General features: G+C 69.9%; 40 protein-coding genes and 4 tRNA genes (1 of these 44 running past the window's edge). 20 read left to right on the plus strand and 24 right to left on the minus strand.

What is annotated here, in order from left to right:
* The 7 genes from N7E59_RS08945 to N7E59_RS08975 form a co-directional block, all read right to left on the minus strand.
* Nucleotides 1–191 carry the beginning of an adenylosuccinate synthase gene (locus N7E59_RS08945; RefSeq protein ID WP_261624591.1) on the minus strand. The gene continues 1,099 nt to the left of window position 1, outside the view, so only the first 191 of its 1,290 coding nucleotides appear in the window; its start codon is at nt 189–191; the stop codon falls past the left edge of the window.
* Between the two features lie 116 nt (nt 192–307).
* The gene (locus N7E59_RS08950) at nt 308–865 is read right to left on the minus strand and encodes a DUF421 domain-containing protein (RefSeq protein ID WP_261624592.1); all 558 of its coding nucleotides are present in this window, start codon (nt 863–865) and stop codon (nt 308–310) included.
* Between the two features lie 83 nt (nt 866–948).
* Nucleotides 949–1,629, minus strand: coding sequence for a thymidine kinase (locus N7E59_RS08955; protein WP_261624593.1), 681 nt, complete (start codon nt 1,627–1,629; stop codon nt 949–951).
* A gap of 20 nt (nt 1,630–1,649) precedes the next feature.
* Nucleotides 1,650–3,113 (minus strand): lipase family protein, encoded by a 1,464-nt coding sequence (locus tag N7E59_RS08960; RefSeq protein WP_261624594.1) that lies wholly within the window; start codon nt 3,111–3,113, stop codon nt 1,650–1,652.
* Between the two features lie 158 nt (nt 3,114–3,271).
* Complete coding sequence (locus tag N7E59_RS08965) at nt 3,272–3,697, minus strand: DUF3151 domain-containing protein (protein ID WP_261624595.1); 426 nt, start codon at nt 3,695–3,697, stop codon at nt 3,272–3,274.
* A 64-nt stretch (nt 3,698–3,761) separates the two neighbouring features.
* Complete coding sequence (locus tag N7E59_RS08970; protein WP_261624596.1) at nt 3,762–4,427, minus strand: response regulator; 666 nt, start codon at nt 4,425–4,427, stop codon at nt 3,762–3,764.
* A complete protein-coding gene (locus tag N7E59_RS08975) occupies nt 4,420–5,694 on the minus strand; it encodes a sensor histidine kinase (protein WP_261624597.1) in 1,275 nt (424 codons plus the stop codon). The genes N7E59_RS08970 and N7E59_RS08975 overlap by 8 nt, the downstream gene beginning before the upstream one ends.
* Before the next feature lie 168 nt (nt 5,695–5,862).
* Between N7E59_RS08975 and N7E59_RS08980 the strand changes: the two genes are divergently transcribed.
* Both N7E59_RS08980 and N7E59_RS08985 read left to right on the plus strand, forming a co-directional pair.
* Nucleotides 5,863–7,041, plus strand: a complete 1,179-nt coding sequence (locus tag N7E59_RS08980; RefSeq protein ID WP_261624598.1) for an ABC transporter permease — start codon at nt 5,863–5,865, stop codon at nt 7,039–7,041.
* On the plus strand, nt 7,041–7,796 hold the full coding sequence (locus N7E59_RS08985; RefSeq protein WP_261624599.1) for an ABC transporter ATP-binding protein: 756 nt from the start codon (nt 7,041–7,043) through the stop codon (nt 7,794–7,796). The genes N7E59_RS08980 and N7E59_RS08985 overlap by 1 nt, the downstream gene beginning before the upstream one ends.
* On the opposite strand, the gene phnE (N7E59_RS08990) is transcribed toward N7E59_RS08985, so the two are convergent.
* The 5 genes from phnE (N7E59_RS08990) to N7E59_RS09010 form a co-directional block, all read right to left on the minus strand.
* The gene (gene phnE / locus N7E59_RS08990) at nt 7,772–8,752 is read right to left on the minus strand and encodes a phosphonate ABC transporter, permease protein PhnE (protein ID WP_261624600.1); all 981 of its coding nucleotides are present in this window, start codon (nt 8,750–8,752) and stop codon (nt 7,772–7,774) included. The genes N7E59_RS08985 and phnE (N7E59_RS08990) overlap by 25 nt on opposite strands.
* Nucleotides 8,749–9,765: a phosphonate ABC transporter, permease protein PhnE gene (gene phnE, locus N7E59_RS08995; RefSeq protein WP_261624601.1), complete on the minus strand. Its 1,017-nt coding sequence runs from the start codon at nt 9,763–9,765 to the stop codon at nt 8,749–8,751. The genes phnE (N7E59_RS08990) and phnE (N7E59_RS08995) overlap by 4 nt, the downstream gene beginning before the upstream one ends.
* Nucleotides 9,762–10,580 carry a phosphonate ABC transporter ATP-binding protein gene (gene phnC, locus N7E59_RS09000; RefSeq protein ID WP_261624602.1) on the minus strand — a complete coding sequence of 273 codons (819 nt, stop codon included), beginning with the start codon at nt 10,578–10,580 and terminating at the stop codon, nt 9,762–9,764. The genes phnE (N7E59_RS08995) and phnC overlap by 4 nt, the downstream gene beginning before the upstream one ends.
* A 17-nt stretch (nt 10,581–10,597) precedes the next feature.
* Nucleotides 10,598–11,608 (minus strand): phosphate/phosphite/phosphonate ABC transporter substrate-binding protein, encoded by a 1,011-nt coding sequence (gene phnD, locus N7E59_RS09005; protein WP_261624603.1) that lies wholly within the window; start codon nt 11,606–11,608, stop codon nt 10,598–10,600.
* 147 nt (nt 11,609–11,755) lie between these two features.
* Complete coding sequence (locus N7E59_RS09010) at nt 11,756–12,481, minus strand: HAD family hydrolase (protein ID WP_261624604.1); 726 nt, start codon at nt 12,479–12,481, stop codon at nt 11,756–11,758.
* 140 nt (nt 12,482–12,621) lie between these two features.
* Between N7E59_RS09010 and N7E59_RS09015 the strand changes: the two genes are divergently transcribed.
* A complete protein-coding gene (locus N7E59_RS09015; RefSeq protein WP_261624605.1) occupies nt 12,622–13,422 on the plus strand; it encodes a VOC family protein in 801 nt (266 codons plus the stop codon).
* Here the strand turns inward: N7E59_RS09015 and N7E59_RS09020 are convergent.
* From N7E59_RS09020 to N7E59_RS09040, 5 genes are all read right to left on the minus strand, one after another.
* Nucleotides 13,403–16,222, minus strand: a complete 2,820-nt coding sequence (locus N7E59_RS09020) for a cation-translocating P-type ATPase (protein ID WP_261624606.1) — start codon at nt 16,220–16,222, stop codon at nt 13,403–13,405. The genes N7E59_RS09015 and N7E59_RS09020 overlap by 20 nt on opposite strands.
* A 148-nt stretch (nt 16,223–16,370) precedes the next feature.
* On the minus strand, nt 16,371–17,393 hold the full coding sequence (gene fbaA, locus N7E59_RS09025; protein WP_261624607.1) for a class II fructose-bisphosphate aldolase: 1,023 nt from the start codon (nt 17,391–17,393) through the stop codon (nt 16,371–16,373).
* 51 nt (nt 17,394–17,444) lie between these two features.
* Complete coding sequence (locus N7E59_RS09030; protein ID WP_261624608.1) at nt 17,445–18,746, minus strand: MFS transporter; 1,302 nt, start codon at nt 18,744–18,746, stop codon at nt 17,445–17,447.
* Nucleotides 18,743–19,084 (minus strand): hypothetical protein, encoded by a 342-nt coding sequence (locus N7E59_RS09035; RefSeq protein ID WP_261624609.1) that lies wholly within the window; start codon nt 19,082–19,084, stop codon nt 18,743–18,745. The genes N7E59_RS09030 and N7E59_RS09035 overlap by 4 nt, the downstream gene beginning before the upstream one ends.
* Nucleotides 19,085–19,107: 23 nt before the next feature.
* The gene (locus N7E59_RS09040; RefSeq protein ID WP_261624610.1) at nt 19,108–19,521 is read right to left on the minus strand and encodes a DUF1801 domain-containing protein; all 414 of its coding nucleotides are present in this window, start codon (nt 19,519–19,521) and stop codon (nt 19,108–19,110) included.
* Between the two features lie 58 nt (nt 19,522–19,579).
* On the opposite strand from N7E59_RS09040, the gene N7E59_RS09045 reads away from it, so the two are divergent.
* Together N7E59_RS09045 and N7E59_RS09050 are read left to right on the plus strand one after the other, a co-directional pair.
* Complete coding sequence (locus N7E59_RS09045) at nt 19,580–20,080, plus strand: acyl-CoA thioesterase (RefSeq protein ID WP_261624611.1); 501 nt, start codon at nt 19,580–19,582, stop codon at nt 20,078–20,080.
* Nucleotides 20,077–21,945, plus strand: a complete 1,869-nt coding sequence (locus N7E59_RS09050) for a heavy metal translocating P-type ATPase (protein WP_261624612.1) — start codon at nt 20,077–20,079, stop codon at nt 21,943–21,945. The genes N7E59_RS09045 and N7E59_RS09050 overlap by 4 nt, the downstream gene beginning before the upstream one ends.
* A 13-nt stretch (nt 21,946–21,958) precedes the next feature.
* On the opposite strand, the gene N7E59_RS09055 is transcribed toward N7E59_RS09050, so the two are convergent.
* The 3 genes from N7E59_RS09055 to N7E59_RS09065 all read right to left on the minus strand — a co-directional run bounded on the left by N7E59_RS09055 (nt 21,959) and on the right by N7E59_RS09065 (nt 24,223).
* Entirely contained in the window at nt 21,959–22,894 is a 936-nt protein-coding gene (locus tag N7E59_RS09055; protein ID WP_261624613.1) for a VOC family protein, read from the minus strand.
* Nucleotides 22,895–23,346: 452 nt separating this feature from the next.
* Nucleotides 23,347–23,419: transfer RNA gene (locus tag N7E59_RS09060), tRNA-Ala, on the minus strand.
* A gap of 168 nt (nt 23,420–23,587) precedes the next feature.
* Nucleotides 23,588–24,223 (minus strand): TrmH family RNA methyltransferase, encoded by a 636-nt coding sequence (locus N7E59_RS09065; protein ID WP_261624614.1) that lies wholly within the window; start codon nt 24,221–24,223, stop codon nt 23,588–23,590.
* Nucleotides 24,224–24,367: 144 nt separating this feature from the next.
* Here N7E59_RS09065 and N7E59_RS09070 point away from each other — a divergent pair, with 144 nt between their 5' ends.
* From N7E59_RS09070 to N7E59_RS09105, 8 genes are all read left to right on the plus strand, one after another.
* Entirely contained in the window at nt 24,368–25,231 is an 864-nt protein-coding gene (locus N7E59_RS09070) for a CPBP family intramembrane glutamic endopeptidase (RefSeq protein ID WP_261624615.1), read from the plus strand.
* Between the two features lie 9 nt (nt 25,232–25,240).
* Nucleotides 25,241–25,813: an orotate phosphoribosyltransferase gene (gene pyrE / locus N7E59_RS09075; protein WP_261624616.1), complete on the plus strand. Its 573-nt coding sequence runs from the start codon at nt 25,241–25,243 to the stop codon at nt 25,811–25,813.
* Nucleotides 25,814–25,855: 42 nt separating this feature from the next.
* Nucleotides 25,856–27,526 carry a dihydroxyacetone kinase subunit DhaK gene (locus N7E59_RS09080; RefSeq protein WP_261624617.1) on the plus strand — a complete coding sequence of 557 codons (1,671 nt, stop codon included), beginning with the start codon at nt 25,856–25,858 and terminating at the stop codon, nt 27,524–27,526.
* Between the two features lie 299 nt (nt 27,527–27,825).
* Entirely contained in the window at nt 27,826–28,539 is a 714-nt protein-coding gene (locus N7E59_RS09085) for a TetR/AcrR family transcriptional regulator (RefSeq protein WP_261624618.1), read from the plus strand.
* Entirely contained in the window at nt 28,536–29,462 is a 927-nt protein-coding gene (locus tag N7E59_RS09090) for an ABC transporter ATP-binding protein (RefSeq protein ID WP_261624619.1), read from the plus strand. The genes N7E59_RS09085 and N7E59_RS09090 overlap by 4 nt, the downstream gene beginning before the upstream one ends.
* The gene (locus N7E59_RS09095) at nt 29,459–31,066 is read left to right on the plus strand and encodes an ABC transporter permease (RefSeq protein WP_261624620.1); all 1,608 of its coding nucleotides are present in this window, start codon (nt 29,459–29,461) and stop codon (nt 31,064–31,066) included. The genes N7E59_RS09090 and N7E59_RS09095 overlap by 4 nt, the downstream gene beginning before the upstream one ends.
* Before the next feature lie 55 nt (nt 31,067–31,121).
* Complete coding sequence (nadE, locus tag N7E59_RS09100; RefSeq protein ID WP_261624621.1) at nt 31,122–31,946, plus strand: ammonia-dependent NAD(+) synthetase; 825 nt, start codon at nt 31,122–31,124, stop codon at nt 31,944–31,946.
* 66 nt (nt 31,947–32,012) lie between these two features.
* Complete coding sequence (locus tag N7E59_RS09105; protein WP_261624622.1) at nt 32,013–32,816, plus strand: exodeoxyribonuclease III; 804 nt, start codon at nt 32,013–32,015, stop codon at nt 32,814–32,816.
* A 41-nt stretch (nt 32,817–32,857) separates the two neighbouring features.
* Here the strand turns inward: N7E59_RS09105 and N7E59_RS09110 are convergent, their stop codons facing one another.
* Complete coding sequence (locus N7E59_RS09110) at nt 32,858–33,682, minus strand: DUF4282 domain-containing protein (protein WP_261624623.1); 825 nt, start codon at nt 33,680–33,682, stop codon at nt 32,858–32,860.
* Nucleotides 33,683–33,885: 203 nt separating this feature from the next.
* Here N7E59_RS09110 and N7E59_RS09115 point away from each other — a divergent pair, with 203 nt between their 5' ends.
* The 3 genes from N7E59_RS09115 (at nt 33,886) to N7E59_RS09125 (ending at nt 37,504) form a co-directional block, all read left to right on the plus strand.
* Complete coding sequence (locus tag N7E59_RS09115; RefSeq protein WP_261624624.1) at nt 33,886–34,746, plus strand: EamA family transporter; 861 nt, start codon at nt 33,886–33,888, stop codon at nt 34,744–34,746.
* 324 nt (nt 34,747–35,070) lie between these two features.
* Entirely contained in the window at nt 35,071–35,832 is a 762-nt protein-coding gene (locus tag N7E59_RS09120; RefSeq protein ID WP_261624625.1) for a hypothetical protein, read from the plus strand.
* Nucleotides 35,833–36,502: 670 nt separating this feature from the next.
* Entirely contained in the window at nt 36,503–37,504 is a 1,002-nt protein-coding gene (locus N7E59_RS09125; protein ID WP_261624626.1) for a PASTA domain-containing protein, read from the plus strand.
* A gap of 100 nt (nt 37,505–37,604) precedes the next feature.
* Here N7E59_RS09125 and N7E59_RS09130 read toward each other — a convergent pair.
* The 3 genes from N7E59_RS09130 to N7E59_RS09140 form a co-directional block, all read right to left on the minus strand.
* Nucleotides 37,605–37,677 (minus strand) — tRNA-Phe (locus N7E59_RS09130).
* A 60-nt stretch (nt 37,678–37,737) separates the two neighbouring features.
* Nucleotides 37,738–37,811: transfer RNA gene (locus N7E59_RS09135), tRNA-Asp, on the minus strand.
* Nucleotides 37,812–37,885: 74 nt separating this feature from the next.
* Nucleotides 37,886–37,958: transfer RNA gene (locus N7E59_RS09140), tRNA-Glu, on the minus strand.
* A gap of 304 nt (nt 37,959–38,262) precedes the next feature.
* Between N7E59_RS09140 and N7E59_RS09145 the strand changes: the two genes are divergently transcribed.
* The 4 genes from N7E59_RS09145 (at nt 38,263) to N7E59_RS09160 (ending at nt 44,708) form a co-directional block, all read left to right on the plus strand.
* Nucleotides 38,263–38,628, plus strand: a complete 366-nt coding sequence (locus N7E59_RS09145) for a metallopeptidase family protein (RefSeq protein ID WP_261624627.1) — start codon at nt 38,263–38,265, stop codon at nt 38,626–38,628.
* Between the two features lie 521 nt (nt 38,629–39,149).
* On the plus strand, nt 39,150–41,852 hold the full coding sequence (locus tag N7E59_RS09150; RefSeq protein ID WP_261624628.1) for a C40 family peptidase: 2,703 nt from the start codon (nt 39,150–39,152) through the stop codon (nt 41,850–41,852).
* Nucleotides 41,853–42,018: 166 nt separating this feature from the next.
* Complete coding sequence (locus N7E59_RS09155) at nt 42,019–43,464, plus strand: NupC/NupG family nucleoside CNT transporter (protein WP_261624629.1); 1,446 nt, start codon at nt 42,019–42,021, stop codon at nt 43,462–43,464.
* 143 nt (nt 43,465–43,607) lie between these two features.
* A complete protein-coding gene (locus tag N7E59_RS09160; RefSeq protein ID WP_261624630.1) occupies nt 43,608–44,708 on the plus strand; it encodes a universal stress protein in 1,101 nt (366 codons plus the stop codon).
* Nucleotides 44,709–44,786: the final 78 nt, after the last annotated feature.

Consider the following 44,786-nt stretch of genomic DNA (forward strand, 5'->3'; position numbering starts at 1 on the left):
GCATTCGGCGAGAGGATGCCTGCGGGAAGCAGCTTGAGCTCGAACTTCTCCCCGCCGACGACGACGGTGTGCCCGGCGTTGTTGCCGCCGTTGGGCTTGACCACGTAGTCGACCCGCTCGCCGAGCAGGTCGGTGGCCTTGCCCTTGCCCTCATCGCCCCACTGGGCGCCGACGATCACGATCGCTGGCATGACACTCCTTCTCATGCGGCGCAGAGTCGTCCGAGCGCCGGTTCGGGGCGGTCCCGTGCCGGCTCCTCCCGTACCGTTCCGGGCCGCGCCGACACCCGTGGCAGTCTACCAAGGGCTCACCGGCGGGGTGCTGTCCCGTCGGTCGGTCCGTCCGGCTCGCCGGTGTAGGGCAGCACGGTCTCTCCGGAGCCGAACTTCCCGGAGGTGATCAGACCGAGGGCGCCGTCCTGCTGCAGGATGACCGCCTCCACCTCGTCCATGCAGCCGAGTCCTGCCTGGCGGGCCGCGGTGTGGACGTCGTCCTCGACCAGCTGGTGCTTGCGCATCGTCCGGTGCTGGAACTCGCCGTGGTAGTAGACGAGCACCGGCTGCGAGTCCACCAGGCGCCGGAGCTTCGGCGAGCGCCGCCGCACCCAGGCCAGCACCCAGTGCAGCAGCACCAGCATGACCAGGGTGAGCAGCATCTGGGTGATCGGGACGTCGGGGGCGGTGATCGTCCGACCGAAGGCCGAACCGATCGTCACCGCCATGATGAGGTCCAGCGGCGTCATCGCCGCGGTGGTGCGCGGCCCGGTGATCCGCAGCAGCATCAGCAGGGCCAGATAGCCGACCGAGACGGTCAGCACCGTGTGGACGATGGGGTCCCAGCCGTCCCAGAACTGTGTCATATCCATACCCGGAGACTGCCACGGACGACACCCGGTGTCGATGCGCCGCTCCGGAGCTCACATCCCGTCCTGAGCTGGGACGACGACCCTCAGCCCAGGCGTCCTCCGGAGGCCTCCAGATAGCAGGCCGCACACAGCGACTCGTACCAGACCTCACCTCCGACCTCGCCGCCGTCGATGGCGACCTGGTCCCCGTCGAAGACGATGCGGTCCCCGTCCCGCCGGGTGTTGAACAGCGCCTTGCGCCCGCACCGGCAGATCGTCTTCAGCTCCTCCAAGGAGTGCGCCAGGTCCATCAGTCGGGCCGATCCCGGGAAGGCCCGCGTGCGGAAGTCCGTACGGATCCCATAGGCCAGCACCGGCACCTCGTCCAACACGGCGATGCGCAGCAGGTCGTCGACCTGGTCCGGGGCGAGGAACTGGGCCTCATCGATCAGCAGGCATGCCACCGGCCGGATCCCGGCCCGCCAGCCCCCGGGCGTCGGAGGGCCGACGGCGTCGTGGTCGAGGGCCTCCAGCAGGGTGCCGGGCTCCTCGCCCGCGGCGTACCGGGCGAAGAGGTCGCGCAGATCGTCGTCGGGACCGATCATGAGGTCGACGCTCCGGGTGACGCCCAGCCGGGAGACGATCTCGTCGTCGCCCTTGGTGTCGGTCACCGGTTTGGCCAGCAGCACCCGCTGGTCCCGCTCCTCATAGTTGAACGCGGCCTGCAGCAGGCTGGTGGACTTTCCGGAGTTCATCGCTCCGTAGCGGAAGTACAGCTTGGCCATAGCCGCACGATCCTATCGCCTCACAGCCTCCAGCAGCTGTCCACCGGACTGCGACCGTCGAACATCCGGGCGGTGAAGATCCCGGTCCGCGGCATCGACCCCAGATAGGCGCCCAGATGGGTGGGCACCCCCGTGGCCTCGAAGGTGACCTGCCCGCCGCTGCCGCACCAGGCCGACCCCATGTCCCGGCCGACGGCGTAGGGGATGACGTCGTCGAGCGGCGCGTGGTTGATCAGGGTCGGCACCTCGGGGGCACGGCCCTGCTGTCCGAGGCTCTGCTCCTGCAGGTAGGAGGCGAAGGGCTCCTCGTGGATCATCTCGCTGAACGAGCGCCCGTCGAGGGTCAGGGTGCGGGAGTCGGTGAGCGCGTGGGCAAAGACCGCCTGGATCGCACACTGCCCCGAGGCCTCCTCCATCGCCTGCAGGCCGTCGGCGTTGAGGAACTCGGTCGGGTCGACGCCCTCCGACTCCACCATGGACCCCATGGCGAAGAGCAGGAACGCCGAGTACAGGGAACCGTCGATGTTCTCCGCCACGCGGAACAGGTCGGCCGGCGGCGCGCCCGCGCTTCCGGAGACCAGGGGGAGCTCCGGGGCGTGCTCGCCGGCGAGCTCGAGGGCCGAGGCCGCGGCCCCTCCGCCCTGGGAGTAGCCGCGGAGGTGCAGCGGGGAGTCCTCCTCCACGCCGCCGCCGTACACCTGTGCGGCCGCACGGGCGGCGTCGAGCACGGCCCTGCCCTGGTCCACGCGGTTCAGATAGGTGTGCTCGCCCTCGGTGCCGAGCCCGATGTAGTCGACCAGCACCACGGTGTAGCCGGAGTTCAGCGCGTTGGCGATGCCGATCCCCTCATACTCGGTGCCCGCGGCCAGCTGCCGGCTGGGAGCGCACTGGTCGCCCATGCCCTGAGTGCCGGGAGCATGCACGATGACCCGCCCCGAACCGTCCTCCGGCTCGAGCAGGGTGGCCGTGGCGGCCCGGGCGGCCTCGTTGCTGTCAGTGGTCCGGTACATGAAGGTGGTGACATCACCTTCGGGTTCGACGAGGTTCAGCGGGTCCAGGTAGAAGGTGCCCTCACGCTGGCGGATCAGCTCCCCGTCCTCGTCGGGCAGCTGGTCGGGGGTGTCGTAGAAGCTTCGGTCCGGTTCCTCGGGGAGGTCGTCGACGGCGCCTGCGTAGCGGACGTCGTCTGCGGTGACCTCGTCGGACTCGTCGATCAGCCGCTGGGCGTCCTCCAGCTCCACGCCCTCGGGGACGTCATCCTCGACCAGGGTCTCGTCGGCGGCCTCGTCGGCCTGACGGTCCGCCAGCGCCTCCTCCGGCTCCGGCATCTGCTCCGAGGCCGGAGGCAGGATCGGCGCGGCGGCGGACGGTGCGGCGCCGGAGAGGATCAGTCCTCCCATGCCGAGCACGAGCGCCGAGCGGGTGATCGCACGGGGAAGAGGACGGGCGGGACGGGTGAGCGGGCGTGTCGAACGGTTCAGCACAGGGCCTCCGCAGGTCGGGTGACGGGGTGCCACAAGTTCCTCGCCGGTATACCGGTCAGTAACTCGTGATCCGTACCACACCTTAGCGCGAGGTCCACCCGCGTCAAGGGACCCCGAGGATCCCCAGGTCAGCTCGGCTCAACCGTGGTCGGCGGCCGTCATCGGCGCAGCTGGGAGATCTCCTGCTCGGCCGCAGGGTCGCAGTCCCGGAGCAGCTGGGTGATGCGGACGACCTCCTCGGACTCCCCGATGGCCGCGGCCGCCTGGCCCAACGCCGCCAGCGCTCGCAGGAAGCCACGATTGGGGGCGTGGGACCACGGGACCGGACCCGCACCGCGCCACCCCGAACCGCGCAGGGCGTCGAGCCCGCGGTGGTAGCCGACCCGGGCGTAGGCGTAGCCCTCGACGGTGTGGCCCTCCGAGAGGGCGTCCTCGGCCAGCAGCGCCCACAGCAGGGAGGAGGTGGGGTGGTCGGCGACGACGTCGACGGCCTCCGATCCGGCCTCCAGCGCCTGGTCGACCTCGGGCTCCGCCGGCAGCAGGGTGGGCTCCGGCTCCATCAGATTGCGTCCGACGATGCTCATGCCTCCACCCTATCCAGCATCGGCGGGACGCCCCGAACCGGTGACCGGCCTCGGGCGCAGCCGTTCAGGAGCGGATGATGCGCCGGGCCCGCGCCTCGCTGACCGCTGAGACCCGATTGTCGACCCCGAGCTTCTGATACACGTGGATCAGGTGGGTCTTCACCGTCGCCTCGGAGATGAACAGCTCCTTGGCGATCGCCCGGTTGGACAGGCCGGTGGCCAGCAGCTCGACCAGCTGCACCTCCCGAGCGCTCAGCGACGGCGACGGCTCCCGGATCCGCCCCACCAGCCGAGCCGCCACCTCCGGGGCCAGGGCCGTCCGACCGGCCGCGGCGTCGCGCACCGCGCGATGGATCTGCTCGGGCGGGGCGTCCTTGAGCATGTACCCGGCCGCTCCGGCCTCCACGGCGGCGAGGATGTCCGCATCGGTGTCATAGGTGGTGAGGATCAGCACCGGCAGCTCCGGCGCCGCCCGACGGATCCTGCGGGTCGCCTCGGCGCCGTCGATGCCGGACCCCAGCTGCAGGTCCATCAGCACCAGATCCGGCCCGGAGACTCCGGCCTGCCGCTCGACGGCCAGCCGGACCGCCTCCTCCCCGGTCTCCGCCTCGGCCACGACGACGAGGTCGCTGCCCTCGAGCATGGCCCGCAGGCCTGCACGCACCACGGGGTGGTCGTCGACCAGCAGCGCCCGGATCGGCTCCGTGTCAGGGGAGCTGGACTCAGACATGGGGTGCTCCTTCGTCGACCGGGGTCGGCAGCCGCAGCGCGACCACCGTCCCCTCTCCGGGTGCGGACTCGACCTCAGCGGTCCCGCCCAGAGCCTCGGCACGCTGCGCCAGGGCCTGCAGCCCGAACCCGGAACCGTCCTCGGCCGCCGGGACGGGCGCCGAGTCCGCAACGCGTGCTGAGTGCGGGTCGAAGCCGACGCCGTCGTCGAAGACGTCCAGGGTGACCTCGTCGTCCAGGAAGCTCAGTGTGATCACCGCCGTGCCGGCCCGGGCGTGCTGGGTGACGTTCGCCAGCGAGGACTGCGCCGCGCGCAGCAGAGCCAGCGAGGCCGAGGCCCCCAGGACCCGCGGAGATCCCTGCACGTCGAGGCGCACCGAGAGCCGCGCCCCCTCGGCGGCGGCCCGCCGTTCGGTGCGGGTGCACAGCTCACGCAGCCCGTGCAGCAGGGGCTCGTCCTCCGCCGCCTCGGACTGCAGCGCCCGGACCAGCCGACGGGCCTGGTCGAGGTTCTCACCAGCCGTGCGGCGGACCGTGTCCAGACGCTCCGAGGCGGCCTCCGAGTCTCCGGAGACGAGGTCGGATTCGGCGGCACGGGTCATCAGCACGATCGAGGAGAACCCCTGGGCGAGGGTGTCGTGGATGTCGCGGGCCATGCGCTCCCGCTCGGCCAGAGCCCCGGCCTCACGCTGGGTGCGCGCCAGATCCTCACGGGTGCGGCGCAGCTCGTCCAGGGCCTCCTGCTGGGCGCGGTTCTCCGACCGAAGAGTCCGGTAGGCCAGGGCCATGACCACCGCGCAGACCGCACCGATGCTGGGGCCCAGGACGGTGGCGACCTGCAGCCCGTCAGCCCCGTGTCCCAGTGCGAAGACCACCACCGCCGTGATCGCGACGACGGCGGTGAGGCCCCAGATCAGCGGAAGCAGGTGGATGTGGAGGAAGAACAGGGGGAAGGCGAGCCAGGCGAAGTCCGGGTGGTGCAGCACGAGCAGGCCCCAGACCGCGGTGACGGCGAACAGCCACCCCAGCCGAGCCGCCGCAGGGACCGGCGTGTCGGTGCGACGCATCCGCCCCTCGGTGACGGTGCCGGCCGCGTAGAGCAGGACGAAGAGCCCCACCGGCGCCAGACCCGGCCACAGGGAGCCCTCGTCGACGTACATCCGGGCCGTCCCGACGGCCAGCAGCAGGGCGACGGCCAGGTGGAGGCTCATCCGCAGACCCGACAGCACCCGGGCACCGGTCAGCGGCATGCGGGGACCGGTCTCCATCCGGCCAGACTATCGGTGCCGGGGCGGCCGGCGATCCACCGATCGGTTGATACGCGGCTGCACCGAAGGTCTCCGCGGGACCGACCCCGCGCACGATTCCCCGGGCGGCGTGCTCCGGAAGGCTGGACCCAGACCGACCCACGAGACGCCCCACTCCCTGGAGACCCGATGTTCCTCGCGCTGCGCGACATACGATTCGCCACCGGCCGCTTCGCCCTGATGGGCGGCGTGGTCACCCTGATCACGTTCCTGCTGGTGATGCTCTCCGGCCTCACCTCCGGACTGGCCCAGCAGACCACCGGCGCGATCGACGACCTCGACGCCGACACCGTCGCCTTCGGCTCCCCCGCCGGGCAGGACGAGCCGGAGGAGGACTTCACCGACTCCACGGTCACCGCCGCGCAGCTCCGGGCCTGGCAGGACGCCGACCACGTCGACTCGGCCGCGGCGCTGGGGATCTCCCAGACGCGGATGAGCCTGACCGGGGACCGGGAGGGAGTCACCTCGGTGGCGCTGTTCGGGGCCGACGGCTCCCCCGCGCCGGAGGGCGCCCAGCCCGAGGTCGGCGAGGCCGTGCTCACCGAGGGCGTCACCGAGGAGCTCGAGGTCGGCGCCGGGGACCGGATCGAGGTCGGCGGTGAGGAGCTGGAGGTCGTCGACGTCGTGGACGAACAGTCCTACAGCCACGTGCCCGTGGTGTGGACGACCCTGGATGACTGGCGGACGGCCTCGCACGTCGGAGGCTCCGGCGGAGGGGACGACGAGGTGGTCGGCACCGTGGTGGTCTCCTCGTTCGCCGAGGACGTGTCCTCCGAGAACCTGGTCAGCGACCTCGCCCCCGGACTGTGGACCGGGCTCACCGGCGCGGAGACCACGCCCGAGCAGGTCCGCGACGACGTCGACGCCGCCGCCGGGACCTCCGCACTGTCCCGGACCGACAGCTTCCACGCGCTGCCGTCGTACACCTCGGAGAACGGATCGCTGACCATGATCCAGGGCTTCCTGTACGGGATCTCAGCCCTGGTGATCGTGGCCTTCCTCTCGGTGTGGACCGTCCAGCGCACCCGGGACATCGCCGTGCTGCGTGCGCTCGGGGCCTCCTCGACGTACGTGCTGCGCGACGCCGTCGGCCAGGCCCTGATCATCCTGGTCGCCGGGGCCGCCCTGGGGGGAGCGCTGGGCGCCGCCGGGGGGATGTTCGCGGCCCAGGCCGCCCCGTTCCTCACCGATGCGACCACCACGCTGCTGCCGATGGCCGGCGTCGTCGTCATCGGAGCGGCCGGCTCGATCCTGGCGGTGCGCCGCGTGACCACTGTGGACCCGATGATCGCCCTGGGAGGCAACTGATGCACACGACACCCGCACTGCAGATGACCGACGTCGTCCTCGAGTACCCCGACGGCCGCGACGGCGTGCTGCGCGCCCTGGACGAGGTCGACTTCGTCGCGGAGGCCGGGACCATCACCTCGCTGGTGGGCCCCTCGGGCTCGGGGAAGTCCAGCCTGCTCGCCGTGGCCGCCACCCTGCTGGCTCCGAGCCGCGGCAGCGTGCGCGTCGACGGCACGGAGGTGACCGAGCTCTCCGAGAAGGGCCGGGCCGCGCTTCGCCGGGACTCCGTGGGCCTGATCTTCCAGCAGCCCAACCTGCTGCCGTCGCTGACCGCGCTGGAGCAGCTGGTCGTCGTCGACGACCTGCGCGGAAGGTCCCGCAGTCGGGCCCGCGAACGCGCCGCCGAGATCCTGGACCAGGTGGGGCTGAGCTCTTCGACGGGCCGACGTCCCCATGAGCTCTCCGGAGGTCAGCGGCAGCGTGTCAACATCGCCCGGGCGCTGATGTCCGAGCCCACGGTGCTGCTGGTCGACGAGCCGACCGCGGCGCTGGACCATGAGCGCTCCGAGGACGTGGTGCGCCTGCTGTGTCGGATCACCCGCGAACGCGGCACCGCCACGGTGATGGTCACCCACGACACCGACTTCGTCCCGCTCACCGATGCCGTGGCCACGATGCGCGACGGGGCGCTCGCCGCCCCGGAGACCACCGCCCGGCCCGGCGCCCGCCGGTTCGACGAGCAGGTCGGTCAGCGCGTGGGCTCGGTGGGCTGATCCGCCTCCGGACCGGGTTCGGCGGCGGGGTCGGCGCCGGCCTCGTCACCCGGGTCGTCACCGGGGTCGTCACCGGGGTCGTCGGCGGATCCGCCCTTCGGCACCCCGTGGATGATGCGGTGGCGGATCCACCCGGAGATCTGGTCTACGACGATCGTCACCACGATGATCACCACCAGGGTGATGCCGATCCGTTCCCACTGCCGCGCGTCGAACAGGGTGCTCAGCAGCGAACCGACTCCCCCGGCGCCGAGCACCCCGAGGATCGCCGAGGCTCTGATGTTGACCTCGAACCGGTACAGCCAGATGGCGATGATCTCGGGCAGCACCTGCGGCAGCACGGCCCAACGGACGACCTGCACCCGGGTGGCTCCGGAGGCCCGGGCGGATTCCAACGGCCCCGGATCCACAGACTCGACGGCCTCGGAGATCAGCTTCGACAGCGTGCCGACGGAGCTGATCCCCAGGGCGAGGGCCCCGGCCATCGGTCCCAGCCCGAAGATCGGCAGCATGATCGCGATGGCGAAGATGATCTCCGGCACCGCCCGGATGAAGGAGAGCACGAACCGCACTGCGGCGTAGATCGGCAGCGGAGTCATCGTCCGCGCGGCCAGGAAGCCCATCGGCAGCGAGAACAGAGCGCCGACGACGGTGCCGATCCAGGCGATCTTGACCGACTCGAGCATGGCGTCCAGCGAGGCGGCCCAGTAGCCGCGCACCTGCGCGTCGGGCACCTGGAGCACCCCCTGCGTCATCAGGGAGGTGTAGTCGACGAAGTTCCGCGGGAAGTCCACCAGTCGGGAGAAGTCGGCACCCGTCGCGGCGACGGCGGCGATGAACAGGATGCCGAATCCGATCATCCCCACCGTGTATCCCGTCCGGGCCGGACGCACCGGACGCCGGTCGAGGGCGTCCTCCGGGAAGCGGCGGGCCGTGCTCTGCGGTGCGGAGGTCATGTCAGCCTCCTGCGGATCGTCAGCGAGAGGTAGTCCACTGCGAGCACCACGGCCACCAGGGCGATCATGATCGCCGAGATGTTGGAGTAGCTGAAGTGGGAGAGCTGCACGGTGATCACCTGCCCCACACCCCCGGCGCCGACGATCCCCAGCACCACCGAGGCGCGGATGTTCAGTTCGAAGGTGTAGAGCGTGTAGGAGAAGAATCCGGGCAGGATCTGAGGGACCACCGCAGCCCGATTCCGCTGAGCCAGCGAGGCGCCCGACGCGGCGGCCGCCTCCACGGGTCCCAGGTCCACGGAATCGATGGTCTCACCGGTCAGCTTCGCGACGATTCCGATGTTGAACATCACCAGGGCCAGGACACCGGCCATCGGTCCGGCGCCGCCCGCGGTACCGCCGAGCATGGCGACGAAGAGCAGACCGTACCCGATGTCGGGGATGGAGCGGACCACCGAGTTGGCGGCCTTGATCAGCTGGCTGGTCCACGTCGTCGGGCTGGAGACCGGGGAGGCGCCCAGGGCCAGCAGGAGGCCGATGAGGCAGCCGACCGTAGTGGCCACCACGGCCATGGCGATGGTCACCACCCACTGGTCCCAGACGCGGACGATGAAGCCCCAGTTGGGATTCAGGAAGCCGTCCACGACGGGGCGCGCCCGGTGGAGGTCCTCCCACAGGGGACTCAGTGTGAACCCGATCCCCGAGCCGGCCCACCAACACGTGGCGATCACCGCCATGACGCCGAGCACGAGCAGAGGGCCGGTCCGCAGCCGCCACCCCAGCGCGAGCACCGCCACCACCAGGACACCGGCGATGCTGACGGTGAGCGGCACGGAGAACAGGCCGAACGACAGGCTCAGCGTCGACGTCGTGGTCCGGACGAAGAGGACCAGCAGGACGCCGGCGACGGCGAGCAGCGCCAGGTACGACCCGACGCTCGGTCGAGGACGGACCGGACGCTGCGACCCCGGCTCTCCCCGGGTGGTCCTGCGCTCCTCGACCCGGGTGCTCATCGGTCCTGCGCTCCGGGGGCGCCGCCGTCCGACCCGTCGCGGTCGAGGTCCACCGACCCGGCGACGTCGTCGGCGGTCAGGGAACGCTGATAGATCTCCTCCACGGCGGCGTCGTCGGCCTCCTCCACCGGCGCGTCGAAGACGATGCGTCCGCCGCGCATCCCGATCACCCGATCCGCGTAGCGTCGGGCCATGTCGAGGTGGTGGAGGTTCACGATGGTGGTGATGCCCAGCTCGCGGTTGATCCGACGCAGATCCTGCAGGACCTGGTGCGCGGTGGGCGGGTCCAGCGAGGCCACCGGCTCATCGGCGAGCAGGACCTCCGGGTCCTGGGCCAGAGCACGCGCGATGGCCACCCGCTGCTGCTGGCCGCCCGAGAGGGTGGAGGCCCGCACGTACGCCTTCTCCACGATGCCCACCCGTTCCAAGGACTGGAACGCGATCTCGCGGTCCTCCGGCCGGTACCATCCGAGCAGGGAGCGCCAGGTGGGCGTCTGCGACGACCGCCCGACCAGTACGTTGTGCAGCACGCTGATCCGAGAGACCAGGTTGAAGGACTGGAAGATCATGCCCACCCGGGACCGCAGTCGGCGCAGCCGACGCCGCGAGTGCGGGTCCACCACCTCGTCGCCCACGGTGAGGGTCCCCGACGTATACGGCACGAGACCGTTGACGGCGCGGAGGAGGGTGGACTTCCCGGCACCGGAGAGCCCCACGATGACGATGAACTCACCGTCGTCGATACGCAGGTCGACATCGGCGAGCCCCCGGACGCCTCCCGGGTAGACGACGTCGACGGATTCGAAGCTGATCATCGCGGGACGGGAGTCGGTCACTCCTCGTCGTCGCCGAAGTTCGCGGCGACCTCGCGGGCGGCGTCGAGGGCGTCGGTGTCCGCCTCGACGAGGTCCTCGATGTTGTAGACCTCGTCCAGCGCGTCGAGCCCCTCGTCGGACTCGGTGAGGGCGAGGAAGCCGTCGGTGACCTGCTCCTGCTCCTCCTCGGAGAGGTCCGAGGAGACGACGATGCCGTCGTTGGGGATGTTCTCGGAGTAGGCGAAGACCACGACCTCCTCGCCGACGTCCGGCTCCTCCTCCACCACGTCGGTGCGGGCGTCGTCGAAGCTCACGCCGAGGGAGATCTCTCCGTTGTAGACGTTGAGCACGGAGTTGGGGTGGCCGCCGGCGAACTGGGCGTCGAGGTCGGTCATCGGGTCGAGGTCGGCGACCTGCTCGAGCTGGGTGGCGGGGTAGTAGTACCCGGAGGCCGAGCCCTCGTCGACGAAGGAGATCGTGGCCCCGGACTCGATCTGCTCCAGGGCGTCCTCGCCGACGGGACCGTCCTCGGCCTCGTCGGTGCCGTTGCAGAAGAGGAACGTGTTCCCGTCGTCGTCCTCCTCCTCGACCGGCTCGTCCGTGCAGTAGGTGTCGGGGTCGTTGGTGAACCACTGGGTGACATAGGTGTCGGATCCGAAGCGGACCGACTGCAGGATCGGCTCGGCGTCGGCCTGGTCGACGGCCTGCACCAGGGCCACGGGACCGAACATGCCGATGTCGGCCTGCCCGGTCTGCATGGCGGTGATCAGCCCCGAGTAGTTGTCGGTGATGTACGGCTCGATCTCGCGGTCCATCTCTTCGCTGAGACGCTCGGCGAGCACGTCGGCGTCCTCGACCAGGGCGTCGGCGTCCTGCGAGGGCACCAGCCCCAGGACCAGCGCCTCCTCGGAGCCCTCGTCGCCGTCTCCCTCGTCCCCGTCGCCGTCGGCGTCGTCGGTCACGCAGGCGGTCAGTCCGAGCGTCAGAACTCCGGCCAGTGCGAACAGCGACTTCTTCGGGTGGTGCATGATGGTCCCCTCTTCAGCGGTGCGTCGTCGTCAGGTGAATGCCCTCAGGTATGTGTCCTCGCCACGCTAGCTGCAGGTGCATCGTGCAACAACAGGTACAGGACCGATTCTCCGATCGGTCACGGAGAGTTCACTCGGAGACGGGTCTCACCGGGCCGCCGCCCAGGCGCTGAGGTGCGGGGCCGCCTCCTCCAGGCTCCGCACCCGATGCGTGGGCTCGCCGACGCCGGTGCCGCGGTGATCGATCAGCACCGTGGTGCCGCCCCGCGCGGCGACCGGGGCGCAGTCGTTGGCCCAGATGTCGCCGATCGAGAGCACCGGAGCATCCTCGGGGACCCCGGTCAGTGCGCGGGCGCGATCCAGTGCTGCGGACATCCCGCGCGGCTTGCCCGCGTCGTTGACGATCCCGTGGAAGGCCCCGGTGAGGCCGAGCGCCTCGAGCCAGGGGGCGAACCCCTCGGCGGGGGCGTTGGTCGCCAGCACCACGGCGGCGCGGCGCGCGAGCCGGTCGAGCAGTCCGACGGCGCCGTCCGGAGCGTGGACGTCCGTGGCGTCGAGGCCTCGGGACAGCAGCCGACGACGTCCGGCGCGGAAGGCCTCGCCGCACTCGTCTCCGGAGAGCCCTGCGGTCAGTCCGAGGGCCTGGACCAGCTGGTATCCGTCCTGGGGAGGCGCCACGTCGCCGGCCGTCCGCAGTCGCGGCACGTCGAGGTCTCCGGAGCGCATGGCCTCGGCCGCAGTCCGGGCGACGTCGGGGCCCTCGACGCCGCGGGCGGCCAGCAGCGCGTCGACCCGGTCGGCGTAGGCGAGCACGGGGTCGTCGCCGAGGCAGAGCGTACCGTCGAAGTCGAAGATCATGAGTCTGGCGGCCACGGCTCCCACGCTACCGACCTCCGCTCTCCGGCCGCGAGCGGACCCTAGGCAGGGGGATGGACCCGTCCTAGAATCGGGCTGACCGGCGATGCCGCATGAGCTGCGGCGGGGTTCGGGGATGACACGACCGAGGAGACACCATGCCGGAGACACCACGCCACGGCGCCCCGATCTGGGTGGACCTGACCGTCCAGGACCTGGAGGCGACCACCCGCTTCTACGCCGAGGTCTTCGGCTGGGAGTTCACCGACACCGGACCCCAGTTCGGCCACTACCACCGGATCACCAGGGACGGGCACGAGGTGGGCGGCCTTATGCGGGCCATGACGCAGGAGGGCGAGCCCCTGGAGGCGCCCACGGTGTGGACCGTCTACCTCGAGACCACCGACATCGAGGAGACCGTGCGCCGCGCAGAAGAGGCCGGAGGCCAGGTCATGGTGCCGGCGATGCCCGTGCACGACATGGGTTCGATGGCCGTGCTCATCGACCCGGCCGGCGCCGTCGTCGGGGTGTGGCAGCGCGGGACCTTCGACGGCTTCGACCTGCCGCTGACCGCCGGCACGCCGGTGTGGTTCGAATCGATGTCGGTGAACTTCGACGCCGCCCTGGACTTCTACCGGGACGTGTTCGACTGGGAGCCCGCCTACATGGCCGAGGACGGCACCGTGGTGGGCGAACCGGAGGACGGGGTCCGCTACCCGTACGTGACCGCGGGCGCCGGCGACGAGGCCGTCGCCGGCCTGTGCGATGCGAAGGAGTGGTTCGACCACTCCCAGTGGCGCTGGTACGTCAGCGTGGAGGACGCCGACGCGACCGTCGCGGCCATCCTCGCCCGGGGCGGCACCGTGCTCGACGGGCCGATGGACTCACCCTTCGGCCGCGTGGCGACCGTGGCCGACCCCGAGGGCGCCTCCTTCCAGATCAACCAGCCGCCGGCCTGACGCTCTCATCGTGAGACCGATCCGCGCGATCGGCCGACGGGGTGCGGCGGTAGAGCAGGACTTTGAGCAGCTCGGCGAACACGAAGACCGTCGCACCGGCTCCCACGGTGATCGACAGGTAGGACGGGCTCAGCGTGGTCGTGTCGAAGACCGCATGCAGGGGCGGGGCAAAGATGAACGCGACCTGCAGCACGGTGAGCACCGCGACCATCACCCAGGCCACGCCGTTGCGCAGCAGCACCGACGGCCGCAGGCTCACAGCCTCCAATGACTTCACATTGAACAGGTAGAACACCTGGCAGACCACCAGCACCGTGGTGGCCAGCGTCCGCGCGGTCTCGAGGTCGTCGCCGACGTCGATGCGCCAGCGGAACACTGCGACGGTCACCGCCGCGATCATCAGCGAGACCGACGCGATCTGGATGATGTGTCGGGCGCCGACGATCCCCCGGTCGGGATCTCGAGGAGGACGCCGCATGATGCCGTCCTCTGCAGGTTCGAACGCGAACGCGAAGGCCAGAGTGACCGCAGTGACCATGTTGACCCACAGCACCTGCAGCGGCGTCAGCGGCAGCGTCCATCCCATCATCACCGCCGCCAGCACCACCGCAGCCTGCCCACCGTTGGTCGGCAGGAGGAAGACCAGGGCCTTGCGCAGATTGTCGTAGATGCGGCGACCCTCCTCCACAGCGATCTCTATGGTGGTGAAGTCATCGTCGGCGAGCACGATCTCCGCGGAGTCCTTCGTCACCTCGGTGCCCTTGACGCCCATCGCCACGCCGACGTCGGCGCGGCGCAGCGCGGGGGCATCGTTCACCCCGTCCCCGGTCATCGCCACCACATGGCCCTCGGACTGCAGCGCCCTCACCAGGCGGAGCTTGTGCTCCGGGGAGGTCCGGGCGAAGACGTGGTGGTCCTGGGCGAGCTCGCGCAGCCGCTCGTCATCGGCCTCCTCCAGCTCATGGCCGGCGACGGCTCCGGCGCCCTCATCGATGCCCATCTGGGCGGCGATGGCGGTCGCGGTGCCCGCATGGTCGCCGGTGATCATCTTCACCCGGATGCCGGCCTCGCGGCAGACCCGCACCGCCTCGACCGCCTCCTCCCGCGGCGGGTCCACGATCCCGACGACGCCGAGGAACACCAGCTCCTCGCCCAAGTCGTCGACGGTCAACGACTCGGAGTGCTCCTCCCGGGCCGGGCGCTCGGCGGCGGCCAGCACGCGCAGGCCCTCGCCGGAGAGCCTCCCTATCAGCCGCTCCCACCGCTCTCGGTCCAGCCGCTCCACCGATCCGCCGGCGCCGAACTCTCCCCCGGAGCGGTCGAGGAGCCGGTCCGGAGCCCCCTTGACCAACACCCGAGCTGAGCCGCCTCCCGCACCGTCGATCCCGACCGGATCGCCCTCGGAGAACTCAGCGGTGACGGCCATAAGTTTGTTCTCGGAGCTGAAGGGGAGCACGGCGAGGCGGCGTGCCGCGGAGTCCTCGAATCCGAGCTTGCCGGCCAGGGACTTCAGCGCCCCTTCGGTGGGCTCGCCGCTGATGCCCCAGCCGGTCTCGCCCCGCACCAGATCGGTGTCGTTGGCCAGGGCCATCGCCCGCACCAGTCGGTGCAGGCCGAGGTGCTCCAGGCCGACCTGCTCGCCGTCGCGGGTGACCTCCCCGTCGGGGGTGTAGCCGGTGCCCGACACCTCGAACTCCTCACCTCCGACGACCACGCGCTCTGCGGTCATCTCGTTCTTGGTGAGCGTGCCGGTCTTGTCGGAGCAGATCGTGGTCACGCTGCCGAGGGTCTGGACCGCCGGCAGTCGTCGGGTGACCGCGCTGCGCCGGGCCATGGTCTGCACGCCGAGGGCCAGGGTGATGGTGATCAGGGCGGGCAGGCCTTCGGGGATCGCTGCGACGGCGAAGCCGGCGGCGGCCTGCAGCAGCTCAGGAAGGGGGGTCCCGTGGGCCGCCCAGCCGATGAGCACGAGCAGCACGGTGAGGATCAGCACCCCGAGCGAGAGCGCCTTGCCGAAGGCGGCGATCTGCCGGGTGAGCGGAGTCTCGAGGGTCTCCACCTCGGACATCATCGTGCTGATCCGGCCGATCTCAGTGTGCTCACCGGTGCCGACGACCACTCCGAGCGCAGTGCCGGAGGTCAGCATGGTGCCCGAGAAGACCATCGAGGTGCGGTCGCCGATCACCGCACCCGTCTCCACGGGGGCGGCGGACTTCTCGGCGGGCACGGACTCTCCGGTGAGCGCAGACTCCTCGACGGCGAGGTCAGCGGTCTGCAGCAGACGCAGATCGGCGGGGACGCGGGCCCCGGAGCTGAGGCGGACGACGTCTCCGGGAATCAGCTCCTCGGCGTCGACCGAGGTCCAGGACCCGTCCCGACGGACGTCGGCGCTTGGGGAGAGCATCTCCCTGATGCCCTCGAGGGCCCGCTCGGCCCGACCCTCCTGGAGGAATCCGACCAGCGCGTTGATGACCACCACCAGCAGGATGACGATCGTGTCGGCCCAGTGCTGCAGCACCGCGGTGAGGCCGGCCGCACCGAGGAGCACGTAGATCAGGACGTCGTGGAAGTGTCGGACGAACCGGAGGACCGCGGAGTCCCGCTCCGGCTCCGGAAGCCTGTTGGGGCCGAACGCCTCACGACGGGAGGCGACCTCAGCGCCGCTCAGTCCCTGCTCGGCGTCGACCTCGAGGCGCGTGAGCACCTCCTCGTCGGACAGGCTGTGCGCCGCGTCGAGCCGCCCCTCCCTGCTCGGGCCGATGCCCTCGTCGGGGACGGTGGTCTCCGAGATGCCGGTCATCGCTGCCCCTCGTGGCTAGGTGTCCTCCCGCCTACGATCCTATGGACTCCCGATGAACAGGGGTATCGACTGCGTCACGTCTCGTCACGCCTCGCCCGCACCTGCCGGTGCACACTCCCGGCGGCGCCGTCCTGCTGGGTGGGGCGCCTCAGCCGATGGTCTTTCCGACCGAGCCCAGGCGCTCGCAGGCCTCGACCACGCGTGCGGCCATGTTCGCCTCGGCGGCCTTGCCCCAGGCGCGGGGGTCGTAGACCTTCTTGTTCCCCACTTCGCCGTCGACCTTCAGCACACCGTCGTAGTTGGCGAACATGTGGTCGGCCACCGGGCGGGTGAAGGCGTACTGGGTGTCGGTGTCGATGTTCATCTTGATGACCCCGTAGCTCACGGCGTCGGCGATCTCCTGCTCGGTGGAGCCGGAGCCGCCGTGGAAGACGAGGTCGAAGGGGCGCTCCCTGCCGTACTTGGTGCCGGCCTCCTCCTGGATGTCCCGGAGGATCTCGGGGCGCAGCTTCACGTTCCCCGGCTTGTAGACCCCATGGACGTTGCCGAAGGTCAGAGCGGTGATGTACCGACCCTTCTCCCCCAGGCCGAGGGCGTCGGCGGTGGCGGCGGCGTCACCGAAGGTGGTGTAGAGCTTGTCGTTGATGGCGTTCTCGACGCCGTCCTCCTCACCGCCGACCACGCCGATCTCGACCTCCAGGATCTGCTTGGCCGCGGCGGTGCGCGGCAGCAGCTCGGCGGCGATGCGCAGGTTCTCCTCCAGGGTCTCGGCGGAGCCGTCCCACATGTGGGAGGAGAAGATCGGGTCCCGGCCGGCGGCGACCTCGGCCTCGGAGGCCTCGATGAGCGGCATGACGAACCCGTCGAGCTTGTCCTTCGGGCAGTGGTCGGTGTGCAGGGCGATGTTCACCCCGTAGGACTTGGCGACCTCGCGGGCGAAGGCCGCGAACGCCAGGGAGCCGGTGACCATGTCCTTCACCGTCGGACCCGACCAGTACTCGGCGCCGCCGGTGGAGACCTGGATGATGCCGTCGGACTCGGCCTCTGCGAAGCCCCGGATCGCGGCGTTGAGGGTCTGTGAGCTGGTCACGTTGACCGCGGGGAAGGCGAAGCCCTTCTCCTTGGCGGTGTCGATCATCTCGGTGTACTTGTCCGGTGTTGCGATGGCCATCTCAGGCTCCTTGACGTCGACTCAGACTGGGTTGGCTGTCCACCGACAATCCTAACCGGCGCCCGCCTGCGCGGTCGTGGGTCGGCCCGCCCGCCCCGGGCCGGTGAGGACCCGGTTCAGCACCGCGGCCGCGGTCACCACGCAGGCCGCGCCGATCGGGATCACGATCGCTCCGGCGCTGCCGAAGGCTTCGGCGATCTGCCCGGTCGTGGCGGCCGCCGCGGACTGCCCGACGACGACGGAGGTGCTGGCCATCGTCATCACGGTCGCCGAACGCCCGTCAGGGGTCCGGCGGGCTGCGAAGCTGAACACGGTGACCATGGTGGGTCCGACTCCGACCCCCTGCAGGAGCAGCATCGCGATGATGCCCGGCAGCGTCTCGACCACGGAGAGTCCCACGGAGCCGACGAGCAGGATCGTTGCGAAGACCACCCACCGGTCCCGCAGGGCGAACCGCTCGGGGAGCAGCGCCACACCCAGGGCGCAGATCGCCGAGCCGACGCCCATCGCCCCGTAGAGCAGGCCGGCCCGCTCGGCGTGACCGGCGTCGCCGAGGACGGAGGTCAGCGAGGTCAGCACGGACCCGAAGACCATGCCCACGCCGAGCACCCCGGCGAAGACCACCAGCAGGCGCGGAGCGAACAGCGCCGCCGCGGGGGCGACCACGGATCCGGCCCCGGTGGAGTTCGGCGTCTCCGACCAGCTGGGGTGCACGGCGAACCAGGTGAGGAAGACGACCGTCATCACCGCCGCCCCGATGATGGGGGCGGCCGGGTGCATGGTGGTGGCCAGCAAACCCACGATCATGGGGCCGAAGACGAAGGTGAGCTCGTCGGCGGCGGACTCATAGGCCATCGTCGAGTTCACCGTGCGCACGTGCCGGTGCTTCGGCAGGCGGGTGGAGATGATCCCGACCAGCCGGCTGCGGGACAGCGGGGGCACCTGCGGGGCGGTGGCTCCGACGGCGACGCCGGAGACCAGCACCGCCCAGCCGGGCAGATCCGAGTAGACGACGAGCGTGAGGGTCAACAGGGTCAGGCTGGAGGCCGCCCCGGCGACGAGCAGCACCGGCCGCTGGCCGAAGCGGTCGGCGGCCGCACCGATGAGCGGGCCGCACAGGGCGGTGCCGAGTCCGACCATCGCCGAGGTGAGCCCGCCCAGGGACATGGAGCCGCGGGCTGAGACGACGATGGTGAGCACGCCGACGACCATCATCGCGTACGGGAATCGGGCGATCAGCGCGACCGGGAAGTACGTGGGACCGGCGACGCCCAGCAGCGAGGGACCGTCGTCGTCGCGGGGGATCTGGGGCTGGTCGGGCGTCTGGTCGGGCGTCTGGTCGGCTCCGGTCACGGCAGTTCGGCGGCGCTGAGCACGGGGATGACGTGGTGGGCCGGCTCCTCATAGGGGTGGGCGTCGACCATGGCTCGCAGGATGCCGCGGGCCTCGGCCCGCGGGGCGACGACCTCGATCCGGTCCTCCGGCACGACCTCCTCCACGCCGATGCCGCCGATCGTGGGGTTCGCACCCTCGACGGGGGTGAATCGGCCGTGGCCCGAGGTGGACCAGGAGCAGCCCCGGTAGTCGCCGATCGCGCCGGCCCCGGCCTCGGCCAGGGCGGCGCGCACGGCGTCGGCGTCGCTGTGCGGGACGTAGACGACGATGACGACGATCTCGGTCTCTGGACTCATGGCTCCACCGTATCCGGCTCGGCTCAGCAGCTGGTGTCCTCGGACTCCCAGCCGATGCGGATGAGCTCTCGCAGCACCTCGAGGTCGACGTCCTCAGGCTTGTTGACGTAGGTGCAGGAGGCGCCGCGGCGGTGCTTGCCCAGCCGCTCCCACAGCTCCGGGGCGGCCTCGGTCGGCGGGAGCCCGTAGAGGGAGAGTGCGGCCTTCCGCGGACTGAATCCGGAGCGGAAGAAGGTGCCCGACCAGCCGGAGTCATACGTGTAGTCGTAGCTGCCGAAGCCGATCATGGTCGGGCCCCACATCACCGGCTCCTCTCCGGTGACCTCGCGCCAGATCTCCATGAGCAGACGGCCGTGCGCCCGACGCCGGACCACCGGCAGGGTGTCCACGAACTCGTAGGGGTCCTGATCGGTGGGGCGGGTGCCGACGTCGCTCATGGGGTCATCATCCCCCGTCGGACGACCGCCTGTCACCGGTCCGGCCTAAGCTGAGTCCATGAGCACCCGCCAGAGCCCGGGAGGCACGCCCCGACTCCGCGCCGAGGTGCCTCTGCGCTGGGGAGACATGGACGCATACGGGCACGTCAACAACGTGGAGGTGCTGCGGATCCTCGAAGAGGCCCGCGTCCGGACCTTCGGGTCCCCGGCCCATACGGGGGCACCGGTCGGGCGGCCGCAGGTGCCGCTGTTCAGCGACCTGCCCGACGGGGCCCAGGCGCTGGTGGTCGAACATCGGATCCGGTACCTGGCCGTGCTCGAGTATCGGGACGTCCCCGCCACGGTCCACGTCTGGGTCTCGGCGCTGAAGGGCGCCGGAGTGACCCTGGCCTACGAGGTCCTCGACGGCCACGACGGCTCCCGCCGGGTGATCGCCGAGACCCAGCTGGCCTTCCTGCACGAGCCCACCGGTCGGCTCATGCGGCTGACCGCCGACCAGCGGGAGGCGCTGGCCGCCTACCGCGGCGAGTCCCCCTTCGACGCGGGGGCTCGGCGATGAGTGCGGCGCTCTCCCTGGCCAGGAACTACCCGATGGTGGCGTGGACGCTCGCCGTCGGGGCGGTGGTCCTGGGCCTGCTGGCGGCAGGGTCCGAGGGGCCGGCGCAGTGGACGGCCACCGCCTACGTCGCCCTGGTCGTCGTCCTGACCGGCATCGACATGGTCCGGGACATGATGCGCGGCCACTGGGGTCTGGACATCCTCGCGGTGATGGCGATGATCGCCACCCTGGCGGTGGGCGAGTACGTGGCCTCGCTGATCATCGTGCTCATGCTCTCCGGCGGTGAGGCGCTGGAGGACTTCGCGGCCGGACGCGCGCGCAGCGAACTGACCGCCCTGCTGGACCGTTCGCCGCGCCGAGCGCACCGGGTGGCCGGGGAGGCTCTCGAGGACGTCGACGTCGCAGCGGTGCAGGTGGGCGACGAGCTGCTGGTGCGGCCCTCGGAGGTGGTCCCCGTCGACGGCGAGCTGCTCGACCCGATGGCGCGCCTGGACGAGTCTTCGCTGACCGGCGAGAGCCTGCCGGTGACCCATGCACGCGGCGACGCCCTGATGTCCGGCGCGCTCAACGGCGACCTGGCCGTGCGGATGCGTGCGACGGCGGTCGCCTCTGACTCCCAGTACCAGCGGATCCTGTCACTGGTCGAGGAGGCGGAGGCCTCGAAGGCCCCGACGGTGCGGCTGGCCGACAGGTTCGCACTCCCATTCACCGCCGTGTCCCTGCTGATCGCGGGAGTCGCCTGGTGGCTGTCCGGGGACCCGACCCGGTTCGCCGAGGTCCTGGTGCTGGCGACCCCCTGCCCGCTGCTGATCGCCGCCCCCGTGGCCTTCATGGGCGGGGTGAGCCGGTCGGCCCAGACCGGCGTGATCGTCAAGGGTGGGGCCGTCCTCGAGGCGCTGGCCGGACTCCGCTCCGCCGCCTTCGACAAGACGGGCACCCTGAGCCACGGTCGGCCCGAACTCACGGCGGTGCACACCGTCGACGGCTTCGACGAGGACGAGCTGCTGCGGCTGTCCGCCTCGGCCGAGCAGTTCTCCTCGCATGTGCTGGCCTCCAGCATCATCCGGGCCGCCGCCGTCCGCGGTCTGGAGCCCGCCCCGGGCGGAGAAGCCGCCGAGACCGCCACCAACGGGGTCCGGGCGATGATCGAAGGCCACGACGTCCGGGTCGGCAAGCTCGGCTTCGTCGAGGAGGTGGACCCCCGCGCCGAGTTCCCCGAGCTGGCCGCCGGTGAGACGGCCGTCGCCGTGGCCGTCGACGGCCGCTTCGTCGGCAGCCTCGTGCTGCGTGACGAGCTGCGTCGGGAGGCGCCGGAAACTGTGGCCGCACTGCAGTCCGTCGGCGTGGAGCGGGTCGCGATGCTCACCGGGGACAACGCCTCCACGGCTCAGGCGCTGGCCTCCGGCGCCGGGATCGAGGAGGTCCACGCGCACCTGCTCCCCGAGGACAAGGTCAGGCTGCTCCGAGAGATGCCGCATCCGGTGATGATGGTCGGCGACGGGGTCAACGACGCCCCGGTGCTCGCCGCCGCCGACGTCGGCGTCGCCATGGGAGCCCGGGGTGCGACGGCGGCCTCCGAGTCTGCGGACGTGGTGATCCTCCGCGACGACGTCGGCCGGGTGGTCGACGCCGTGGACATCGGGCGGCACACCTTCCGGGTGGCGATCACGGCGATCTGGATCGGCGTGGTGCTCAGCGTGGGCCTGATGCTGATCGCCGCGTTCGGCCACATCCCCGCCGTGGTCGGGGCGCTGACCCAGGAGCTGGTGGACCTGGCATGCATCCTCTACGCGCTGCGCGCCCGGCGCGGCGGACGCGGGTCTCGCACCGGCAGCCCCGCGGGGCGCGACCGAGCCTCGGCCTGACCGGGCGCGGACCTCAGCCGGCGAGAAGCTCCTCGGTGGTGGTCCCGGGCACCGAGACGGTGACCTGCGTGCCCCACGGGTCGTGGGCGATGATCGACCGGCCGTCGTCGGCGAACTCCAGTCCGGCGGCCCGGAGTCGGGCCGCCAGCGCGTCGAGGTCGGAGCGTGCCGGCACGGTGACTGCGACGTCGCCGAGTCCGAGGCTGGCGGCGCGGGCGTCGGCACCGGCCGAGTTCCAGGTGTTCATGGCCACGTGGTGGTGATAGCCCCCGGCGGCGGCGAACAGGGCGCCGGGGTAGGACTCGACCATGGTCTCGAAGCCGAGGGTGTCGACGTAGAACGGCCGGGCGCGGGAGATGTCGCCGACCTGCAGGTGGACGTGGCCGACCCGGCCGGCACGCTCGGGGCCGGCGTCGACGACGGTCTGGTCCAGGTGACGCCGCAGGTACTCCTGTCCGTCCAGGTAGGAGGTGGTCATCAGCAGCTCGCCGCCGGGGCCGTACTGCCACTGGGAGCGGGGGCGGTCGTTGTACAGCTCGATGCCGTTGCCCTCCGGGTCGGTGAAGTAGAACGCCTCCGAGACGTGGTGGTCGGCCACTCCCACGAACCGGCTGCGGGGGTCCTGGGCGGCTCGGTAGACGGTGGCCGCGAGCGCGGCGGCGTCGTCGAAGAGGAAGGCGGTGTGGAACAGTCCGGCCTGGCGGGGGTCGACCGCGGGCAGGCCGGGGGTCGAGATCATCCGGACCATCGGCGTCGTGCCGCGGCCCAGCACGCGGTGGACCTCACGTCCTCGGGTCCGCTCCTCCAGAGGTTCCATGGCCAGGGCCTGCGAGTAGTAGGCGCTCATGGCGTCGAGGTCACCGACGCGCAGGGTGACGGCGTCCATCCCGGTCTCGGGGTGGAGGGTGCGCTCCGAATCGTGCTGCGTGACGGGGGCGTACGGGCTCATGGTCGTCCTCTCTCCGGCGGGCCGCTGAGCGGCGGTGACGACCTGTTCAGCCCCCTCCCGCGAGAGATTATTCCAATTTTGAAGAACTATGACGGGACGGGCGGCGGTGGGCCGATCTCGGCGGCGGGTGAGGCGCGTACTGCTGGCCTTCCTCTATCGATGTGCGTCGGGCTTCGTCATATGGGAAGCCCGACGCACCGCGATAGATGAGCTGCGGCCGCACCGTCCCCCGAACAGCGACAGACCCCGTATCGACGGCGTGAGGGGAACGCCGATGATGTCGATACGGGGTCTGTCTGTATCACTCGCACCTTTGAGGTGATCCCCACTCTAGGGATCGAGGTTGAGCATGAGCCTCAGAGAAACTGGGAGTTCTCTCTGAATCTGAGAAGACCTCCGACGCACAGGACCCCGCCTCTTCTGAGACGGGGTCCATAGGCTGCGAAATCCGGTGGAGCTAAGGAGAATCGAACTCCTGACCTCGTCGATGCGAACGACGCGCTCTACCAACTGAGCTATAGCCCCGGGAGGTTCGTCGACCGTCGTCGCCGAACCGCCAGGTGACCCAGCGTAGCGCCTCCACCCTGCCGTCGTCAGATCGAGGAGTCGGCGGCCGCAGGGTCTGACCCGCCGGGAGTGATCGAACCCACCGACGGTTCGCCTGGTGATCTCACCGTCGGCGGGTGGGACGGATCATGGTTCAGCGTGCTGGCGGATCCAGGTGTGCATGGCGATGCCCGCCGCGGTGCCGGCGTTGATGGAGCGGGTGGAGCCGAACTGCGCGATCGAGAGCGTGTCCTGCGCCGCCCCGCGCATGGCCTCGGAGAGGCCGGGGCCCTCCTGACCGAAGACGAGCACACACTCGCGCGGCATCCGGTAGGTCTCGATGGGCTTCGACTCCGGGAACAGGTCCACCCCGAGCACGGGAATCCCCCTCTCATCGGCCCAGGCGACGAACTCCTCCACGGAGGCATGATGCCGGACATGCTGGTACCGGTCGGTGACCATCGCCCCGCGGCGGTTCCACCGACGGCGCCCGACGATGTGCACCTCGGCGGCCAGGAACGCATTGGCCGTGCGCACCACCGTGCCGATGTTGAAGTCGTGCTGCCAGTTCTCGATCGCCACATGGAACCCGTGGCGCCGAGCGTCCAGGTCGGCGACGATCGCCTCGTGCCGCCAGTACCGGTACCGGTCGATCACGTTGCGCCGGTCGCCCTCGCGCAGCAGCTGCGGATCCCAGTGCTCGCCGTGCGGCCACTCTCCGACCCACGGCCCGACCCCGACCTCACGTCCACCGTCCTCGGCAGACCCTGCCTCATCACTCATGGACACCAGCGTATGCACCCACGGGATGACGCAGAGTCTGCACAGGTCACACCCAGGGACGATGTGCCGGGCACCCCGTGAGACATAGCGTAGAAGCATCATCAGCCCAGTACGCCCAGCGCACGCCGAAGGAGCACCACGCACATGAGGAACCGTCTCGCCGATCACCTGACCACGTGGAAGGCCTGGTACGCCGTCCCGGCCATGTTCGCGATCATCATCGCGTCCCTGCTCCCGGTGGTGGGCAACCTCCTGGGCGCGGGCGACAACACGACGGTCATGGCGCTGCTGGTCCCCGCCCAGTTCATCCTGTTCGCCGTGCTCGCCCTCGGCGTCATCGGCCTGCTGGCCCGGAAGTGGCCCACTACGATGGACCTGGGGCTGAAGCGGTCTCTGGGGATGCGGGAGATCCTGCTGCTCATCGTCGTCTTCGTCGTCTCCCACGTCGGCTTCTGGCTGCTGACCCTGGGCCGAGGCACCGACGGGACCAGCGCCTCGCGCTACTTCGACGAGCTGGGTCTGGGCGGCGCACTGCTGCCCGCGGCGCTGATGCTCTTCGCCTCCGTGGTGCTGGCACCGGTGTGTGAGGAGCTGCTGTACCGCGGCGCGGTCATGCGGCCGATCCATGACGCGCTGGCCCGCCGCGGGCTCCCCGTGCTCGCCGCGGTCGTCTCCATCCTCGCCAGCTCGTTCGCCTTCGCGATGCCCCACCTGGGCGCCTCGCTCAGCGCCGGCGAGGCGGCGGCCTTCGTCCTCACCGGCATCGCCTTCGGCCTGGTGTACCTGATCACCGGGTCGATGACCGCGACGATGGTCGCCCACTCGCTGCAGAGCTGCTTCGCCTTCGCCCAGGTCCTGATCTTCGGCGCCGGGGACCACGAGGTCTCGCCCCTGCTCTACGTCATGGTGTTCACCTGCCCGATCATCGTCTTCCTGATCGCCCGCGGACTGCACGCCGTACTCCCGGCCGGCCGCCCGGCCATGAGCGGAGCGTCGGCGGCTCGCTAGGATGTGGGCATGACCATCGACTCTGACGCCGACGCCGACCGCGAGCGCCTGCGCGAACTCATCGATGAGCTCGCCGTCGTGAGGGGCCGGGTGACCCTGTCCTCGGGCCGGGAGGCGGACTACTACATCGATCTGCGCCGGATCACGCTGCACCACGAGGCATCCCGCCTGGTCGGCCGGGTGATGCTGCGGATGCTCGACGAGGCCGGGATCGGCTGCGCCGCCGTCGGCGGCCTGACGATGGGCGCGGACCCGGTGGCCACTGCGATCATGCACGCCGCCGGCGCCGAGGATCGGGCGGTCGACGCGTTCGTCGTCCGCAAGGCTCAGAAGTCCTACGGCATGGGCCGCCAGGTGGAGGGCCCGTCGGTGGAGGGCCGCCGCGTGGTCGTCCTCGAGGACACCTCCACGACCGGCGGCTCCGCGCTGACCGCGGTCGAGGGGGTCCGCGCGGCCGGCGGCGAGGTCGAAGCCGTCGCCGTGCTGGTGGACCGGGACACCGGGGCCGCCGAGCACATCCGGGAGACCGCCGGGGTGCCCTACCTCTACGCATACTCCAAGTCGGACTTCGGCCTGGAGTGACATCCAGCGGGTGCGGTCCGCACCGGCACGACAGGAGGACCCATGGCCTTCTTTAACTCCCGTGAGACCCTCGTCGACGACATGCTCTCCGCCCTGCTGCAGACCACGCGGCTGGAGCAGCTGGCGACCTCGGAGGGGACGTCCGTGCTGGTCCGGGCCGGGCACTCCCGCGAGGACGGTCAGGTGGCCGTCATCTCGGGCGGCGGTTCCGGCCATGAACCCGCCCATGCGGGATTCATCGGCTCGGGCATGCTCACCGCCGCGGTGCCCGGCGCCCTGTTCTCCTCCCCTCCTGTCAGTGCGGTGCTGGAGGCCATCCGCAGCGTCACCGGTCCGGCCGGCTGTCTGCTGGTCATTAAGAACTACACCGGCGACCGGCTGAACTTCGGGCTCGCCGCCGAGCAGGCCCGGCAGGAGGGGCTGGACGTCGAGACGGTGCTGGTCGCCGACGACGTCGCCCTGCCGGACATCGACCAGCCCCGCGGCCTGGCGGGGACCGTGCTGGTGCACAAGGCGGCGGGGCATCTGGCCGCCTCAGGTGCTTCGCTGAGCGAGGTCGCGGAGCTCGCACGGCGGACGGCGGAGTCCTTGTCCACATTGGGGTTGGCGCTGCGACCGGCCCGGCTGCCGGGCGATGAGGGCGACCCGTCCCGGGGGTCGGAGCTGGGGCTGGGCATCCACAACGAGCCGGGGGCCGACTCGGTGGAGGTCACGGGGGCCGCTGATGCGGTGGCCACGGTGCTGGACGGGCTGAGGCCCGACGACGTCGACGCCGGGTCCGGGCTGGTGGTGCTGCTCAACGATCTGGGCGGCTGCTCGCCGCAGGAGGGTCTGGTGCTGGCCCATGAGGTCATGCGGCAGATCGGCCCGCAGCGCATCGTCCGGTTCATCGGCCCGGTCCGGGCGATGACGTCGTTGGACATGCACGGGTTCTCGGTCACTCTGGCTCCCGCCGACGCCCGGCTGGTCGAGGCGCTCGACGCGGCGACCGATGCGCCGGGTTGGACGGCGGCGGTCGAGCCGATGCCGCCGCGTCGTCGGTCCGGTGATGCCGAACGTGCCTGGACCAGCTCCGAGGCCGATTCTGAGGCCGGTTCCGGGGCGCCGATGCGCGCCTCCGAGGACGGCCGCCCGGAGGCTGCGACCGCTCAGGCCTGCCGCGTCCTGGGTGAGGCCCAGGAGCATCTCGACGCACTGGATCGGGCGACCGGAGACGCCGACGCCGGCACCACCTTCCGGGCCGGCGCCATGTCTGTGTCGACCCTGCTGGAGGACGGACACCTGGGGTTCGCCGATCCGGCCGCCGGCATGGCGAGGATCGCCCGCACCCTGGAGACGGGGATGGGCGGGTCCTCGGGAGTGCTGCTGGCGATCCTTGCGACGGCGTCCTCCCGCACCCTGGACGACGGTGCCGGCTGGGCCGAGGCTCTGGAGGCCGGGATCGAAGCGGTGAGCCACCACGGCGGCGCCGTCGAGGGCGACCGGACGATGCTCGACGCCCTCATCCCGGCCCAACGTGTGCTCGCCGAGGGCGGAACCGTGCAGCAGGTCGCCGAGGCCGCGGAGGAGGGGGCCCGGCGCACCGCGCAGCTGCAGGCCAAGGCCGGCCGCGCGGCCCACGTGCCCGATGCCGCCGCCCGGGACACCGAGGACCCCGGGGCGGTCGCCGTCGCGATGCTGTTCCGGGCGGTCAGCGACTCCCTCGGCACCTGATCCGGTGTCACCGGGCAACCGATTGACCGGCTGATCAGCGGCCACGCTGACCTCGCCGCGGACACCCATCCGACCCACCCGCCCGCCACCCCCGTCGATGGAGCACGAATCGCGCCTCAGCACGGCGTGTCGGTGCGAGGTTCACTCCCCCGACGCAGCGGAGGCGAGCGCGGCTCACCGGAACCGGCTCCGGCTCGGCTGTACGCGGGGGTCGTCGCGTTCAGCGGACATGGCCACCGCCGCACCTCGGGCCTACGATCGCACCAAGTGCTGAACGCGCGTTCAGCCGGGAGGGGATCATGGTCTATCGGTATCGCGCCGGCGCAGGTCCGGGCCCGAAGGAGAAGGGGGCCCGCGATCGGATCCTCGACGCCGCGGTCGGACTCTTCGGCGAGCGCGGCTTCGCGACGACGACGCTGAAGGCGGTCGCCGCAGAGGCCGGAGTCTCAGCTCCGCTGGTCGTCCACCACTTCGGCTCCAAGGACGGGCTCCGCACAGCCTGCGACGCCGAGGTCGCCGGCGTCTTCCGCACCCTGAAGTCCGACGCAGTGTCCCGCGGCAGCTCCCTGACGATGTTCGAGATCCTCGTGCAGTTCCAGCAGAGCCGCCCTCTGCTGCACTATCTGCTCCAGTCCATCCGCGACGGCGGCGCCCAGATGGACGAGCTCGTCGACCAGCTGGTGGAGGACTCCCTGGTCTACACCGCCGACGCGGAGGCCCAGGGCCTGGTACGACCCAGCCTCCACCCCCGTCATCGTGCGGTGATGCTGCTGCTGATGAGCTTCGGCGCACTGTCCATGCATGAGCAGATGAAGCGCCTGATGGGAGTCTCCCCCATCGAGGACCCGCCCGAGGCGTGGGGCCCCTACGTCGCCGCGGTGTCCGAGATCTTCCTCTACGGGGTGCTGCGACCGGAGGCGTACGAGGAGCTCGTCGCCCTGATCGAGCATCATCGCGACCCCGACCTGTCGACCGCCCGACCGCACACTGCAGGAGAGGAGTCGCTCCCATGAGCTCCGAACCCCCCGTCATCGCCGCGGAGTCCCTGACGAAGCGCTTCGGCCGCTTCACCGCCCTGGACGGTCTGGACCTGACCGTGGCCCCCGGCGAGGTCCACGGTTTCCTGGGTCCGAACGGCGCCGGGAAGTCCACCACCATCCGTGTGCTGCTGGGCCTGCTGCGCGCAGACGGCGGCCGGGTCTCGCTGTTCGGCGCGGACCCGTGGCACGACGCCGTCGCCCTGCACCGTCGGCTCGCCTACGTCCCCGGCGACGTCGAGCTGTGGCCGAACCTGACCGGGGGTGAGGCCATCGACCTGTTCCTCCGTCTGCGCGGACGCTTCGACCGGGCCCGTCGGGACGAACTGATCGAACGCTTCGACCTGGATCCGCGGAAGAGGGCGCGCACCTATTCGAAGGGCAATCGGCAGAAGGTGGCGCTGATCTCGGCGCTGGCCTCGCATGTGGATCTGCTGATCCTCGACGAGCCGACCTCGGGGCTGGATCCGCTGATGGAGGCGGTGTTCCAGCAGACCATCCATGAGGCGCGCGAGCGCGGGCACACGGTCCTGCTCTCCAGCCACATCCTGGCCCAGGTCGAGGCGCTGTCGGATCGGATCTCGATCATCCGACAGGGCCGGACGGTCGAGTCCGGAACCCTGGAGCAGATGCGTCACTTCACGCGCACCACCTTCGAGCTGAGCACCGACGACGTCGTCGCTCTGCGGGATCATGAGGCGGTGCGGAATCTGCGCACCGAGCACGGCAGGGTCATCTTCGAGGTCGACGGCGAGCAGGTCCCCGCCGTGATGAGGGCCCTCGGCGATATGCACGTGAGCGCCGTCGTCGCGCATCCCCCGACGCTTGAGCAGCTGCTGCTGCGTCACTACGGGCAGGAGCCCGGCGAGCAGACACCGGATGAGGCGGGCGCGCGATGAGCAGCTCCGGCGCCCTGACGGGCCTGGGCACCCTGCTGCGGTTCATGCTGCGCCGCGACCGCATCGCCCTGCCCGCCTGGGTCTTCGGCAGCAGTGCCCTCGGGCTGTACTTCATGGCCGCCGTCGAGACCGTCGCAGGCTCCGAGGAGGACCTGACCGGCCTGGCCGTGATGATGGACGATCCGACGATGCGGCTGCTCACCGGGCCCGGCTACATCGGTGAGGAGGGGATCACCCAGGAGTCGTTCTTCGCCGGCGGGTACCTGCTCTACATCCTGCTGGTCGTGGCCCTGATGAACATCTTCCTGATCTCGCGGCATACCCGGTTGGAGGAGCAGACCGGGCGGGCGGAGATGGTCCGTGCCAACGTGGTGGGCCGACACGCGACGCTGGCGGCCGCATTGGTGCTGCTGACCGGAGCGAACCTGGCGGTGGGTGGCCTGCTCGTCGGCGCCGGGTCGCTGGTCGGGTTCCCGACGGAGGGCACCGTACTGGTGGCGGCCGGTGCGACGGTGTCGGGGCTGGTGTTCGCCGGTGCGGCGGCCTGCGCGGCTCAGGTGTTCGCGTTCTCCCGCTCGGCCTCCGGCGCGGTGGGGGCGCTGCTGGGCGTCATGTTCCTGGTGCGGGGCGCCGGTGACATGTCTGAGCGTGGCGGGTCATGGGTGTCCTGGTTGTCACCTCTTGCGTGGCCCCAGCAGTCCGCACCCTACGTGGAGGATCGTGCCTGGCCTCTGCTTCTCTCGCTCGGCCTCGCCGCAGTGCTCGTGGTGCTGGCGTTCCGACTGAGCGCGGCCCGCGACGTCGGGGCCGGTCTCGTGGCTCCACGGCCGGGCCCTGCTCAGGCGTCGCCCGGACTGGGGACCCCGCTGGGTCTCGCGCACAGGATCCTGCGGGGGACCCTGCGCGGATGGGGCACGGCGATCCTGCTGCTGGCGGTGGTCATGGTCGCGATGGTCGAGTCGATGCGCGAGTCCGCCGAGGAGCTGCCGGAGATGCTCGCCCAGATGTTCCCGCCGGAGCAGATGGTGGAGAGCTACCTGGGGATGACGGGACTGCTGACCGCGCTGGTGGCCGGGGCCGCGGTGGTCGCGGGGATGCAGCACGTGCTGGCCGAGGAGCCGAGGGGCCGGGCGGAGACCGTGCTGGCGACCCCGGTGAGCAGGACGCGATGGCTCGCCGCCCATCTGACCGTGCTGCTGCTGGGACTGCTCGTGCTGATGACCGTGACGGGGCTGATCTCCGGGGGCATCGCCGCCGCCCAGCTGGGCGAGCCCGACCGCCTGCTCAAGGTCACAGCCGCGTTCGTGCAGCACATGCCGGCGGTGCTGGCGGTGGCCGGCGTCGTCACCCTCGCCTTCGGTTGGCTGCCCCGGACCATGGGGCTCCTCGGCTGGCTTCTGGTAGGCCTGGGGTTCTTCGCCTCCTACGTCGGGCAGGCTCTCGAGCTCCCGGAGACGATCGAGGCCCTGTCGGTCTTCGGCCACCTGGCCGAGATGCCGCTTGAGGACTTCGACGCCGCGCCGTTCTGGTGGCTGACCGCGGGAGGGGTGCTGGGGATCGTCCTCGGCGTGCTGGGGTTCCGGAGGCGACAGGTGGGGGCCTGAGCGCAGCGGGCCGCGGTTCACATCGCTGTCACAGGGGGCCACTAGACTCCCCGGTATGGGTGAGCTGCAGCATGTGATCGTCGAGGAGATGGGCGTGGCCCCGGAGATCGACCCGGCCGAGGAGGTCTCCCGCCGTGTGGGCTTCCTCGTCGACTATCTGGCCGCGGTGGGCGCCGAGTCGATGGTGCTGGGCATCTCCGGCGGAGTGGACTCCACTCTGGCGGGACGCCTGTGTCAGCTCGCCGCTGAACAGATCCGCTCCCAGGGTGGGTCGGCCAGCTTCCGTGCGGTGCGGCTGCCCTATGACGTCCAGCACGACGAGGCCGACGCCGCGGCGGCGCTGGAGTTCATCCGGCCCGACCATGCCCACATGTTCAACATCGCTGAGCCGGTGCGCGGGTTCGACGCCGCATACCTGGAGACTCTCGGTGAGGAACTGAGCGACTATCACCGGGGCAATGTGAAGGCGCGGATGCGGATGATCGCCCAGTATGCGATCGCCGGTGAGCACCGGGGTGTGGTCATCGGCACCGATCACGCGGCGGAGTCGGTGACCGGGTTCTTCACCAAGTTCGGCGACGGCGGTGCGGACGTGCTGCCGCTGTTCACCCTCAACAAGCGGCAGGTCCGGCAGGTCCTCGACCACTTGGGCGCCCCGGAGCCGGTCGCACAGAAGGTGCCCACCGCGGACCTCCTCGACGGGATCCCCGGTCGCACCGATGAGGACGAACTGGGGCTGAGCTACGACGACGTCGACGACTACCTCGAGGGTCGACCGGTCTCCGACGCCGCGGCCGAGGTCATCGAAGCCCGCTGGCTGGCCACACGGCACAAGCGCACCACACCGGTGACCGTCGCCGACGACTGGTGGCGCGGGTGAGGCACAGGGCCCGGGAGTCGACCCTCGGCAGGTGAGTCGTCAGCACCTGCTGATAGATTCGGGCGCATGCGAATCGCCACCTGGAACGTGAACTCGATGCGTGCCCGAGCCGACCGGGTCGAGGCCTGGCTGGAGCGCTGGGACGCCGACGTCCTGGCCGTCCAGGAGACCAAGTGCAAGGACGAGAACTTCCCCTGGGAGGTCTTCGAGAACAGCGGCTACGAGGTCGCCCACTTCGGATTCAACCAGTGGAACGGCGTCGCCATCGCCTCACGTGTCGGGCTGGCCGACGTCGAGCGCACCTTCCCCGAGCAGCCGGCCTTCGGCAAGGGCGGCGTCGACCCGGTGCAGGAGGCTCGGGCGATCGCCGCCACCTGCGACGGGGTGCGCGTCTGGAGCCTCTACGTCCCCAACGGCCGTGCCCTGGAGGACGAACACATGGGGTACAAGCTCGAGTGGCTCGAGACCCTCCGCGGACACGCCCAGTCGTGGCTCGCCGAGGACCCTGAGGCGCAGATCGCCCTCGTCGGGGACTGGAACATCGCCCCGCAGGACGACGACGTCTGGGACATCGACCTGTTCCGCGAGGAGGGGCTGACCCACGTCTCCGAGCCGGAGCGCGCGGCCTTCCAGGGGTTCCTCGACGCCGGATTCGTCGACGTCGTCCGCCCCCTGAAGCCCGGACCGGGGGTCTACACCTATTGGGACTACAAGCAGCTGCGCTTCCCGAAGAAGGAAGGGATGCGCATCGACTTCGTGCTGGCGTCACCCACACTCGCCGAGCGGGTCGACGATGCCGCCATCGACCGTGAGGAGCGCAAGGGCAAGGGCGCCTCGGACCACGCTCCCGTCGTCGTGGACCTCAGCTGACCCTCGCCCCGTCTGAGACTCCGCGCTGACCTCCGGCCGGGTCAGCGGTTCATCAGATCGGCACGCAGCTGCTCGACCTCGGCCTGCGTGGCCGCGGTGTTCTGCGAGGTGCGGACCATCGAGATCATGACCTCCAGGCTGATCCGGAAGAGGACGACGTAGAGGAAGCCGGGGATCCAGCCGAACAGCAGCCCCAGCACACCCATCAGCGGCTCACCGGTGGCGAAGCCGCTGATGATGAACATCAGCCAGCCCAGCAGCACGAACAGGATCAGCAGGGCGTAGATGAACTTCGCGAACTTGACGGTGATGAAGCTGCGGAAGCTGAAGTCGAACAGTGCGGCGAAGAAGCCCTTGGCCTCCACGGCGTTCGCCGAGGGCCGCTTCGTCTGCTGCTGCTGAGCCCCGGGCTGCGGCGCACCGTAGGCCTGCTGACCGTACGCGGGCTGACCGTACGCGGGCTGACCGTAGGCCTGCTGACCGTACTGCGGGTCACCGTACTGACCGTCCCCGTACTGGGGCTGCTGGCCGTACTCCGGCTGGCCGTAACCCTGCGGCGGACCGCCGTACGGACCTCCGGCCTGCGCCTGATCGGGTGCCGGCTGATCGGGCGCCGGCTGCCCATAGCCGGGCTGGCCGTAGTCCGGCTGACCGGAGGGCTGCTCGCCGTAGCCGCCCTGACCGTAGCCCGGCTGCGCGTCCTGCGTCCCGCCCGTGGGCTGCTGACCGTACGGCGGCTGCCCGTAGTCCCCCGGGCCGGGATTCGGCTGCGGCGTCGTCGGGTGCTCACCGTCGGGCCGGCCGGCACCGGGGACGCCGTCGGGGTTCTCGTCGGGGGTGTGGGGGTCTCCGGGCTGCTGTGTCATCTGTCCTCCTCGGATGGGGCCGATCGCGGGGCCAGGCGCGTCGCCGCGACGGCGGCTGTCCGGTGTCGATGCATCGGTGACCCTCTCACGGTCCGATGTCGGCGCCTCAGGCTCAACCTACCTGAGCCGCTGGCGTAGCAGAACGGGTCCCAGGGGGCCTGGTCTGATTTCCGTTTCCCGAGGTGCGGACCGAAGATGACAGCATGACAGCTCCTCGCTCCGAGGGCGGCGGTGTCCAGGGTCCGGCGCTGGTCGTCCTGGCGATCTCCTTCACACAGATCGGCTCCGCGGTGGCCGCGATGGTCTTCACCATGGCCGGACCGGTGGGCACGGTCGCTCTGCGCCTGGGGCTCTCCGCCCTGGTGCTGTGGCTGGTGGTCCGGCCCGGACTGCGCGGAGTCAGCCGCCTCTCGTGGGCCGCTGCGGCCGGATACGGGCTGGTCCTTGCGGCGATGAACGTCCTGTTCTATCTGGCGATCGATCGGATTCCCCTGGGCACCGCGGTGACGCTGGAGCTGCTGGGACCGCTGACGCTCAGCGTGATCACCGGACGACGGTGGCTCAGCCTGCTGTGGGCGGTGGTCGCCGGGGCGGGCGTGGTCCTGCTGAGCTGGAACCCGTCGGAGAGCCTCGACCCCCTGGGGGTGGTCTTCGCCCTGGGGGCGGGAGTGATGTGGGCCTGCTACATCCTCCTCACTCGGGCCGCCGGCCGACACTTCGCCGGTCTGGCCGGGATGACCCTGGGCATGTCGATCGGAGCCCTGGCGGTGGTGCCGTTCGCCGTGGCGACGACCGGTGCGGTGTTCCTGCGGCCGGAGGTCCTGCTGGCCGGTCTGGGCGTGGCGCTGCTGTCGTCGACGATCCCGTACGCCTTGGAGATGCGCGCCCTGCGGTCGGTGCCGCCGTCGATGTTCGCCGTGCTGCTGGCCCTCTCCCCCGCCGTGGCCGCACTCTCGGGGCTGGTGCTGCTGGGCCAGGACTTGGGCGTGGTCGGGTATCTGGGGATCGTGTGCGTCGTCGTCGCCGGGGTCGGTGCCACGCGGACCAAGCCTCGCGCGGGGTGAGGACGGGCGCAGATGGCCCGACGTTGTCCCATGATGCACACCACTAACGAAACTGTCTGCGACAGATGCGATAGGCGCGATCAGTAGATTCTGGTCTTGCGCCCTCACCTGCGCATCAGGGGACCTTGTCAGCCAGTTGGGAGCAGTCCAGCACCTTCAGGTAGGCGTCGGAACCGGTGCTTGAACAAAGTAGGGACGCTGAGTGGCGTGAAGGTTGAGTAAGCTCTCGGACGGAATCACCGAACCTGCATAGGAATGAGCCATGGCAGCCTTTCGTGGCACTGATTGTCCAGGAACCAAACTCCGCGTAACCTCTTGCTTATTATGGAAGCCACAGCGCCCTCACTCTGCATATTCCGTCCGGCTGTCTTAGGCCTGGCAGTGTCCATGCCCATTCTCCTATCTGCATGTTCTGGCGAGAGCGGCGCCGAGGCGGAAGCAGAGGTCTCGGACACTCAGACTGAGCAGGAAGAAGCAAGCGAACCCTCTCCCACTCCAACGTTCCCTGGCGGCTTAGACGAAGAGACCTATGAGGAGCACGTCTCCTGGCTTGAAGAACATCCCCTCGCTCCAGAGGATATGAATGAAGGCGCAGCCAGAGCCGTGATCGAGGAGTACTCCGATTCCGACAGAGCAAAGCGCTTATGCGAGGACGCGGCGGAAGAGTATGAGTACGACGGCATGTGGGAAGACTTGGCATATAGAGAAGTCCCGTCCAGGTCGTCTGCTAGCACGCAGGATCGCGCCATATTGGGTATTGCCTACATGCTGGAAGAAGAGTGTTCCGACCGCGCAGAGAGCTATACCGAGTGGATGGACACCTACATCAACGGACCAGAGCTGCCTGACGGCTACCCACAGACTGTTTCGGTGGAGGATCTGCCCGACCAAGTCCAGTCCTATTACGAGTCCGCCAGTTATGAGCAGGCAGTCGAAGTCGCCCCCGGAGTCTGGACACCACTCGCTCCAGGCGCATCCGTAGACGACGCAATCAACACCATGAGCTTTGACGGTTTCTGTGCCTCTAAACAAGCCTTCGAGCGTGAGTATCTAGATGGCCTCGAAACGGCCGGTTCCTGTTGGTAACAGGGTTGCGAGCACCTTAGCCCGACCTTGCTCTCGACGTACCCACTCGCGCCTCCGAAGCCTCCCCCCGGTTCCCGGCGTGAACTTGCCCTGTTCGACATCACAGTCGTCAGGTGCTCCGTCCAGGGACAGAGAATCGATCCGTTGGACGCAAGGGTCCCCATCCGCAGCCTGACTATCTGGTTACTCCAGGACCACCAAGGCACTTGTCGAGAGTGCCAGAAGTGTACGTCTCGGGAACGTCAGTCCGCACGTGGCGACCCTTGGTCCCCAGTACGGGCTCAGGAAATTTCAAGACCATCGACTAGCGACGTGAACTGGAAGCCAAGCTGTAGGTCAGGTCAACCTGTCACCCTTTCCTGCATCAGCCCCAACGATCTACCGCGATGACCGGCTCAAAGAGCGGGAGTTGCTGTGCGAGCGCGCTCACGAGCTGGCCCATCTGGACGCCGGCCACGACATCTGCCAGCAACCGGCTGTGGAGCGAGAGGTCCGGCTGTGGAGCGAGAGGTCCGGCTGCGGACCGCCCGGGGCTCATCCCTGAGGCTATGCTGAATAGCACCCTGGCGTGGACTAAATGCCCTCATGAGGCGGCCGAGGAACCTCATGTCACGGTCCCCGTGCTGAGGGGCCGGCTGGAACTGCATCACTCGCACAACTGGAGAGCATCATGACTGAGGAATCCGCGCCGAGGGGGCGCGTCGACCGAGCCAAGACCTGGTACACGGGCCAGCCGAAGGGGAAGCGGTACGGCATCGGCTGCTGCGGGTGCCTCGGTGTCGGATTCGTCCTGCTGATGATCCTGGGACTGATCCTCACCGCGTTCGGGGTGATCGAGCCCGAAGAAGCCGCTGAGGAAGACGACGACCAGGCCCAGGAGCAGGCCGAGGACGAGACGGACGACGAACCTGCCGAGGATGCGTCCCCCACTGAGGGCGAGGCTACGAACGAAGACGACGAGGGCGACGAAGAGGACGCCGAGACTACGGTCGAGGTGCCCGATGTGGTCGGGCTTCCCGGCCATGAAGCACGCGACGAGCTGGAGGACGCGGGCTTCGACGTGAGCTTAGAGGCCGAAGAGAGCGAGGTGCAGAACCCCGCCAACTGGGAGGTCGAGTCCACGGACCCGGAGCCCGGCGAAGACGCGCAGGAAGGCGATACGGTCACGGTCACTGCTGTTCGACCGGAGGGCTACGAGGATGACACCAACGGTGACGACGATGAGGGCGACGACGAGGCGACCGCCGAGGCTGAGGAGCTGCCGGCCGACATCGACGCCCAGGTCGAGGCCCTTGCAGGCCTGGAGACATTCGAGGGTGGCGAGGTGTTCCACCGCACCCCCGAGCAGGGCGAGGAATACCACGGGATCTTCATCCACCAGGAGTATGAGCCCGCGGACTTCTTCCCGAGCACTCTGTGCACCTACGCCCAGGAGGACACCATCGAGGCGCTGGAGTTCGCACGGGACAACATCACCGAGGACTACGACCTCATCCGGATGGAGTTCATCACCCGCGGCGAAGCGGACGCCACTGGACGCCAGCCCATCATCGGTCTCGCCACGGTCACCTACGAGCGCGAGACTGTGGACTCCATCGACTCGGAGCACGTGAGTCCCGCGAATGTGTGGGAGGCCCGCGACGAGGGCGGCATGGGTCCGACCTGCCAGTGACCCTCGCCGCAATCCAATGGCGTCACTATGAGCGACACCTAAACGGGTCTAGACGTAGTGACACAAAGAAACTCCCCCGCGCTTGCGGGGGAGTTCTCGGTGGCTCCGACCGGCGTCGATCCGGTGACCTTTCGATTTTCAGTCGAACGCTCTACCAACTGAGCTACAGAGCCTCGTTCGCCTGGTGATCAGACGTCACTCTCGGATCAGATCTGGTGGTCTGAAGAGAGCAGCGACCCTGACGGGACTTGAACCCGCGACCTCCGCCGTGACAGGGCGGCGCGCTAACCAACTGCGCTACAGGGCCTTGATTTTCGTGCCTGGGCACGGAGAGAGACTCTATCAGAGCCCCAGCCTCGGCTCCTAATTCGGTGCCGAGAGTACCCCCAACGGGATTCGAACCCGTGCCGCCGCCGTGAAAGGGCGGTGTCCTAGGCCGCTAGACGATGGGGGCGCGATCCCGTAGTGGACCTGTGAAAGTCTAGGCGCACGCGCCGACACGCGGCAAATCTCACCCCTCGCCGCCCCGACCGCCACCCCGTGCAACGGAACAGCCGCGAAAGGTTCCTCGCCCCACGACGAACTCCCGCCCCACCGACATCGAATCGTGACATCACGTCTGTGCAACATCCGGACCCCCGGATCGAGATCTTCCCGAGATCGTCCGACGGCCGCCGAGGACCCCGCGACGCCCGGAGCACTCCGTGCGCGATCCGTCTGCGACGGCCCCCTTCGGCCGTCCCACCTAGAGTGGGGACATGCGCCCCGAGATGACCGACGACGAGTTCGACGCCGCCGTCGAGGACGCCCTGGCCCAGATACCGGAGACCCTCGCCTCACGGGTGGACAACGTCGTGATCTTCGTCGAGGACCGCTATGTCCCGCGTCCCGGCGAACCGGCCGACACCGTGCTGCTGGGCCTCTACGAGGGCATTCCCCTCACCGAACGGGGCGGCGAGCCCTGGGCCATGCCGGATCAGATCACCCTGTATAAGGAGTCGATCCTCGACATCTGCTCGACCCGCGAAGAGGTCATCGATCAGGTGACGATCACCGTGATCCACGAGATCGCCCACTTCTTCGGCATCGACGACGAGACGCTCCACCGCCTCGGATGGGGCTGAATCGGCCCTTACCACACGGTCAGCAATTCCCCGCGCAACCCCGAACCTTCAAGCTACTTGAAGGTTCGACGTGACCAATCTGAGACCTTTCTCCCGCGGAATGACAGGGATCCAGGCGTTCAGGCCGCTTACAGCTTCGACACACCCTGTTGCCGCCGTTATGAAACGGCAATAGTCTGAGCCCAGCGCCAGAAGGCCGTCCTGCGTTTCCCATCTGTGACGGCAGCCGGCACACACTCGCTCCGCCGGGACGATCACCCAGATCGCCGGAGGACGATGAGGACCGCCCAACGGAGGTCATCGTCGAGAGTGCCGCCACCGGTTGCCGTGACTGTCGCCGACGGATCCGGTCGCGCCGAGGGTTCCTCCTGAGCAGACGTAGAGGGCGTCTGTGCCTGAAGGAGGCATCCCGACGACGACTCCGGTTCCCGGCGTCCGCTGAAGGACGGTCTCACCCCATGGCGTGGCACCCGTTGTGGACTGAGTGAGGAAGAACCGTGAACAATCGCCGGAATCTCGGCGTGGCAGCAGTGACTGCCGCCGTCGTGACGACAGCCCTGGTCGGCACCACGCTGCCCGACCTGCTCTCTGACAGGGCGAATACCGCCAAGTCGGCATCTGACGCCTCTGATCTCGTGACGACGGAGCTTCCGGAGATCCCGTCCGCGAAGGACCTCGCCGACGCCAAGTCGTCGTCCGAGACGGCCGCCGACATGATCGCCGACCTGACCGATCGTCTGGACCAGGCCGGCCAGCGCGGCGAAGAGCTGCAGGCCGCCCTTCAGATGGCCGACGAGAACGCCCTCGAGGCCCAAGTCCAGGCGGAGGAGGCCCGTGAGGCCGCCGACGCCGCCGCTGACGACTCCGAGGCCGGACGCCAGGCGAACGAGGACTACCAGGACGGTGAGACCTCGGCAGGCGACGTCCTCCTCTCCGACGAGGACTCGCTCGCCGACGACGCCGACGACCAGCGCAGCAGCGACAACGCCCAGGCCGAGGCCGAGGCCGCTCAGCAGGAGGCCGAGGAGGCCGAGTCCCTGGCCCAGCAGGCCAGCGCCGACGCCACCCGCGCGGCCGAAGAGCGTGACGGCCTCCAGGACGAGCTCGACGCGGAGCTGGAGGAGGCCGCCGAGCGGTTCGAAGAGCTGCTGCTCCAGTGGATCGACCAGAGCGGATACAGCCGGGAGCAGATCCTGGCTCAGCTCAAGGCCGACTCGGAACTGGTCGACGCCGACGGCGAGCTGGACCCGCGGAAGGTCCTCGCCCATGCCGAGCGCATCAAGGAGATGCTCGGCATCACACAGACCGCCGAGGACTCGTCGGACGATGGAGAAGGGGAAGCTTCATCGTCCGACGAGTCCGAGGCCCAGACCGACGAGGACGATGATGACGAGGACGAGGAGACCGAGTCCTCGGCGGCCGTCCCCGCGAACGACCCGCTCACCTCGCAGACTCTGGCCGACTACGTGCCGGAGACTCAGGCCCTGGTGGAGCGCTACGCGGAGCTGACCGACCAGGACGTCGAGGACGCCTTCGCCGAGATCATCGACGACGAGACCCTCGTCGACTCTCAGGGCGTCATCGACCCCGACGCGCTCCAAGCGAAGATCGAGGAGCTCGGCGGCTCGGACGACGAGGATGAGGACGAGGAGGCCTCGGAGGAGGCCACCGAGGACGCGTCTCCGTCGCCCTCGTCGGCTTCGACCTCTGACGATGACGACGAAGACGACGAGGACGGGGACGACGAACCGCAGCGTGCCCAGGCCTCCGGACCGAGCTCCGACCCGGCCGAGACCTCTTCGCCGAGCCAGGAGCTCTCCGACTACGTCTCCGCCACCCGGGACGCCGTCGAGCGCCTCGCCGACCTGAAGGACGAGGACGTCGAGGACCTCTTCGACGACCTGATCGACGACGCGGACTTCACCGACTCCAACGGCATCCTGGTCCACTCGGCTCTGCTGAGCGCGATCAGCGAGCTGCAGCCGGCTCCGAGCCCGTCGCCGTCCAGCAGCCCGAGCTCCAGCCCGAGCGAGAGCTCCACTCCGAGCTCCGGCCCGACGCCGTCGAGCAGCCCGAGCCCCTCGCCGAGCCAGAGCTCCACTCCGAGCTCCAGCCCGTCCCAGAGCTCGAGCCCCTCGCAGAGCTCGAACAACCAGCAGCGGTCGACTCAGTCCAGCCACTCGCTGGATCAGTACGTGGCCGGCACCCGGTCGGTGGTCCGCCAGATCGCCGAGCTGGAGGGGCGCTCCACCGAAGCCACCTTCCAGCGCCTGATCGGCGAGGACCGGTTCACCAACGCCAACGGCGTCCTGAACCACCAGGCCCTGCTGAACCGCCTGAGCACCCTGCGTGCGGAGAACCAGCCGAGCCCGAGCCCGACGCCGAGCTCCACCCCGTCGCCGAGCCAGAGCTCGAACAGCGGTTCGAACTCCGGCGGCTCCAACTCCGGCGGCTCCAACTCCGGCGGCTCCAACTCCGGCGGCTCCAACTCGGGCGGCTCGAACTCCGGGAACTCCGGCTCCAGCCAGTCCCAGAGCCCGGTGCACAACCTGAACCAGTACGTCCAGGCCACCCAGAACCTGGTGCGTCAGTACGCCGAGCAGAAGGGCATCACCGCCACGGCGGCCTTCCAGGAGATCATCGGCACGGACTCGCTGACCAACAGCCGCGGCGTCATCGACCACGGTGCGCTGCTGCGCGAAGTCCAGCGGGCCGGCGGCGGCTCCACCTCCGGCGGCCAGCAGGCCGGCGGTTCCCAGCAGCAGGGCGGCCAGCAGTCCGGCGGCTCGCAGCAGCAGGGCGACTCGACCGCCGCAGGTGACTCCGGCACAGCGGCCTCCCCGGGCTCCGGCGCCGGACAGGTCGCGGCGAACTGGGCCACCCAGCGGGCCACCAACCCGGCGGCGCGCTACGTATGGGGCTCCAGCGGTCCGACGAACTTCGACTGCTCGGGCCTCACCCAGCAGGCGTTCGCGCAGGCCGGGATCTCCATCCCGCGCAACTCGAACGCTCAGCTGCAGGGCGGCCAGTCGGTGCCGATCGGCAGCGTCCAGACCGGTGACCTGGTGTTCTGGACCGATGCGTCGGGCCGCGCCTACCACGTGGCGATCTACATCGGAAATGGTCAGATCGCCCACGCGCGGAACCCCTCCACCGGTCTCGGCATCGACTCGCTGAACTGGTCCTCCGCGTCCATCCACCCGGTGGCCAAGCGGTACCACTGATGCCGCACCGCTCCACGTGAGCGGGCCGAACACGACGAACAGGGGGATCTCACCGGCCACACCGGTGAGATCCCCCTGCGTCTTGTGACCGACCAGTACACTCGACCGCAACCCTGAATCCGTCACATTCTGTGTCGGGTCGCTCACACAGATTGGAAAGGTCCCGATGATCCACATCCTCTGGGGGATCCTCGGCATGACCGTGGTGCTCGGCATCGCCGTGCTCGCCTCGGCTGATCGCCGAAAGATCAAGATCCGGCCCGTGGCCTTCGCCCTGCTGCTGCAGGTCACCTTCGCGTTCCTGGTCCTGTACACCGACACCGGTCGTCGGGTGCTGCAGGTCCTCACCGAGATCGTGCAGGGCATCATCGACGTCACCGGCGAGGGCACCGCGTTCCTCTTCGGAGGCCTCGTCGAGGGCGACTCCGTGCCCTTCGCACTGAGCGTGCTGCCGGTCATCATCTTCTTCGCCTCGCTCACCGCGGTGCTGTACCACCTCAAGATCATGCAGGTGGTCGTGCGCATCATCGGCGGCGGTCTGCAGAAGCTGCTGGGCACCTCCCGCGCCGAGTCGATGAACGCCGCGGCCAACATCTTCGTCGGTCAGACCGAGGCGCCGCTCGTCATCCGCCCCTACGTGGCGGGGATGACCAAGTCGGAGCTCTTCGCAGTGATGGTCGGCGGTCTGTCCACCGTCGCCGGGTCGGTGCTGGTCGGCTACTCCCAGATGGGGGCGGACCTCGAGTACCTCATCGCCGCCTGCTTCATGGCCGCTCCCGCCGCCCTGCTGATGGCCAAGATCATCGTGCCCGCCGGCTCGTTCGACGAATTCGACGCCGGCAAGGAGGAGCGCGAGCTGGTCGCCGCCCGCAAGGCCGGCCACAGCTCGTCCGCCGAGGAGGAGACCGAGGGCACCCGGACCGACACCGCGACCGCGGGCCGCGACGACTCCGTCCTCGGCGGAGGCCGCTACGTCGCCCCGTCGCAGTCCGCCGACGACACCGACCCGGCGACCGGCTCTGACGCCGAAGCCGACGCCGAGACCGACCGGTCCCGAACGGTCGCCGCCCGCGTGGACGTCGAGGAGGAGGACCGAGCCCGCAACGTCATCGACGCCGCCGCCCGCGGTGCGGGGGACGGGCTGAAGCTGGCCGCCAACGTCGGCGCCATGCTGCTGGCCTTCATCGCCCTCATCGCACTGCTGAACCTCGGCCTCGGTCAGATCGGCGGCCTGTTCGGCAACCCCGACATCACCTTCCAGGAGATCCTCGGCTTCGTCTTCGCCCCGCTGATGTGGGCCGTCGGCGTGCCGTGGGAGGAGGCCGTCGCCGCCGGAAGCTTCCTGGGACAGAAGCTGGTGCTCAACGAGTTCGTCGCCTTCGCCGACTTCGGTCCGCAGGCCGACGGGTTCTCGGCCAAGACCCAGGCGGTCGTCACCTTCGCCCTCACCGGCTTCGCGAACTTCTCCTCGCTGGCGATCCTGCTCGGCGGACTCGGCTCCATCGCGCCCGCCCGCCGCTCGGACATCGCCCAGCTGGGTCTCCGCGCCGTGCTGGCCGGCACGCTGGCCAACCTGATGAGCGCTGCGATCGCCGGGATGATCCTGTTCTGATCGGCTGAGGCCCGCGCCGCGCGGCGACGGGCACACCGCATCGCAGCACCACCCGCACAGGGGCCGCCGCCCGGGGAACACCCCTGGTCGGCGGCCCCTGTGTCGATAGACTGAGAATGTGGCCTGAACGTGAGGAGATCAGGATGAACGAGTCGTCGCAGTCCCCCGCAGCGCCGCGGGGCGGAAGGGTCCGTCGCTTCGGCGTCGTCGTCGGAGTGGACGGCTCCGAACAGTCTCTGCGCGCCGCGCACTGGGCGGCCGCCGAGGCCCACCGACGCGAACTTCCCCTGACCGTGGTCACCGCCTACTCCCTGCCGGCCTTCGCCGCCTCCTCGATGGACGGCGGCTACGCGATGGTCGACGAATCCGCGCTCCAGGCCGGCGGCGAGGACGTCGTCGGCCAGGCCAAGGAGTTCCTCCGCGACTACCCCGGCGAGGTCACCTACCACGTGGAGGGCGGCGACGCCGCCGGTGTCCTGCTGGACTACTCCTCCGAGGCCGATGTGATCGTGGTCGGCGGACGCGGACGCGGCGGGTTCCTGGGCCGGCTGCTGGGCTCGGTGTCCTCGGCCATCCCCGCCCACGCCGAATGCCCGACCGTGGTCGTGCCGCTGAAGTACTCGTCCCAGGAGTCCAACGCGGTGACCACCTCCACCGGGGCCATCCCGGTCATCAATCCCGACGGCACGGTCGACGACCACGCACAGGCCTCCGACTCCGACCGCCGCCCGGCGCCGCCGAAGTTCTCCGCCACCTGCTCCGGACGGGACACCCGCCCGGTCGCGGTCGGCGTCGACGGCTCCGACTACGGGCGGCTGGCCGCCCTGGCCGCCGCGCGGGAGGCCGTCCAGCGCGGGACCCGGCTGCGTCTGGTCTGCGCGCTGCCCCCGCTGGGAGCGACCCTGGTGTGGATCCCCGCCCACGTGGACGACCAGGCCGCGGTCGACGAGCTCACCGAGAAGCTGGAGGCCGGGCGTCGGTGGCTGCGCAGCCACTATCCCGAACTGGACATCGAGATCGACGTCGCCGACGGCACGGCCGCCGACGTGATGGTGGAGGAGACGCGGCACGCGCAGCTCACCGTGGTGGGCACCCGGGGACGGGGCGGATTCGCCGGCATGCTGCTGGGCTCCACGTCGCAGGCCGTCCTGCACCATGCGGAGGGGCCGCTCATGGTCGTCCCCGAGGCGAAGGACCGACGGCTGGACGACCGCGCCGACTTCGGACCCGTGCTGGGCAGCTGAGACGCAGGCCCGAGGGCTCCTCAGCGAGGGGGTCCGGCGCGTCAGCTATGGTGGTGCGCCGAGCTTCGACATATGGGA

This window comes from Nesterenkonia marinintestina (assembly GCF_025420485.1).
GTDB lineage: Bacteria > Actinomycetota > Actinomycetes > Actinomycetales > Micrococcaceae > Nesterenkonia > Nesterenkonia marinintestina.

What these genes read in the sequence shown, in the direction of transcription:
- N7E59_RS09055 (WP_261624613.1), bottom strand. Translation starts at nt 22,894, where the DNA reads ATGAGCCCGTACGCCCCCGTCACGCAGCACGATTCGGAGCGCACCCTC.
- N7E59_RS08980 (WP_261624598.1), top strand. Translation starts at nt 5,863, where the DNA reads ATGTTCCTCGCGCTGCGCGACATACGATTCGCCACCGGCCGCTTCGCC.
- N7E59_RS09065 (WP_261624614.1), bottom strand. Translation starts at nt 24,223, where the DNA reads ATGAGTGATGAGGCAGGGTCTGCCGAGGACGGTGGACGTGAGGTCGGG.
- N7E59_RS09090 (WP_261624619.1), top strand. Translation starts at nt 28,536, where the DNA reads ATGAGCTCCGAACCCCCCGTCATCGCCGCGGAGTCCCTGACGAAGCGC.
- phnE (WP_261624600.1), bottom strand. Translation starts at nt 8,752, where the DNA reads ATGACCTCCGCACCGCAGAGCACGGCCCGCCGCTTCCCGGAGGACGCC.
- N7E59_RS09160 (WP_261624630.1), top strand. Translation starts at nt 43,608, where the DNA reads ATGAACGAGTCGTCGCAGTCCCCCGCAGCGCCGCGGGGCGGAAGGGTC.
- N7E59_RS09085 (WP_261624618.1), top strand. Translation starts at nt 27,826, where the DNA reads ATGGTCTATCGGTATCGCGCCGGCGCAGGTCCGGGCCCGAAGGAGAAG.
- N7E59_RS09110 (WP_261624623.1), bottom strand. Translation starts at nt 33,682, where the DNA reads ATGACACAGCAGCCCGGAGACCCCCACACCCCCGACGAGAACCCCGAC.
- N7E59_RS09080 (WP_261624617.1), top strand. Translation starts at nt 25,856, where the DNA reads ATGGCCTTCTTTAACTCCCGTGAGACCCTCGTCGACGACATGCTCTCC.
- nadE (WP_261624621.1), top strand. Translation starts at nt 31,122, where the DNA reads ATGGGTGAGCTGCAGCATGTGATCGTCGAGGAGATGGGCGTGGCCCCG.
- N7E59_RS09105 (WP_261624622.1), top strand. Translation starts at nt 32,013, where the DNA reads ATGCGAATCGCCACCTGGAACGTGAACTCGATGCGTGCCCGAGCCGAC.
- N7E59_RS08985 (WP_261624599.1), top strand. Translation starts at nt 7,041, where the DNA reads ATGCACACGACACCCGCACTGCAGATGACCGACGTCGTCCTCGAGTAC.
- N7E59_RS09155 (WP_261624629.1), top strand. Translation starts at nt 42,019, where the DNA reads ATGATCCACATCCTCTGGGGGATCCTCGGCATGACCGTGGTGCTCGGC.
- phnE (WP_261624601.1), bottom strand. Translation starts at nt 9,765, where the DNA reads ATGAGCACCCGGGTCGAGGAGCGCAGGACCACCCGGGGAGAGCCGGGG.
- N7E59_RS09095 (WP_261624620.1), top strand. Translation starts at nt 29,459, where the DNA reads ATGAGCAGCTCCGGCGCCCTGACGGGCCTGGGCACCCTGCTGCGGTTC.
- phnC (WP_261624602.1), bottom strand. Translation starts at nt 10,580, where the DNA reads ATGATCAGCTTCGAATCCGTCGACGTCGTCTACCCGGGAGGCGTCCGG.
- N7E59_RS09020 (WP_261624606.1), bottom strand. Translation starts at nt 16,222, where the DNA reads ATGACCGGCATCTCGGAGACCACCGTCCCCGACGAGGGCATCGGCCCG.
- N7E59_RS09120 (WP_261624625.1), top strand. Translation starts at nt 35,071, where the DNA reads ATGGAAGCCACAGCGCCCTCACTCTGCATATTCCGTCCGGCTGTCTTA.
- N7E59_RS08950 (WP_261624592.1), bottom strand. Translation starts at nt 865, where the DNA reads ATGGATATGACACAGTTCTGGGACGGCTGGGACCCCATCGTCCACACG.
- N7E59_RS08975 (WP_261624597.1), bottom strand. Translation starts at nt 5,694, where the DNA reads ATGGAGACCGGTCCCCGCATGCCGCTGACCGGTGCCCGGGTGCTGTCG.
- N7E59_RS09070 (WP_261624615.1), top strand. Translation starts at nt 24,368, where the DNA reads ATGAGGAACCGTCTCGCCGATCACCTGACCACGTGGAAGGCCTGGTAC.
- fbaA (WP_261624607.1), bottom strand. Translation starts at nt 17,393, where the DNA reads ATGGCCATCGCAACACCGGACAAGTACACCGAGATGATCGACACCGCC.
- N7E59_RS09050 (WP_261624612.1), top strand. Translation starts at nt 20,077, where the DNA reads ATGAGTGCGGCGCTCTCCCTGGCCAGGAACTACCCGATGGTGGCGTGG.
- N7E59_RS09045 (WP_261624611.1), top strand. Translation starts at nt 19,580, where the DNA reads ATGAGCACCCGCCAGAGCCCGGGAGGCACGCCCCGACTCCGCGCCGAG.
- N7E59_RS09040 (WP_261624610.1), bottom strand. Translation starts at nt 19,521, where the DNA reads ATGAGCGACGTCGGCACCCGCCCCACCGATCAGGACCCCTACGAGTTC.
- N7E59_RS08970 (WP_261624596.1), bottom strand. Translation starts at nt 4,427, where the DNA reads ATGTCTGAGTCCAGCTCCCCTGACACGGAGCCGATCCGGGCGCTGCTG.
- N7E59_RS09115 (WP_261624624.1), top strand. Translation starts at nt 33,886, where the DNA reads ATGACAGCTCCTCGCTCCGAGGGCGGCGGTGTCCAGGGTCCGGCGCTG.
- N7E59_RS09125 (WP_261624626.1), top strand. Translation starts at nt 36,503, where the DNA reads ATGACTGAGGAATCCGCGCCGAGGGGGCGCGTCGACCGAGCCAAGACC.
- N7E59_RS09145 (WP_261624627.1), top strand. Translation starts at nt 38,263, where the DNA reads ATGCGCCCCGAGATGACCGACGACGAGTTCGACGCCGCCGTCGAGGAC.
- N7E59_RS09015 (WP_261624605.1), top strand. Translation starts at nt 12,622, where the DNA reads ATGCCGGAGACACCACGCCACGGCGCCCCGATCTGGGTGGACCTGACC.
- N7E59_RS08955 (WP_261624593.1), bottom strand. Translation starts at nt 1,629, where the DNA reads ATGGCCAAGCTGTACTTCCGCTACGGAGCGATGAACTCCGGAAAGTCC.
- N7E59_RS09035 (WP_261624609.1), bottom strand. Translation starts at nt 19,084, where the DNA reads ATGAGTCCAGAGACCGAGATCGTCGTCATCGTCGTCTACGTCCCGCAC.
- N7E59_RS08965 (WP_261624595.1), bottom strand. Translation starts at nt 3,697, where the DNA reads ATGAGCATCGTCGGACGCAATCTGATGGAGCCGGAGCCCACCCTGCTG.
- pyrE (WP_261624616.1), top strand. Translation starts at nt 25,241, where the DNA reads ATGACCATCGACTCTGACGCCGACGCCGACCGCGAGCGCCTGCGCGAA.
- phnD (WP_261624603.1), bottom strand. Translation starts at nt 11,608, where the DNA reads ATGCACCACCCGAAGAAGTCGCTGTTCGCACTGGCCGGAGTTCTGACG.